This is a genomic window from Streptomyces sp. NPDC058864 (assembly GCF_042742985.1).
In the GTDB taxonomy this organism is placed as follows: Bacteria; Actinomycetota; Actinomycetes; order Streptomycetales; family Streptomycetaceae; genus Actinacidiphila.
Map to the genome: position 1 here is coordinate 114762 of NZ_JBHYMQ010000010.1, position 57671 is coordinate 172432.

The 57671-nt window shown below is 72.2% G+C and carries 44 protein-coding genes (1 of these 44 only partly in view); 36 read left to right on the plus strand and 8 right to left on the minus strand.

The features are described from left to right. Positions 1-267 precede the first annotated feature (267 nt). Positions 268-1779 (minus strand): DUF885 family protein, encoded by a 1512-nt coding sequence (locus ACFW3D_RS10935; RefSeq protein ID WP_500503690.1) that lies wholly within the window; start codon positions 1777-1779, stop codon positions 268-270. Between the two features lie 323 nt (positions 1780-2102). On the opposite strand from ACFW3D_RS10935, the gene ACFW3D_RS10940 reads away from it, so the two are divergent. The 21 genes from ACFW3D_RS10940 (at position 2103) to ACFW3D_RS11040 (ending at position 29110) form a co-directional block, all read left to right on the plus strand. Next, entirely contained in the window at positions 2103-3095 is a 993-nt protein-coding gene (locus ACFW3D_RS10940; protein WP_499514131.1) for an ABC transporter permease, read from the plus strand. Positions 3096-3199: 104 nt separating this feature from the next. Further along, positions 3200-4975 (plus strand): ABC transporter substrate-binding protein, encoded by a 1776-nt coding sequence (locus ACFW3D_RS10945; protein ID WP_500503693.1) that lies wholly within the window; start codon positions 3200-3202, stop codon positions 4973-4975. 105 nt (positions 4976-5080) lie between these two features. Next, positions 5081-6079: an ABC transporter permease gene (locus ACFW3D_RS10950; protein ID WP_500503694.1), complete on the plus strand. Its 999-nt coding sequence runs from the start codon at positions 5081-5083 to the stop codon at positions 6077-6079. Beyond that, positions 6076-7188 carry an ABC transporter ATP-binding protein gene (locus tag ACFW3D_RS10955; protein WP_500503696.1) on the plus strand — a complete coding sequence of 371 codons (1113 nt, stop codon included), beginning with the start codon at positions 6076-6078 and terminating at the stop codon, positions 7186-7188. The genes ACFW3D_RS10950 and ACFW3D_RS10955 overlap by 4 nt, the downstream gene beginning before the upstream one ends. A gap of 11 nt (positions 7189-7199) precedes the next feature. Next, the gene (locus tag ACFW3D_RS10960; protein ID WP_500503699.1) at positions 7200-8261 is read left to right on the plus strand and encodes an ABC transporter ATP-binding protein; all 1062 of its coding nucleotides are present in this window, start codon (positions 7200-7202) and stop codon (positions 8259-8261) included. Positions 8262-8288: 27 nt separating this feature from the next. Beyond that, positions 8289-8954, plus strand: coding sequence for a trimeric intracellular cation channel family protein (locus tag ACFW3D_RS10965; protein ID WP_500503701.1), 666 nt, complete (start codon positions 8289-8291; stop codon positions 8952-8954). 70 nt (positions 8955-9024) lie between these two features. Then, positions 9025-10194: a cysteine desulfurase family protein gene (locus ACFW3D_RS10970; protein ID WP_500503703.1), complete on the plus strand. Its 1170-nt coding sequence runs from the start codon at positions 9025-9027 to the stop codon at positions 10192-10194. Between the two features lie 437 nt (positions 10195-10631). After that, positions 10632-11801: a tRNA 2-thiouridine(34) synthase MnmA gene (mnmA, locus tag ACFW3D_RS10975; RefSeq protein ID WP_500503705.1), complete on the plus strand. Its 1170-nt coding sequence runs from the start codon at positions 10632-10634 to the stop codon at positions 11799-11801. A 76-nt stretch (positions 11802-11877) separates the two neighbouring features. Then, positions 11878-12417, plus strand: a complete 540-nt coding sequence (locus ACFW3D_RS10980; protein ID WP_500503707.1) for an LOG family protein — start codon at positions 11878-11880, stop codon at positions 12415-12417. A 27-nt stretch (positions 12418-12444) separates the two neighbouring features. After that, positions 12445-13134, plus strand: coding sequence for an SDR family oxidoreductase (locus tag ACFW3D_RS10985; protein WP_500503709.1), 690 nt, complete (start codon positions 12445-12447; stop codon positions 13132-13134). Between the two features lie 26 nt (positions 13135-13160). Further along, positions 13161-14183 carry a methionine synthase gene (locus tag ACFW3D_RS10990; protein WP_500503711.1) on the plus strand — a complete coding sequence of 341 codons (1023 nt, stop codon included), beginning with the start codon at positions 13161-13163 and terminating at the stop codon, positions 14181-14183. An 8-nt stretch (positions 14184-14191) separates the two neighbouring features. Further along, a complete protein-coding gene (ligA, locus tag ACFW3D_RS10995) occupies positions 14192-16420 on the plus strand; it encodes an NAD-dependent DNA ligase LigA (protein ID WP_500503713.1) in 2229 nt (742 codons plus the stop codon). Positions 16421-16635: 215 nt separating this feature from the next. Then, entirely contained in the window at positions 16636-18744 is a 2109-nt protein-coding gene (locus tag ACFW3D_RS11000; protein ID WP_500503714.1) for a putative bifunctional diguanylate cyclase/phosphodiesterase, read from the plus strand. 211 nt (positions 18745-18955) lie between these two features. Beyond that, positions 18956-19252 (plus strand): Asp-tRNA(Asn)/Glu-tRNA(Gln) amidotransferase subunit GatC, encoded by a 297-nt coding sequence (gene gatC, locus ACFW3D_RS11005; protein WP_500358990.1) that lies wholly within the window; start codon positions 18956-18958, stop codon positions 19250-19252. Between the two features lie 5 nt (positions 19253-19257). Then, positions 19258-20751 carry an Asp-tRNA(Asn)/Glu-tRNA(Gln) amidotransferase subunit GatA gene (gatA, locus tag ACFW3D_RS11010; protein ID WP_500503716.1) on the plus strand — a complete coding sequence of 498 codons (1494 nt, stop codon included), beginning with the start codon at positions 19258-19260 and terminating at the stop codon, positions 20749-20751. Then, positions 20748-20987 (plus strand): hypothetical protein, encoded by a 240-nt coding sequence (locus tag ACFW3D_RS11015; RefSeq protein ID WP_500366114.1) that lies wholly within the window; start codon positions 20748-20750, stop codon positions 20985-20987. Before gatA ends, ACFW3D_RS11015 begins: the two co-directional genes overlap by 4 nt. 24 nt (positions 20988-21011) lie before the next feature. Then, on the plus strand, positions 21012-22520 hold the full coding sequence (gene gatB, locus ACFW3D_RS11020) for an Asp-tRNA(Asn)/Glu-tRNA(Gln) amidotransferase subunit GatB (protein ID WP_500503718.1): 1509 nt from the start codon (positions 21012-21014) through the stop codon (positions 22518-22520). 245 nt (positions 22521-22765) lie between these two features. Beyond that, the gene (locus ACFW3D_RS11025) at positions 22766-24964 is read left to right on the plus strand and encodes an MMPL family transporter (protein ID WP_500503720.1); all 2199 of its coding nucleotides are present in this window, start codon (positions 22766-22768) and stop codon (positions 24962-24964) included. A gap of 17 nt (positions 24965-24981) precedes the next feature. Next, entirely contained in the window at positions 24982-25608 is a 627-nt protein-coding gene (locus ACFW3D_RS11030) for a hypothetical protein (protein WP_500503721.1), read from the plus strand. A gap of 182 nt (positions 25609-25790) precedes the next feature. Next, the gene (locus tag ACFW3D_RS11035) at positions 25791-26012 is read left to right on the plus strand and encodes a hypothetical protein (protein ID WP_500503723.1); all 222 of its coding nucleotides are present in this window, start codon (positions 25791-25793) and stop codon (positions 26010-26012) included. Between the two features lie 50 nt (positions 26013-26062). Then, the gene (locus tag ACFW3D_RS11040) at positions 26063-29110 is read left to right on the plus strand and encodes a helix-turn-helix transcriptional regulator (RefSeq protein WP_500503764.1); all 3048 of its coding nucleotides are present in this window, start codon (positions 26063-26065) and stop codon (positions 29108-29110) included. A gap of 37 nt (positions 29111-29147) precedes the next feature. Here the strand turns inward: ACFW3D_RS11040 and ACFW3D_RS11045 are convergent, their stop codons facing one another. From ACFW3D_RS11045 to ACFW3D_RS11055, 3 genes are all read right to left on the minus strand, one after another. Beyond that, on the minus strand, positions 29148-29318 hold the full coding sequence (locus ACFW3D_RS11045; protein ID WP_500503725.1) for a DUF6191 domain-containing protein: 171 nt from the start codon (positions 29316-29318) through the stop codon (positions 29148-29150). A 21-nt stretch (positions 29319-29339) separates the two neighbouring features. Then, on the minus strand, positions 29340-30545 hold the full coding sequence (locus ACFW3D_RS11050) for a PQQ-dependent sugar dehydrogenase (protein WP_500503726.1): 1206 nt from the start codon (positions 30543-30545) through the stop codon (positions 29340-29342). Positions 30546-30668: 123 nt separating this feature from the next. Continuing rightward, entirely contained in the window at positions 30669-31661 is a 993-nt protein-coding gene (locus ACFW3D_RS11055; protein WP_500503727.1) for an aldo/keto reductase, read from the minus strand. Positions 31662-31717: 56 nt separating this feature from the next. Here ACFW3D_RS11055 and ACFW3D_RS11060 point away from each other — a divergent pair, with 56 nt between their 5' ends. From ACFW3D_RS11060 to serA, 6 genes are all read left to right on the plus strand, one after another. After that, on the plus strand, positions 31718-32671 hold the full coding sequence (locus ACFW3D_RS11060; RefSeq protein WP_500503728.1) for a 2-hydroxyacid dehydrogenase: 954 nt from the start codon (positions 31718-31720) through the stop codon (positions 32669-32671). 297 nt (positions 32672-32968) lie between these two features. Further along, a complete protein-coding gene (locus tag ACFW3D_RS11065) occupies positions 32969-35818 on the plus strand; it encodes a putative bifunctional diguanylate cyclase/phosphodiesterase (RefSeq protein ID WP_500503729.1) in 2850 nt (949 codons plus the stop codon). A gap of 212 nt (positions 35819-36030) precedes the next feature. Further along, complete coding sequence (locus ACFW3D_RS11070) at positions 36031-37908, plus strand: acetolactate synthase large subunit (protein WP_500503731.1); 1878 nt, start codon at positions 36031-36033, stop codon at positions 37906-37908. A 32-nt stretch (positions 37909-37940) separates the two neighbouring features. Next, entirely contained in the window at positions 37941-38468 is a 528-nt protein-coding gene (ilvN, locus tag ACFW3D_RS11075) for an acetolactate synthase small subunit (RefSeq protein WP_018563397.1), read from the plus strand. A 77-nt stretch (positions 38469-38545) separates the two neighbouring features. Continuing rightward, positions 38546-39544, plus strand: coding sequence for a ketol-acid reductoisomerase (ilvC, locus tag ACFW3D_RS11080; protein ID WP_500503732.1), 999 nt, complete (start codon positions 38546-38548; stop codon positions 39542-39544). Between the two features lie 253 nt (positions 39545-39797). Further along, positions 39798-41387, plus strand: a complete 1590-nt coding sequence (gene serA, locus ACFW3D_RS11085; protein ID WP_500503733.1) for a phosphoglycerate dehydrogenase — start codon at positions 39798-39800, stop codon at positions 41385-41387. Here serA and ACFW3D_RS11090 read toward each other — a convergent pair. Beyond that, positions 41371-42678, minus strand: coding sequence for a glycosyltransferase 87 family protein (locus ACFW3D_RS11090; RefSeq protein ID WP_500503734.1), 1308 nt, complete (start codon positions 42676-42678; stop codon positions 41371-41373). The genes serA and ACFW3D_RS11090 overlap by 17 nt on opposite strands. Before the next feature lie 139 nt (positions 42679-42817). Beyond that, the gene (locus tag ACFW3D_RS11095; RefSeq protein WP_500503735.1) at positions 42818-44005 is read right to left on the minus strand and encodes a PucR family transcriptional regulator; all 1188 of its coding nucleotides are present in this window, start codon (positions 44003-44005) and stop codon (positions 42818-42820) included. Between the two features lie 142 nt (positions 44006-44147). Here ACFW3D_RS11095 and ACFW3D_RS11100 point away from each other — a divergent pair, with 142 nt between their 5' ends. After that, a complete protein-coding gene (locus ACFW3D_RS11100; RefSeq protein WP_500503736.1) occupies positions 44148-45077 on the plus strand; it encodes a proline dehydrogenase family protein in 930 nt (309 codons plus the stop codon). A gap of 37 nt (positions 45078-45114) precedes the next feature. Beyond that, the gene (gene pruA / locus ACFW3D_RS11105) at positions 45115-46755 is read left to right on the plus strand and encodes an L-glutamate gamma-semialdehyde dehydrogenase (RefSeq protein ID WP_500503737.1); all 1641 of its coding nucleotides are present in this window, start codon (positions 45115-45117) and stop codon (positions 46753-46755) included. 421 nt (positions 46756-47176) lie between these two features. Here pruA and ACFW3D_RS11110 read toward each other — a convergent pair whose 3' ends face one another. Then, positions 47177-48784, minus strand: coding sequence for a purple acid phosphatase family protein (locus tag ACFW3D_RS11110; protein WP_500503738.1), 1608 nt, complete (start codon positions 48782-48784; stop codon positions 47177-47179). Positions 48785-48914: 130 nt separating this feature from the next. Here ACFW3D_RS11110 and ACFW3D_RS11115 point away from each other — a divergent pair, with 130 nt between their 5' ends. After that, positions 48915-49952 (plus strand): 3-isopropylmalate dehydrogenase, encoded by a 1038-nt coding sequence (locus ACFW3D_RS11115; RefSeq protein ID WP_500503739.1) that lies wholly within the window; start codon positions 48915-48917, stop codon positions 49950-49952. A 207-nt stretch (positions 49953-50159) separates the two neighbouring features. Next, on the plus strand, positions 50160-51248 hold the full coding sequence (locus ACFW3D_RS11120) for a branched-chain amino acid aminotransferase (RefSeq protein WP_500503740.1): 1089 nt from the start codon (positions 50160-50162) through the stop codon (positions 51246-51248). 114 nt (positions 51249-51362) lie between these two features. Here ACFW3D_RS11120 and ACFW3D_RS11125 read toward each other — a convergent pair whose 3' ends face one another. Then, complete coding sequence (locus ACFW3D_RS11125; RefSeq protein WP_500503741.1) at positions 51363-52790, minus strand: cytosine permease; 1428 nt, start codon at positions 52788-52790, stop codon at positions 51363-51365. A 156-nt stretch (positions 52791-52946) separates the two neighbouring features. On the opposite strand from ACFW3D_RS11125, the gene ureA reads away from it, so the two are divergent. From ureA to cimA, 5 genes are all read left to right on the plus strand, one after another. Beyond that, positions 52947-53630: an urease subunit gamma gene (gene ureA / locus ACFW3D_RS11130; RefSeq protein WP_500503743.1), complete on the plus strand. Its 684-nt coding sequence runs from the start codon at positions 52947-52949 to the stop codon at positions 53628-53630. Continuing rightward, positions 53627-55315, plus strand: a complete 1689-nt coding sequence (locus ACFW3D_RS11135; RefSeq protein WP_500503744.1) for an urease subunit alpha — start codon at positions 53627-53629, stop codon at positions 55313-55315. Before ureA ends, ACFW3D_RS11135 begins: the two co-directional genes overlap by 4 nt. Positions 55316-55329: 14 nt before the next feature. Next, positions 55330-56373, plus strand: coding sequence for an agmatine deiminase family protein (locus tag ACFW3D_RS11140; protein WP_500503745.1), 1044 nt, complete (start codon positions 55330-55332; stop codon positions 56371-56373). Positions 56374-56398: 25 nt separating this feature from the next. Then, the gene (locus ACFW3D_RS11145; RefSeq protein WP_500503746.1) at positions 56399-57013 is read left to right on the plus strand and encodes a TetR/AcrR family transcriptional regulator; all 615 of its coding nucleotides are present in this window, start codon (positions 56399-56401) and stop codon (positions 57011-57013) included. Between the two features lie 353 nt (positions 57014-57366). Then, positions 57367-57671, plus strand: the beginning of a protein-coding gene (gene cimA / locus ACFW3D_RS11150) for a citramalate synthase (RefSeq protein ID WP_500503747.1). It continues 1300 nt past the right edge of the window; the window shows 305 of its 1605 coding nt (coding positions 1-305); its start codon is at positions 57367-57369; its stop codon lies off the right edge, out of view.

The window sequence follows — 57671 nt, forward strand, 5'->3', positions numbered from 1 at the left end:
CGGCGGTTCGCCGCGGTCACGTGCCTGCGTTGTGGGCGGCGTGCGCGCCGTTGCGCCTGCGGCGGGCCTTTCCCGCCCGCCCACCCGTGCGGCATCGCGGGCGTGTCCGGGTGGCCCTTGTCGGCGGTGCCGGCGCGTCGGCGGCGTACCGTCCCATCGCAGGCGGTCACGGGCGGGTGGGCGGGAGACGGCCCGCCGCAGGCGCAACGGACCCGCACCCGCCGACGTACCCGCACCCCCGCCAGGGGCCCCGCAGGGGGCCGCCCGTCAGAGGACCGCGTTGATGAGCCCCAGCGGCGGGCTCCCCAACTCCAGCAGCGCGCCGTGGAACCGCTGCAGCGAGAACTCCGGCCCCCAGGCGCGCCGGGCGCGCTCCCGCAGCCGCATGATCTCCAACTTGCCCCAGGTGTACCGCCCGTAGGCCGCGTCGAAGGTGCCGCGCCGCGCTTCGGAAGCCGCGCCGGCCCGCGCGAGGTGGGCGTCCCGCATGAACCGCTGGGTGGCCTCCTCCAGCGTCATCGCCCCCGTGTGCAGCCCGATCGCGCACGCGAGCCGGGTGACGCGTACGAGCGCCTCCAGGGCCACGCCGATCGCGAAGCGGGGGTCGCGGGCGCGGAAGCCCTCCTCGAGGCAGACCTCCTCGACGTAGTGCGCCCAGCCCTCGCAGAAGGACAGCGAGTGCAGGACACGCCGCACCTGCGTGGGTGCGTGCCGCAATGCCCGTCCGTGGGCGAAATGACCCGGCGCCACCTCGTGGACGGTGATCGCCGGCAGGCTCGTGCGGCTGAAGACCGAGAGCCACTCCTCGCGTTCCTCCTCCGGCCAGTCCGGCTCCGGCGGGGTGACGTGGTACCAGGAGGCGGAGTCGGCCTCCTCCGGCGCGGCCCAGGTCATCATGGCCATGGACCAGCGGCGCGACGGCGGCGCCGGCCCGACGAGGCAGTCGCCGTCGAGCCAGGGCACCAGCCCCCGCTGCCGGGTGAAGTCGATGACCTCGTCGGTGAGCCTGGCGGCCTCGGGGATCACCCCGTCCGCGTCCGGGTGGTCGGCCAGCAGTCGCGGGATGAGTTCGTCCACGCCGGCCTTCGGGTCCAGCCGTCCGCAGGACTCCGTGAGGAGCTCGGTGAGCCGGTCCCGTTCGCGCTCGGCCTCGTCGGCGAGGGCCGCGAGGTCGACGCGCAAACCTTCCTGACTGCCCATCAGCAATGTGAGCGCCTCCCCGCCGAGCCGAGGGTCGGGGTCACCGGTCTCGGCGGCGCGGGCGATGTGGTCGACCAGCCGGGAGTGCGCGGCGAGCGCCGGACCCGCCTCCGGCTCGGCGTCCGGGTCGAGGTCGGCGGCGAGGCCGCGGACCGCCCCGAGGAGTGCCCCGGCGACCGGCGCGCTCACCCGGTCGAGCGACGCGATGGCCGCGTCGACGGCGTCCGGCCACTGCTGGAGATGGCGTCTGCGGGCCTCGGCCAGCTCCTCGCGGGGTGCGTACTCGCGGTCGTAGGCGGTGAGTTCGAGGTTGGACAAATGCGGATAAGGGTCGCGACGGTGCAGTTCCAGCTCGCCGTACTGGACCTTGAGGGTGTCCTCGAAGACCGACAGGTGCCGCTCGTCGTGGGGGTCGGCGAGGGCGGGCTCGCGCAACCGGGCGTGGGCGAGGGAGGACAGTCCGCGGCGGACGCCGTCGGGCGACAGATCCTGCACCTGGCCGTCGTACTCGTGGAGTCCCGCCATCTCCCTGACCACGGGGACCATCAGGTCGCACACCGAGCGAAGCCGATCATTCATGGCATCGACGGTAGCGACTCCCGTTGCATCGCGGCGATCTGTCAACGCGCGTAACACTGCGGTAATAACGGACGAAGGCTCACCACATCACGGTTGCGCATCGCTTCCCTGCGGGGTCTGGCGCGTGATCCACGCCCCATGAAGACTCGCGCTCCAAGACGCCTCATGCGTCGCCTTAACGATTCATCACAAGCCAAACACACAGCCCAGCGCCACCGCACCACCATCAAGAGCTGCGCCCGACATGGTCGGTCCGCTCCGTCGACCCGGGCGGACGGCCAGGCGAAGCCGGCCACCGCCGGCAGGGGGATGCACGAGGAGACATGACAGCACCGCTGCACGACACCGCCGAGACGGCCGTCGCCGACGTCGCCGCCGACATACCCGCGAAGGCGATCGAGGGGCGTTCGCCCGGGCGCATCGCATGGATGCGCCTCAAGCGCGACAAGGTGGCGCTGGCAGGCGGCGTGATCGTCGTCTTCCTCATCCTGGTCGCCATCTTCGCCCCCCTCATCGTCAGCGCCCTCGGTCACCCGCCGAACGACTTCCACGAGAACAAGATCGACCCGCTCTTCGGCACCCCCACCGGCAAGTGGGGCGGCATCAGCGGCGATTACCTCTTCGGCGTGGAACCGGTCAACGGCCGCGACGTCTTCAGCCGCATCGTCTACGGCACGCGGATCTCCCTGCTGGTGGCCTTCCTGTCGGCGGTCGTCGCCGTGGTCCTCGGCACCTTCTTCGGCATCATGGCCGGCTACTTCGGCGGCTGGGTCGACGCCGCCATCGGCCGCGTGATGGACGTCCTCCTGGCCTTCCCCCAGCTGCTCTTCATCATGTCCCTGGTCTCGGTCATGCCGAACTCGCTGCTGGGCTTCAGCGGCACCGGCGTGCGCATGGGCGTCCTGGTGGTCGTGATCGGGTTCTTCGGCTGGCCTTACGTCGGGCGCATCGTGCGCGGCCAGACCCTGAGCCTGAGGGAGCGCGAGTACGTCGACGCGGCCCGCAGTCTCGGTGCCGGCCGCGGTTACATCCTCTTCCGGGAACTGCTGCCCAACCTCGTCGCCCCGATCACCGTCTACGCGACGCTGATGATCCCGACGAACATCCTCACCGAGGCCGCCCTGAGCTTCCTCGGGGTCGGCGTGAAGCCGCCCACCTCGTCGTGGGGACAGATGCTCTTCAAGGCGCTGTCCTTCTACGAGACGGACCCGATCTTCATGCTGATCCCGGGCCTGGCGATCTTCATCACCGTGCTTGCCTTCAACCTCTTCGGTGACGGCGTACGGGATGCGCTGGACCCGAAGGGCTCCCGCTAGCCCTCGCACACCGCCCCTGCCATTCCCGTCAGGTGGCTTCTCACCGAGAAGGACCGCAGGTCCGCGGAAAGTCGCGGACCGCGAATCACGGAGGTTACGAAAAAGTGACATCCCCACGCTCATCGAGGCGCAGGCTGGCCGCAGGGACGGTCGTCGTGGTCGCCGCGCTGCTGTCCACCGCCGCTTGCGGCGGAGGCGGCGGTGGCGGCAAGTCCGACGGCAACGCCAAGGCCCCCGGATTCAACGCCGCCGTCAACAAGGTGGCGAACGCGTCCGACAAGAAGGGCGGCACGCTCAAGTTCATCGGCACGCAGGACGCCGACTCCTGGGACCCGCAGCGTGGCTACTACGGCTTCATGTGGGACTTCGCCCGGTACTACACCCGTCAGCTGGTCTCCTTCACCCCGGAGCCGGGTCTGGCCAGCACCACGCTGAAGCCGGACCTCGCCACCGGTCTGGCGAAGGTCAGCGACGGCGGCAAGACCTACACGTACACCCTGAAGGACGGTCTGAAGTGGGAGGACGGCTCCCCGCTGACCTCCAAGGACATCAAGTACGGCATCGAGCGCATCTGGGCGCAGGACGTCATCTCCGGCGGCCCGATCTACCTGCAGCAGGTGCTCGACCCCAAGGGTGAGTACAAGGGCCCGTACAAGGACACCTCGCCCGACAAGCTCGGCCTGAAGGCCGTCGAGACGCCGGACGACAAGACCATCACCTTCCACCTGGCGACGCCGAACAGCGACTTCGAGCAGATGCTCGCGATGCCGTCCGGCTCCCCGGTCCCCGCGGCGAAGGACACCGGCGCCAAGTACGGCCTCAAGCCGTTCTCCAGCGGCCCGTACAAGTTCCAGTCGTACACGCCGAACAAGTCGATGGTGCTGGTCCGCAACACCAACTGGAGCGCGTCCACCGACGACCTCCGCAAGGCGCTGCCGGACAAGATCACGGTCACCCTGACCACCAACGCCGACGACATGGACAAGCGTCTGATCAACGGCGACTACGACCTGGACCTCAACGCCACCGGCGTCGGCCAGGCCGCGCGCGCCGAGGTGCTCGGCAAGAACAAGGGCAACGCCGACAACCCGGACACCGGCTTCATCCGCTACGCGGTCTTCCCGACCACGGTCAAGCCGATGGACAACATCCACTGCCGCAAGGCGGTCATCCTCGCCGCCGACCACAAGTCGCTGCAGACCGCCCGCGGCGGCCCGCAGGCCGGTGGCGCCATCGCCCCGAACATGCTCCCGCTGGGCATCAAGGGCGCCGACGGCGCCTACGACCCGTACAACGTCCTGAAGGACACCACGGGCAACGTCGCCGAGGCCAAGAAGGAGCTCGCGGCCTGCGGCCAGCCCAACGGCTTCAAGACCACGATCGCGGTCCGCAACAACAAGCCGATCGAGATCGCCACGGCCGAGTCGCTGCAGGAGTCGCTGAAGAAGGTCGGCATCACCACCGAGCTCGACGAGTTCGACGGTGCGCAGACCTCCGGCATCATCGGTGCCCCGAAGACGGTCAAGTCCAAGGGCTACGGCATCATCATCATGGGCTGGGGCGCCGACTTCCCGTCGGGCCAGGGCTTCCTCCAGCCGCTGGTCGACAGCCGGTTCATCCTCGAGAGCGGCAACAACAACTTCGCCGAGATCAAGGACAAGACGATCGACGGCCTGTTCGACCAGGCGCTGACGCAGACCGACCCGAACGCGGCGGCCGAGGTGTACAAGCAGATCAACCAGAAGGTCTCCGAGGGCGCGTACTACCTGCCCTTCACCTTCGAGAAGAACATCATCTGGCGCAGCTCGCGCCTGACCAACGTCTACACGGCCGACGCGTACAACGGCCGCTACGACTACGCCTCGCTGGGCGTGCAGTAACAACCCTCGAATCGATCGAGTGCCACACCCGCTAGGCACGAAGGGCAGGTGATGGCCGCGTGCGGCGGCCCGGGGAACCCCCGGGCCGCCGCCGGGCCGAGCACAGTGCTTGCATACATCATCCGGCGACTGTTCGCTGTCGTCGTCATGCTGCTGGTCATCACATTGGTGACCTTCGGGATCTTCTTCCTGATCCCCAAATGGGTCGGTGTCGACCCCGCCACCTACTTCATCGGGAAGCAGGCGGACCCGGCCTCCCTTGAGGGCATTCGGAAGAAGATGGGGCTCGACGACCCCGTCCTCGTGCAGTTCGGCAAGTTCCTGTGGGGGCTGTTCGCCGGGCGTGACTACGCCAACGGCGCGGACGTCACCCATTGCCCCGCCCCCTGCTTCGGCTACTCCTTCCGCAACGAGCAGGCGATCTGGCCGGTCCTGACCGACCGTCTGCCGGTGACCCTGCAGCTGGCCGCCGGCGCCTGCGTCATCTGGGTCATCGTCGGTGTCGGCACCGGTGTCGTCTCCGCCCTCAAGCGCGGCTCCGCGCTCGACCGCTCCCTGATGACGGTCGCGCTCGCCGGCGTCTCGCTCCCCATCTACTTCACCGGCATGATCGCCCTCGCGGTGGTCGTCTACGGGCTCGGATGGATCGACGGCCAATACGTACCGTTCGGTGATTCGCCCTCGGGCTGGTTCGGCGGCATGCTGCTGCCCTGGGTGACCCTCGCCTTCCTCTACGCGGCCATGTACGCCCGGATGACCCGGGCCACCATGCTCGAGATCATGGGCGAGGACTACATCCGCACCGCGCGCGCCAAGGGCCTGCGCGAGCCGGTCGTCATCGGCAAGCACGCCATGCGCTCGACCATGACCCCGGTGCTGACGATCCTCGGCATGGACCTCGGCGCCCTCGTCGGCGGCGCGATCCTCACCGAGACGACGTTCAGCCTGCCGGGCATCGGCCAGGCGGCGGTGAAGGCGATCTCGGACAAGGACTTCCCCCTGATCCTCGGCGTCACGCTGATCGCGGCCGTCGCCGTGGTGGTGGCGAACCTCCTCGTAGACCTGCTGTACGCCGTCGTCGACCCGCGCGTGAGGCTGTCATGACCGACCTCCCCATCCAGAAGTCCGGTACCGGGGCGGATTCCGCCCCGAACGAGCCGGTGGCCGGGAAGGCGCAGCCCACGTCGTTCCTCGAGGTCCGTGACCTCAAGGTGCACTTCCCGACCGACGACGGCCTGGTGAAGTCGGTCGACGGCCTCTCCTTCCAGCTGGAGAAGGGCAAGACCCTCGGCATCGTCGGCGAGTCCGGCTCCGGCAAGTCCGTCACCTCGCTGGCCATCATGGGTCTGCACCGGGCCGGCCAGTACGGCCGCAGCAAGGCCCGGATGTCCGGCGAGATCTGGCTCGACGGCAAGGAGCTGATCGCAGCCGACCCGGACGAGGTCCGGCGGCTGCGCGGCAAGGACGTCGCGATGATCTTCCAGGACCCGCTGTCGGCGATGCACCCCTACTTCACCGTCGGCGCGCAGATCGTCGAGGCGTACCGGGTGCACCACGACGTGTCCAAGGCGGTGGCCCGCAAGCGCGCGATCGAGATGCTCGACCGCGTCGGCATCCCGCAGCCCGACAAGCGCGTCGACGACTACCCGCACCAGTTCTCCGGCGGCATGCGGCAGCGCGCGATGATCGCCATGGCGCTGTCCAACAACCCCGACCTGCTCATCGCGGACGAGCCGACCACCGCGCTCGACGTGACCGTGCAGGCGCAGATCCTGGACCTGATCCGGGACCTGCAGAAGGAGTTCGGCTCCGCGGTCATCATCATCACCCACGACCTCGGCGTGGTCGCCGAGCTCGCGGACGACATCCTGGTGATGTACGGCGGACGCTGCGTGGAGCGCGGACCGGCCGAGAAGGTCTTCTACGAGCCGCAGCACCCCTACACCTGGGGCCTGCTGGGCTCGATGCCCCGCCTGGACCGCGAGCGCACCGAGCGGCTCAACCCGGTCAAGGGCTCGCCGCCGAGCCTGATCAACGTGCCGTCCGGCTGCGCCTTCCACCCGCGCTGCCCGTACGCGGAGCTCACCGGCGGCGCCAGCACCACCGTCGTTCCGGAACTGCGCGAGGTCGGCAGCCGGCACCACGCCGCCTGCCACCTGAGCGTGGCGGACCGGGAGCGCATCTGGACCGAAGAGATTGCGCCGAAGCTGTGAAAGGCCAGGAGATGACGATCCCCCAGCAGTCGACCGCCGACGGGTCGGATGCGCTGCTCAAGGTGAGCGGCCTGGTCAAGCACTTCCCGATCACCAAGGGCCTGCTGCGCCGCCAGGTCGGCGCGGTCAAGGCCGTCGACGGCATCGACTTCCACGTCAACCCCGGGGAGACCCTCGGTGTGGTCGGCGAGTCCGGGTGCGGCAAGTCCACCATGGGCCGGCTGATCACCCGGCTGCTCGAACCGACCGGCGGGAAGATCGAGTTCGAGGGCCGCGACATCACGCACCTGGGCACCGCGGGCATGCGCCCGCTCCGCCGCGACGTGCAGATGATCTTCCAGGACCCGTACTCCTCCCTCAACCCGCGGCACACCGTCGGCACCATCGTCGGCGCGCCGTTCCGGCTGCAGAAGGTGCAGACGGAGAACGGGGTGAAGAAGGAGGTCCAGAACCTCCTGGAGCTGGTCGGCCTCAACCCCGAGCACTACAACCGCTACCCGCACGAGTTCTCCGGCGGCCAGCGGCAGCGCATCGGCATCGCCCGCGCGCTGGCGCTCAAGCCCAAGCTCGTGGTCGCGGACGAGCCCGTGTCGGCGCTCGACGTCTCCATCCAGGCCCAGGTGGTCAACCTCCTGGACGACCTGCAGAGCGAGCTCGGCCTGACCTACGTGATCATCGCGCACGACCTGTCGGTCATCCGGCACGTGTCGGACCGCATCGCGGTCATGTACCTCGGCAAGATCGTCGAGGTCGCCGACCGCGAGGACCTGTACACCAAGCCGATGCACCCGTACACCAACGCGCTGCTCTCCGCGGTGCCGGTGCCGGACCCCAAGCGGCGCGCCAAGCGCGAGCGGATCCTGCTGACCGGCGACGTCCCGTCGCCGATCTCCCCGCCGTCCGGCTGCCGCTTCCACACCCGCTGCTGGAAGGCGACCGAGGTCTGCAAGACCACGGAGCCCCCGCTGGTCACCCTGGCCACCGGGCACGAGGTCGCCTGCCACCACCCGGAGAACACCGGTGACTCCGGCTCCGCCGGCGGTGCGGCCGGGAAGACCGAAGAAAAGGCGTAACCCCGGCCCCCCGGCACAATGGGACCGGTGCAAACCGAACTGTTCAGCCACTCCGTCCAGCACGTGCTCGACCTCGTCGGGATCTTCGTCTTCGCGATCTCCGGCGCGCTGCTCGCCGTACGCAAGAACTACGACGTCTTCGGCATGGCGGTGCTCGCCGAGGTCACCGCGCTGGGCGGAGGGCTGATCAGGGACCTGATCATCGGAGCGGTGCCGCCGGCCGCCTTCACCGACCTCGGGTACTTCCTCACCCCGCTGATCGCCACCACGGTGGTGTTCTTCCTGCACCCCCAGGTCGAGCGGATCAACACCACGATCAGCGTCTTCGACGCCGCCGGCCTCGGCCTCTTCTGCGTCGCCGGCACCACCAAGGCCTACGACTACGGCCTCAACCTCACCGCCTCGGCCACCCTCGGCCTCGCCACCGCCGTCGGCGGGGGCGTGCTGCGCGACCTGCTCGGCAACGAGGTCCCCTCCCTGCTGCGCTGGGACCGCGACCTGTACGCCGTGCCGGCCATCGTGGGAGCCACCGTCGTGGTGGTGCTCATCAAGTTCGAGGCCCTGACCCCGGCCACCGGGGTCCTCGCCGTCGTCAGCGCCTTCGCCCTCAGGCTGCTGGCCATGCGCTACCACTGGCGCGCGCCCCGCGCGTGGCACCGCCGCACCACCGCCGCGGAGGAACTCCACCTGTAGCGGGGCACCCCCCGGGAGGGTGGCCCTCGGTCCGGGAAGGCGCCGTGGCCGCCGTAGAATCACGCTCATCATGGCCTACCTCGACCACGCCGCCACGACCCCGATGCTGCCGGAGGCGGTCGAGGCGATGACCGCGCACCTCGCCGTCACGGGCAACGCCTCCTCCCTGCACGCGGCCGGCCGCCGGGCCAGGCGCACGGTGGAGGAGTCCCGCGAGTCCCTGGCCGCCGCGCTCGGCGCCCGCCCCAGCGAGATCGTCTTCACCGCGGGCGGCACCGAGGCCGACAACCTCGCGGTCAAGGGGCTGTACTGGGCCCGCCACGACGCCGACCCCCGGCGCACCCGGGTCCTCGCCAGCCCCGTCGAGCACCACGCCGTCCTCGACGCCGTCGACTGGCTCGCCACGCACGAGGGCGCCCGGGTCGAATGGCTCCCGGTCGACGCCTACGGGCGCGTCCACCCCGAGGCCCTGCGCGAGGCCATCGCCCGCGACCCGGGCGATGTGGCGCTCGCCACGGTGATGTGGGCCAACAACGAGGTCGGCACGGTCTTCCCGGTCGCGGAACTGAGCGCCGTGGCCCGGGAGTTCGAGGTGCCGCTGCACTCCGACGCCGTGCAGGCCCTCGGCCAGGTCGAGGTCGACTTCGCGGCGTCCGGGCTCGACGCGATGACCGTCACCGGGCACAAGGTCGGCGGCCCGTACGGCGTCGGCGCGCTGGTGCTCCGGCGCGAGATCGGCCCAGTCCCCATCCTCCATGGCGGCGGCCAGGAGCGCGGCGTACGCTCCGGCACGCTCGACGTCCCCGCGGTCGCCGCATTCGCCGTCGCCGGAACACTGGCCGCGCGGCGGCACGAGGACTTCGCGCGGGAGATCGGCGCCCTGCGTGACGACCTGGTCGCCCGGGTCCGCGAGGCCGTCCCCGAGGCCATCCTCAACGGCGACCCCGCCCCCGGGGGCCGTCTTCCCGCCAGCGCCCACTTCTCCTTCCCCGGGTGCGAGGGGGACTCCCTGCTGATGCTGCTCGACGCCCAGGGCATCGAGTGCTCCACCGGGTCCGCGTGCACCGCCGGCGTCCCCCAGCCCAGCCACGTCCTCCTCGCCATGGGCGCCGACCCCGACCTCGCCCGGGGCTCCCTGCGGTTCTCCCTCGGGCACACGTCGACGGCGGAGGACATCGCGGTCCTCGGCGAGGCGATCGGCCCGGCGGTGGCCCGCGCGCGCAGCGCGGGCCTGATGTAGCCCCCGCGCGCCGCCGCGGCGGCGCGCGCCGGGCTTTTCCCGCCCGCCCACCCGTGCGGCATCGTCGGCGGGTGCGGGTGGCCCCCGTGGGTGGTGCCGGCGCGTCGGCGGCTCGCGGCGGTGTGCCGCCCCTCCGTTCACACAGCGCAGGCGGCAACGGGTGGGCGGGAGACAGCCCGCCGCACCCGCCCACGCGCTTGCACCCGTCCGCACGCGCGCGCCCGCGTTCACGCAGCGCAGGCGGTAACGGGTGGGCGGGTGGGAGACGGCCCGCCGCAGGCGCAACGGACCTGCACTCGCCCACGCACCCGCCCACGCCCACGCACCTGCACCCGTCCGCACGCGCGCGCACCCCGCCAGGGCCCGCACCCCGCCAGGGGCCCGCACCCGCACCGCCCGGCGAAGCGTCGCCGGGGCGCCGTACCCTAGGAGGCGCTATGACTGACTTCCCCGGTGCACCCACAGGCCCTGGCGACGGCCGTCGCCTCCGCGTGCTCGCCGCGATGAGCGGTGGCGTCGACTCGGCCGTGGCGGCCGCCCGCGCCGCCGAAGCGGGGCACGACGTGACGGGCGTGCACCTCGCCCTCTCCGCGAACCCGCAGTCCTTCCGCACCGGAGCCCGCGGCTGCTGCACGGTCGAGGACAGCCACGACGCCCGCCGCGCCGCCGACGTGATCGGCATCCCCTTCTACATCTGGGACCTCGCCGACCGCTTCCGCGCCGACGTCGTCGACGACTTCGTCGCCGAGTACGCCGCGGGCCGCACGCCCAACCCCTGTCTGCGCTGCAACGAGAAGATCAAGTTCGCCGCGCTGCTCGACAAGGCGATCGCCCTCGGCTTCGACGCGGTGTGCACCGGTCACTACGCCACCGTCGTGGTCAACCCCGACGGCTCCCGCGAGCTGCACCGCGCCTCCGACGCGGCCAAGGACCAGTCGTACGTGCTCGGCGTCCTCGACGAGCGGCAGCTGGCGCACGCCATGTTCCCGCTCGGCGACACCCTCACCACCAAGGACGAGATCCGCGCGGAGGCGGCCCGGCGCGGCCTGTCCGTCGCCAAGAAGCCGGACAGCCACGACATCTGCTTCATCGCGGACGGCGACACCCAGGGCTTTCTCGCGCGGCGCCTCGGCACCGCAGAGGGCGACATCCTCGACGAGGACGGCCGGCGCCTGGGCACCCACTCCGGCGCCTACGGCTACACCGTGGGCCAGCGCAAGGGGCTGCGCCTGGGCGTGCCCGCCGCCGACGGCAAGCCGCGCTACGTGCTCGACATCTCGCCGGTGAACAACACGGTGACCGTCGGCCCGGCCGAGGCGCTGGACGTCACGGCCCTGACCGCGATCCGCCCGCGCTGGTGCGGCACCGCGCCCGACGGCGCCGGGCCGCGTACGTACACCGCCCAGCTGCGCGCCCACGGCGACGACGTGCCCGTCACCGCCGAGCTGGCCGACGGCGAACTGCGCGTCCGCTTCACCGGCGGAGCCGTCCGCGGCGTCGCGCCGGGCCAGGCGGTCGTGCTCTACGACGGCACCCGTGTCGTCGGCTCGGCGACGATCGCCACGACGGAGCGCAGCCGGCGCGCCGCCGCCGCGGCCGGCGCCTGACCGTGTCACGCGGGTCACGGAACGGGCCGGGCGCCCCCCTGCCCGGCTCCCGGTGGAATGCGCGAGACTGGCCCGCATGAACATCTGCGTCTTCCTCTCCGCCGCCGACCTCGAGCCCCGGTACACCGAACCCGCCCGCGAGTTCGCCGAGTTGATTGGCAAGGGTGGCCACACCCTGGTGTGGGGCGGCTCGGACGTCGGCCTGATGAAGGTGATGGCGGACGGGGTGCAGGAACACGGCGGGCGCCTGGTCGGGGTCTCGGTGGAGTTCCTGGCGGCCAAGGCCCGCAGGGGCGCCGACGAGATGGTGATCGCGGCCGACCTCGCCGAGCGCAAGGCGGAGCTGCTGGCCCGCGCGGACGCCGTGGTGGTCATGGTGGGCGGCACCGGAACGCTGGACGAGGCGACCGAGATCCTGGAGCTGAAGAAGCACGGGCTGCACACCAAGCCGGTCGTCCTGCTGAACACGGCGGGCTTCTACGACGGGCTCAAGGAGCAGTTCCAGCGCATGGACGAGGAGGGCTTCCTGCCGCTGCCCCTCACCGACCTGGTGTTCTTCGCCGAGGACGGCGTCTCGGCGCTCGCCTACCTGGAGGAGAACGCCGGCATCGTGTGAGCCGGCGGGGATGACAGCATGGGGCCCATGTCGATTCACCTGATCACCGGCGCGGGCTCCGGCATCGGCGCCGTCGTGGCGCAGCGTCTCCTCGACCGCGGCGACGAACTGTGGCTGCTGGCCCGCGACGCCGGACGCGCCAAGGAGCTGGCCGGACGCTTCCCCGGCGCGCACACCCTCGTCGGTGACCTCGCGGAGCCGGAGCGGCTGTCCTGGGCGCTGGGCCACCAGTCGCCGCCGGACCGGCTGGACTCCCTGCTGCACATCGCGGGCGTCGTGGACCTGGGGCAGGTGGGCGAGCTCACCCCGAAGACCTGGAACCGGACGCTCGCCGCCAACCTCGTCGCCCCCGCCGAGCTGACCCGCCTCGTCCTGCCCCAACTGCGGCTCTCCCGCGGCCACGTGCTCTTCGTCAACTCCGGCGCCGGGCTCAACGCGCACGCCGAGTGGGGCGCCTACGCGGCCAGCAAGCACGGCCTGAAGGCGCTCGCGGACTCCCTGCGCGAGGAGGAGCACGCGAACGGGGTGCGGGTCACCTCCGTCTACCCGGGCCGCACCGCCACGCCGATGCAGGCCAAGGTGCACCAGCAGGAGGGCAAGGCGTACGACCCCTCGCGCTGGATCGCCCCCGAGTCGGTCGCGACGGCGATCCTGACGGCGCTGGACCTGCCGCGGGACGCCGAGATCAACGACCTGACGATCCGGCCGGGAGCCTGACCGTCCCGTCGTCGTAGGCTGCACCGGTGAGCACGGAAGGTACCGAAGCGAAGTTCCGGCTGCCCGCAGGGGCGGCCACCGGTGTGGGCTCGATGCCGGGAGGTGACGCGCGCGAGGCGGCACGGACGGCGACCGGGGCGCTGGAGGCGCTGCCGTTCCTGCCGGAGCTGCCCGCGCGCGGCCCGGGCGCCGACATGATCGGCCGCACGCTCGGGATGCTGGTCGAGCTGTACGCGCGCGTGGAGCCCAGCGGATGGCGGTTCGGCGACCGCCCGGGACGGGACACCCGCCGGGCCAGGGCGTGGCTGGGGGAGGACCTGGACGCCCTGGAGGAGTTCACCCAGGGCCACCAGGGGCCCCTCAAGCTCCAGGCGGTCGGGCCGTGGACGCTCGCGGCCTCCGTCGAGCTGAAGAACGGCGAGGCGGCGCTCTCCGACCCCGGCGCCTGCCGTGACCTGGCGGCCTCGCTCGGCGAGGGACTGCGACTGCACCTGGAGGAGGTGCGCCGGCGCGTGCCCGGCGCGCAGCCCGTGCTGCAGCTGGACGAGCCGTCGCTCACCGCCGTGCTCCAGGGCCGGGTCAGGACGGCCAGCGGCTACCGCACGCACCGCGCGGCGGACCGGGGCGTCGTCGAGGGCGCGCTGCGGGACGTCATGGCGGCGGTCGGTGACGTACCGGTGATCGCGCACTCCTGCGCGCCGGAGGTGCCCTTCGCGCTGCTGCGCAGGGCCGGGGTGGCAGGGGTGTCGTTCGATTTCTCGCTGCTCACGGAGGGTGACTGGGACGCCTTCGGTGAGGCGGCCGAGGCGGGAACCGCGCTCCTGACCGGTGTCGTCCCGGGGACCGACGCCCGATTGTCGGACGCTGCGGGTAGCGTCAGTGGTGTCCGGGCGCTGTGGCGCAGGCTGGGGCTGTCCCCGGGGGATCTGGGCACCTCCGTGGCGGTGACCCCGTCCTGCGGTCTGGCGGGGGCCTCGCCGGCCTATGCCCGTGCCGCACTCGTGCACTGCGCGAAGGCGGCACGCTCGCTCGTCGACAACCCTGAGTGAGGAACGGGATGAGGAAGGACGTGGACGTGGAGGACTCCGTGATCCCCGAGGGCGCCAGGAACGAGGCCGTGCCGGCCGAAGCGCGCGAGTTGCACGCCTCCCTGGCCGAGCAGGTCGAGGAGCACCGCTTCCGCTACTACGTCAAGGACCAGCCGGTCGTCAGCGACGCCGACTTCGACAAGCTGCTGCGGCGGCTGGAGGCGCTGGAGGACGAGCACCCCTCGCTGCGCACGCCGGACTCACCGACCCAGAAGGTCTCCGGCGCGTACGCCACGGAGTTCACCTCGGTCGAGCACCGCGAGCGCATGCTCTCCCTCGACAACGCCTTCACCGAGGAGGAGCTGAACGCCTGGGCCGACCGCCTCGCCGCGGAACTGGGCCCGCCGGCGGGCGAGGGCGGCACCTACCACTTCCTGTGCGAGCTGAAGGTCGACGGCCTCGCCGTCAACCTCACGTACGAGAACGGCCGCCTGGTGCGCGGCGCCACCCGCGGCGACGGCCGCACCGGTGAGGACATCACGCCCAACGTCCGCACGATCGCCGAGATCCCGGACCGGCTGGCGGGGGAGCGCGTCCCAGCTCTGGTCGAGATCCGCGGCGAGGTCTTCTTCCCCATGGAGAAGTTCGAGGAGCTCAACGCCCGCCTGGTCGAGGCCGGCGACAAGCCCTTCGCCAACCCGCGCAACGCCGCCGCCGGTTCCCTGCGGCAGAAGGACCCGCGGGTCACCGCGAGCCGCCCGCTGCACATGGTGGTGCACGGCATCGGCGCCCGCGAGGGCTTCGCCATCGACTGCCAGTCCCACGCCTACGAGTTGCTCCACGAGTGGGGCCTGCCCACCACCAGGTACGCCCGTGTGGTCGGCACGCTCGCCGAGGTCAAGGAGGCCATCGCCTACTACGGCGAGCACCGCCACGACGTCGAGCACGAGATCGACGGGATCGTCGTCAAGGTGGACGAGATCCCGCTGCAGGGCCGGCTCGGCTCCACCGCCCGTGCGCCGCGCTGGGCCATCGCGTGGAAGTACGCGCCGGAGGAGGTCAACACCAAGCTGGTCGACATCCGGGTCGGCGTGGGCCGCACGGGCCGCGTGACGCCGTACGCGGTGGTCGAGCCGGTCACGGTGGCCGGCTCGGAGGTCGAGTTCGCCACCCTGCACAACCAGGACGTGGTCAAGGCCAAGGGCGTGCTCATCGGCGACACCGTCGTGCTGCGCAAGGCCGGTGACGTCATCCCGGAGATCCTCGGCCCGGTCGTCGACCTGCGGGACGGCAACGAGCGCGAGTTCGTGATGCCCGCGCAGTGCCCCGAGTGCGGCACCCCGCTGCGCCCCATGAAGGAGGGCGACATCGACCTGCGCTGCCCCAACGCGCAGGGCTGCCCGGCGCAGATCCGGGAACGGCTGTTCTACCTGGCGGGCCGCAAGTGCCTGGACATCGAGAACTTCGGCTACGTCGCCGCGGCCGCGCTCACCCGGCCCCTGGAGCCCGCCGACCCGCCGCTGCGCGACGAGGGCGACCTGTTCGACCTCACCGCCGAGGACCTGCTGCCCATCCGCGCCCACGTCCTCGACCAGAACAGCGGCCTGCCCAAGCGCGACCCGGAGACCGGCCAGGAGAAGGTCGTCTCGGTCTTCGCCAACCAGCAGGGCGAGCTGAAGAAGAACGCGGTGTCCATGCTGGAGAACATCCAGCAGGCCAAGGAGCGGCCGCTGGCCCGGATCATCGCGGGCCTGTCGATCCGTCACGTCGGACCGGTCGCCGCCGAGGCCCTGGCCCGCGAGTTCCGCGACCTGGACGCGGTCTTCGCGGCCGACGAGGAGCGCCTGGCGGGAGTCGACGGCGTCGGCGGGATCATCGCCGCCTCCCTCAAGCAGTGGTACGAGGAGGAGTGGCACCGCGAGATCCTGCGCAAGTGGAAGGCGGCCGGGGTCCGCTTCACCGAGGAGGGCTCCGACGAGGGGCCGCGCCCGCTGGAGGGCCTCACCGTCGTCGTCACCGGCACCCTCGCCACCCACACCCGGGACGGCGCCAAGGAGGCGCTTGTCAGTCGCGGGGCGAAGGTCACCGGATCGGTCTCCAAGAAGACCGACTTCGTGGTCGTCGGCGACAGCCCGGGCTCCAAGTACGACAAGGCCGTGCTGCTGAAGGTGCCGATCCTGGACGAGGACGGCTTCGCCGTGCTGCTCGGACAGGGTGCCGACGCGGCCCGCGAGGCCGCCGTGAACCCGGAGGGCTGACACCCCATCATCACCCTTTCGGCCCATAGTGGAACGATCCGGGAGAGTGGGATCCATTCGGGCAACAGCAGCCGATCGGTGCCCGTGACAGCCTTTATCGCCCTACTGTTGAGAGGCGCGCCCTCCGGGCTTGGGCCCTCCAGCAGCCCGGCGGTCAATGCCGCGGGCGAGGGCGTGTGGTGGAACGGCGCACGCGGCTGCGAGAGGGTACGGGCATGGAACCGACGGACAGCGCCGGACCGGCGCAGCGGCTGCTCGGGCCGGCCGCGCCGGTGCTGCCCGCGGCGGCACTCAGGTACTCGGTCGTGGGCGCTGCCGCGGCGGCCCTGATCGTGGGCGTCGTCCGGATACTCGTGGACGGCAACGCCTTCTTCCCCGGCGGCGACGTCGGCTGGGCGTTCGCCGTGCTCACCGGCATCATCGTCGGCCACCTCGTCGCCATGGGCCGGGACCGCTGGTGGGGCGGCACCGGCTCCGGCGCCGCCCTGACCCTCGCCATGCTGCTGCTCTACGGCTGGGTGCCCGCGGTGCTGGTCAGCCTGGCCGTCGTCGTCCTGGTCGGTGCGGCCCGCCGGCACCGCTGGCGGGAGGCGCTGCTGCACGGCGCCGTGGACATCCTGGGCATCGGCGCCGCCTCGCTCGCGCTGTCCGCCTTCGGCACCCACCCGTCCGTCGAACAACCCTGGCAACCCGCCACTTGGGGGATGGCCGCCGTCCCCGCGGTGCTCGCCGCCGCGCTCGGCTACCTCGCTGCGACCCGTACGCTCCTGTGGTACGCGATCGTGCCGCGCGCCGGGGCGCTGCCCACCGTGGCCCGCACGGCACTGATACGCCAGGGCTTCGTCGGCGTCGCACTGCTCGGCATCTCCCCGCTGATCATCATCGTCGCGGCCGATCTGCCGCTGCTGCTGCCGCTGTTCGCCGTGCCCCTGATCGCGCTCGACTCCACGCTCTGGATCGCCCACGCGCGCGCCGAGGAGCAACTGCGCGACCCCCTCACGGGACTGCCCAACCGTCAGTGGCTGCTGGAGCGCACCTGGACCGCGCTCGACGACGCCGCCCGCAGCGGCGAGCGCGTCGCCCTGGTCCTGATCGACCTCGACAAGTTCCGCTCCGTCAACGACACCCTCGGTCACATGGCCGGTGACCGGCTGCTGCTGCAGATCGCCGACCGCCTGCGGCTCGCCCTGCCGCGCGGCGCCGAGGTCGCCCGGCTCGGTGGCGACGAGTTCGCCGTCCTGCTCCCCACCTGCGACGCGCCGACCCGCGCCCAGCGCATCGCCAGGGCCCTGGTCGCCGCGCTCGGTTCACCGTTGAGTCTCGACGGCCTGACCCTGGTCCTCGAGGCCAGCGCCGGGGTCGCCGTCTACCCCGATCACGCCGGTGACGCCGAGGGCCTGCTGCGCCGCGCCGACGTCGCGATGTACCAGGCGAAACGTGACCGCAGCGGCGTCGAGGTCTACGAGTCCTCCCGCGACGGCAACACTCCCGACCGCCTGGGCCTGCTCGGCGACCTGCGCCGGGCGCTGGACCGCGGCGAGGTCGAGCTGCACTACCAGCCGAAGGTCCGCTTCGACGGGCAGGTCGCCGGGCTGGAGGCGCTGGTCCGCTGGGTGCACCCCGAGCGCGGCCGGGTCAGCCCCGAGGAGTTCATCGCGATCGCCGAGACCTCCGGGCTCATGCCGCAGCTCACCGAGTACGTCCTGGAGACCGCCCTCGGGCAGGTCGCCCGGTGGCGGGCGATGGGTCTCGACGTCCCCGTCGCCGTCAACGTCTCGCCGCGGGACGTCCACTCGCCCGGCTTCGCCGGGGCCGTCGCCGCACGCCTGGCCCGGCACGGGGTCCCGCCGGGGGCGCTCCAGCTGGAGATCACCGAGCACGTGCTGCTGGAGGACCCGCAGCGCGCCGCCGACACCATGGCCGGGCTGACCGGGCACGGGGTGAAGATGTCGCTGGACGACTTCGGCACCGGGTACTCCTCGCTGGTGCACCTGCGGCGGCTGCCCGTGAGCGAGCTGAAGATCGACCGCTCGTTCGTCGCCCGGCTGTCCGTCGACGCCGAGGACGCGGAGATCGTGCGCTGCACGGTCGACCTCGCCCACTCCCTCGGCCTCCTCGTCGTGGCGGAGGGCGTCGAGGACGACGAGACGTGGGAGCGCCTGCGGGACCTGGGCTGCGACGCGATCCAGGGCTGGCTCGTCGCCGCCGCGATGCCCCCGGAGGAGACCACGGCCTGGCTGCGGCTGCGCGGCCAGGCCGGATGGCGCCGCCCGGCGGAGCTGGAGGCCGCGAAGGAGCGGGCCGCCGTTCCCGACGCGCAGTGACGTTTGCGGGCCCCCGACCTGCGGGCCCGCACCCGCCGCGGGGCGCTGCGGGCGCCCGCGGACCCCACCCGCCCCAGCGGCATCGCGAGTCCGGGCCGGTGCGCCCCGGCCCGCCCCGGCGGGGCGAAGCGCTAACCGTTTCGCCCCCGGGGCACCCGCGCCCATAGGATTGGGCGCGAAAAGACCAAACTCACCCCCAGAGGATCGCTGCATGCCAGGCATCACGCGCGAGGAGGTCGCCCACCTCGGCCGGCTGTCGCGTCTGGAGCTGAAGGACGAAGAGCTCGACCACTTCGCCGGACAGCTCGACGCCATCATCGGCGCGGTCGCCCGCGTCTCCGAGGTGGCCGGCGAGGACGTACCGCCGACCTCCCATCCGCTGCCGCTGACGAACGTCATGCGCCCTGACGAGGTCCGGCCCAGCCTGACCCCGGCCGAGGCGCTGTCCGGCGCGCCCGCCGAGGAGCAGCAGCGCTTCAAGGTGCCGCAGATCCTGGGGGAGGACTGATCACGATGACCGATCTGACCAGGCTCACCGCCGCACAGACCGCCGCCGCCGTTGCCTCCGGCGAGACCTCCGCCGTCGAGGTGGCCCAGGCCCACCTGGACCGCATCGCCGCCGTCGACGAGAAGGTCCACGCCTTCCTGCACGTCGACACCGAGGGCGCCCTGAAGGCGGCCAGGGCCGTCGACGACAAGCGTGCCGCCGGCGAGAAGCTCGGCCCGCTCGCGGGCGTCCCGCTGGCGCTGAAGGACATCTTCACCACCAAGGGCATCCCGACGACCGTCGGCTCCAAGATCCTCGAAGGCTGGATCCCGCCGTACGACGCGACGCTGACCGCCCGCCTCAAGCAGGCCGGCATCGTCATCCTCGGCAAGACCAACATGGACGAGTTCGCCATGGGGTCCTCCACCGAGAACAGCGCCTACGGCCCGACCGGCAACCCGTGGGACCTCACCCGCATCCCCGGCGGCTCCGGCGGCGGTTCCTCCGCCGCCCTGGCCTCCTTCCAGGCCCCGCTGGCCATCGGCACCGACACCGGCGGCTCCATCCGCCAGCCGGCCGCCGTGACCGGCACGGTCGGCGTCAAGCCCACCTACGGCGGGGTCTCCCGCTACGGCATGGTCGCCTTCAGCTCCTCCCTGGACCAGGGCGGCCCCTGCGCCCGCACCGTGCTGGACGCGGCGCTGCTGCACGAGGTCATCGCGGGCTACGACCCGATGGACTCCACCTCCATCGACGCCCCCGTCCCGCCGGTCGTCGAGGCCGCGCGCAACGGCGACGTCAAGGGCCTGCGGGTCGGCGTCATCAAGGAGTTCGCGGGCGAGGGCTACCAGCCCGGCGTCATGGAGCGGTTCAACGAGTCCGTCGAGCTGCTGCGCGAACTCGGCGCCGAGGTCGTCGAACTGTCCTGCCCGTCCTTCGAGTACGCGCTCGCCGCGTACTACCTGATCGCCCCCTCCGAGTGCTCGTCCAACCTGGCCCGGTTCGACGGCCTGCGCTACGGCCTGCGGGTCGGCGACGACGGCACCCGCAGCGCGGAGGACGTCACCGCCCTCACCCGCGAGGCCGGCTTCGGCCCCGAGGTCAAGCGCCGCATTATGCTCGGCACGTACGCGCTCAGCTCCGGCTACTACGACGCGTACTACGGCAGCGCCCAGAAGGTCCGCACCCTGATCTCGCGGGACTTCGAGCGCTCCTTCCAGCAGGTCGACGTGGTGATCTCGCCGACCACCCCCACCACCGCGTTCCCGATCGGCGAGCGCGTGGACGACCCGATGGCGATGTACCTCGCCGACCTGTGCACCATCCCGGCCAACCTGGCGGGCAACGCCGCCATGTCCGTGCCCTGCGGCCTCGCTTCCGAGGACGGGCTCCCGGTCGGTCTGCAGATCATCGCCCCGGCCATGGCCGACGACCGCCTCTACCGTGTCGGTGCGGCCGTCGAGGCGGCGTTCACCGCACGCTGGGGCCACCCGCTGCTGGAGGAGGCACCGATCCTGTGAGCAAGCTCGAGAAGGCCAAAGGCTTCAAGAAGAGCAAGTCCGGCACGTACCTGTCGATCGGCACGACGCTCTTCGGCGCGGTCGGTGTGGCACGGCAGATGAAGCGGGGCCGCGCGGACAGCGACACGCTGCTGCTGATCGACGCGGTGGTCAGCGCCGCGGCGATCGCCACCGGCGTCGCCCTGCTGCTCCGCCAGCTGCGCCGGCTCGGCGACGACGACGTGCTGTCATCCTGACGGGGAACTGAGAGGTATCGAACTGTGACCGTCACGGACCTGGTGTCGTACGAGGACGCGCTCGCGTCCTATGACCCGGTGATGGGCCTCGAGGTCCACGTCGAGCTCGGCACCAAGACGAAGATGTTCTGCGGCTGTTCGACGGCGCTGGGCGCCGAGCCGAACAGCCAGGTGTGCCCGGTGTGCCTGGGCCTGCCCGGCGCTCTGCCGGCCGTCAACGCGACCGGCGTCGAGTCCGCCATCAAGATCGGCCTCGCGCTCAACTGCGAGATCGCCGAGTGGTGCCGCTTCGCCCGGAAGAACTACTTCTACCCGGACATGCCGAAGAACTTCCAGACCTCCCAGTACGACGAGCCGATCGCCTTCAACGGCTACCTCGACGTGCAGCTGGAGGACGGCGAGGTCTTCCGCGTGGAGATCGAGCGCGCCCACATGGAGGAGGACACCGGCAAGTCCACGCACGTGGGCGGTGCCACCGGCCGCATCCACGGCGCCTCGCACTCGCTGCTGGACTACAACCGGGCCGGCATCCCGCTGATCGAGATCGTCACCAAGCCGATCGAGGGCGCCGGCGAGCGCGCGCCCGAGGTCGCCAAGGCGTACGTCACCGAACTGCGCGAGCTGATCAAGGCGCTCGGCGTCTCCGAGGCCCGCATGGAGATGGGCCAGATGCGCTGCGACGTCAACCTGTCGCTGCGCCCCATCGGCCGGGAGAAGTTCGGCACCCGCAGCGAGACCAAGAACGTGAACTCGCTGCGCAGCGTCGAGCGGGCCGTCCGCTTCGAGATCCAGCGGCACGCGGCCGTGCTCTCCTCCGGCGGCACGATCGTCCAGGAGACCCGGCACTTCCACGAGGACACCGGCTCCACCACCTCCGGCCGCATCAAGGAGGAGGCGGAGGACTACCGGTACTTCCCGGAGCCCGACCTCGTCCCCGTCGCCCCGGCCCGTGAGTGGGTCGAGGAGCTGCGGGCCGGCCTGCCGGAGCTCCCGCGGGTGCGCCGTGGGCGTCTGCAGGAGCAGTGGGGCATCTCCGACCATGAGATGCAGTCGGTGCTCAACGCCGGTGCGATCGACCCGATCGTCGCCACCATGGAGGCGGGCGCCGACGCGGCCGCCGCACGCAAGTGGTGGATGGGCGAGCTGGCCCGCCGCTCCAACGAGGACGGCGTGGAACTGACCGCCCTGCCCATCACCCCGGCCCAGGTGGCCCGGGTTGCGGCACTGGTGGCCGAGGGCTCGCTCAACGACAAGCTGGCCCGCCAGGTCATCGAGGGCGTGCTGGCCGGCGAGGGCGAGCCGGACGAGGTCGTCGAGAAGCGCGGGCTGAAGGTCGTCTCGGACGAGGGCGCGCTGGGCGCGGCCGTCGACGAGGCCATCGCGGCCAACGCGGCCGTCGCGGACAAGATCCGCGGTGGCAACCTCGCCGCGGCGGGCGCGCTCATCGGCGCCGTCATGAAGATCACCCGCGGTCAGGCCGACGCCAAGCGCGTGCGCGAGCTCGTGCTGGAGAAGCTGGGCGTCCAGGGCTGATCCGGCACGGCCGTCACGGCCGGTAGGCACTCAAGGGGCGGGCTCCCGGTCAGGGAGCCCGCCCCTTGCGCGTCGTCGCAGGTCCGCCGCTTGTAAGGGCGAGATAAATTCCCCTCACGGGGTGTGATTAAGCGCACGAATGCGGCCAACGATCTTTTCTTCCTGGTTCAGTCGAGGACGTACGTGTTGTGTTCTTTGCGGGCTCTTCCCCGGCCTGAAAGATCCGCGCAACCCCAGGGAGAGCAATGGCTGCACTCGCCCGCTGGTGCCTCGACCGCCGTCTGGCCGTCGTCCTGCTGTGGCTCGTCGCCCTCCTCGGCCTGTCCACGGCCGCCCTGGTCGCCGGGTCCGCCTACTCCAACGACTACGACATCAAGGGCACCGACTCCAGCAAGGCCACCGCCCTGCTGAAGGAGGCCTTCCCGGGCTCGGCGGGCGACAGCGACACGATCGTCTGGCACACCGACAAGGGAACCGTCGGCGTCGCCTCCGTCAGGGAGCGGCTGACCGGCGCGCTGGACGAGGTGGCCGGACTCCCCGGGGTCGCCTCGGTGACCAGTCCCTACAGCACCGAGGGCGCCGCGCAGATCAGCCAGGACGGGCACACCGCCTACGCGACCGTGATGTTCGACAGGCCCTCGGACGACCTGCACGCCGACCAGGTGCAGAAGGTCGTCGACACCGCACGGGCCGCCGCCGACGGCAACACCCAGGTCGCCCTGGGCGGCGGCGCCATCGCGCTCACCGAGGGCGGCGGCGGGCACATGAGCGAGGTCGTGGGCGTCGCCGTCGCGGCCGTGGTGCTGCTGGTGGCCTTCGGCTCGCTCTTCGCGATGTTCATGCCGATCATCACCGCGCTGGTCAGCGTCGGCACCGCGTACATGGCGATCGAACTGCTCGGCCACCTGATCAGGGTCGCCGACTTCGCGCCGATGCTCGGACTGCTCATCGGCCTGGGCGTCGGCATCGACTACGCCCTGTTCATCGTCACCCGCCACCGCAGAGGCCTGAAACAGGGCCTGCCGGTGCGGGAGGCCGCCGAGAAGGCGGTCGCCACGACCGGCAGGGCGGTGGTCTTCGCCGGCGGCACGGTCTGCGTGGCCCTGCTGGGCATGCTGATCCTGCGGCTGTCCTTCCTCAACGGCGTCGCGATCGCCGCGTCCCTCACCGTGATCCTCACCGTCGCCGCCTCGGTGACGCTGCTGCCCGCGCTGCTGGGCACCATCGGCATGAAGGCGCTCAGCCGCCGGGAGCGGCGCCGGCTCGTCGAGCACGGGCCGTCGCCCGAACTGCCGACCGGGTTCGCGGCCCGCTGGTCCGCCTTTGTCGAACGGCACCCCAAGATCCTGGGCGCGATCGCCGCCGTCGTCATGCTCGTGCTGGCCGTGCCGACGACCTCCCTCCACCTGGGCGCCTCCGACCAGGGCAACAGCGCCGCGGGCACCACCACCCGCCAGGCGTACGACATGCTCTCCGAGGGCTTCGGGCCGGGCTTCAACGGCCCGCTGCAACTGGTCGCCAAGTCCGGCGACGCCGCCGACCGTGCGGCCCTGGAGCAGCTCACCGTCGTCCTCGGCCGCACCGAGGGCGTCGCCGCGGTGCACATGGAGCAGGCACAGCACGGCAGCGGGCTGGACGTCATCGACGTCGTCCCCACCACCTCCCCGCAGGACCAGGCCACCGACCGGCTCGTCACCCACCTGCGTGAGGACGTCATCCCCGAGGCCACCGAGGGCACCTCCCTGGAGGTGTACGTCGGCGGCGTCACCGCGGGCTACGCGGACTTCGCCTCGGTGATCGTCGGCAAGCTGCCGCTCTTCGTGGGCTCCGTCATCGGTCTGGGCTGCGTGCTCCTGCTGCTGGCCTTCCGCAGCTTCGGCATCCCGCTCAAGGCCGCGGTCATGAACGTCGCCGCCGTCGCCTCGTCCTTCGGCATCGTGGTAGCGATCTTCCAATGGGGCTGGGGGAGCGAGCTGCTGGGGCTGGGGGCGGCCGGCCCGATCGAGCCCTTCCTGCCCGTGATCATGGTCTCGGTGCTCTTCGGGCTCTCCATGGACTACCAGGTCTTCCTCGTCAGCCGCATGTACGAGGAGTGGCGCGAGACCGGTGACAACCGCCGCGCGGTCCGGGTCGGCCTCGCCGAGACCAGCCGCGTGATCAACTCCGCCGCGGTCATCATGGTCTCCGTCTTCCTGGCCTTCGTGCTCAGCGGCGACCGCGTGATCGCGATGTTCGGCATCGGCCTGGCGGCCGCCGTCGCGCTCGACGCCTTCGTCCTGCGGACGCTGCTCGTACCGGCGCTGATGCACATGATGGGCGACTGGAACTGGTGGCTGCCCCGGTGGCTGGAGCGCCGGCTGCCGAGGATCTGCATCGAGGGACCGGCGGAGCCCCCGGCTGTCGCCGCGGAGGAGCCCGGCTCTCAGAAGGCTCTCAGAATCTGACCGTACGGTTGCCGCCCATGGAGACCACCAAGACCCACGGAGCGGCGGACACCGGACCCGCCGCGGACACCGCACCCGCCGCGGACGCCGAGCCCGACCGGACCGGGGACGGCGGCGCGACGGACGCGACCACGCCCGGCACCGCGCCCGCCGCGGCCGGTGAAGAGCCGCTCGACCTCAACGAGTCCGACGAGTCCGATGACCCGGACGAGCCGGAGCCCGTCGAGGCGCCCCACGCCGCCACCCCCGCCGGGGTCGTTCCGGGTGCCGCGGCCGTCGTCGGCGCCGCCCTCGGCCTCGCGTCCCTCACCGGCACCTGGCTCGGCACCGTACTGGCCGAACGGCGGCAGCTGACCGGGCAGATCAACACCTCCTCCGGCACCGCCGCCCAGCAGATAGAGCAGATATACGGCGCTCCCTGGCACACCACGGCGGCCGTCAACGGCATCTGCGCGCTGACCGCCCTCGTGGTCCTCGCCGCGGTACTCCTCGCCGGACGGAACGCCGCACCCTGGGTGCGTGCCGTCGCCTGGGGCGGTCTCGCCCTCGGCGCGCTCGGGCTGTTCGTCGCGGCCGGTACGTGGTTCGACCTCTTCGGCGGTCTGCCGAGCGTGGCCGAGGCCCCGGTCTCGTCCGGCGGCTGAGGCCTTCGAGGAGGGGGCCGCGCGGTTCCCCGAGGATCTGAGCGGTCCGCCGCGCGGCCTAAGGCATCCGCACCCCCGAAGCCTGGGCGGTTGCCCGATGTGGCCCACCCCCCTTGGGGACGAGGCTGATGGCACGGAGCAGACGACTCCGGACCATCGGTCCCGAACCCGAGGAGCAACAGATGTACACGCACGAACTGCTGGGCCGCGAACGGACGGAGCAACTGCTGCGCGAGGCCGCCGAGTACCGCCTGGCCCACCAGGCCCGGCAGGCCCGCAAGGCAGCCCGCCAGGCCGCCCGCACCGCCGGCGACCGCCGTGTGACCGCCGCCGACCAGGACGAGGGAAGGCGGCACGGAAGGAACGCCGGCCGGCTCACCCGGCGGCTGAGGGCCACCGGATGAGCACCGTGGTGCCGGTGGAAACCGGTACCGCGCCGTCAGGGCCCCGTGCGATGCTCGGGAACGTGCAGAACCAGTCGGTCAGCCCGGTGTTCGTCGGACGCAGCCGCGAACTGACCCGCCTCACCTCCGCGCTCGCCCGCGCCCACGCGGGCGAGCCGCAGGCGCTGGTGATCGGCGGCGAGGCCGGCGTCGGGAAGACCCGGCTCGTCGAGGAGTTCCTCGCCGCGGCCCAGGACGGACCGCCGACCGTGACCGCCGTCGGCGCCTGCGTGGAGATCGGCGCCGACGGACTGCCGTTCGCCCCCGTCGCGACGATCCTGCGCGCCCTGCACCGCCGGTTCGGCGACGAACTGGTCGCCGCGGCCGCCGGCAGCGAGGCCGAACTCGCCCGCCTGCTGCCCGGACTGGGCGGGACGGACGGCCCCGACCCCCTCGCCGACCAGCGCGACGAGCACGGCCGCGCACGGCTCTTCGAGCTCACCTCGCGGCTGCTGGAACGGCTCTCGGAGGAGCGCACGCTCGTCGTCGCCCTGGAGGACCTGCACTGGGCCGACCGCTCGACCCGTGAACTCCTCGGCTACCTGCTGCGCTCGCTCTCCCGCGGCCGGCTCGTCGTCCTGGCCACCTACCGCTCCGACGACATCCACCGCCGCCATCCGCTGCGGCCCTTCCTCGCCGAGCTCGACCGGATGCGCTCCGTCGCGCGCCTGGAACTGTCCCGCTTCAACCGCGCCGAGGTCCGCGCCCAGGTCGCCGGCATCCTCGACGCCGAGCCCTCCCCGAGCCTCGTCGACCGGGTCTTCGGCCGCTCCGACGGCAACCCCTTCTTCGTCGAGGAACTCGCCTGCAGCATCACCCAGGGCTGCCGCACCGGACTCAGTGACAGCCTGCGCGACCTGCTGCTGGTCCGTGTCGAGACACTGCCCGAGACCGCGCAGCGCGTCGCCCGCGTCGTCGCCGAGGGCGGCTCCGCCGTCGAGTACCGGCTGCTGGAGGCCGTCGCCGGGCTCGGCGAGGACGAGCTCATCGAGGCACTGCGCTCTTCCGTGGGCGCCAAGATCCTGCTGCCCACCGACGACGGCGACGGCTACCGCTTCCGGCACTCGCTGGTCCGCGAGGCCGTCGGCGACGACCTGCTGCCCGGCGAGCGCAGCCGCATCAACCGCCGCTACGCGCGGGCCCTGGAGGCCGACCCCGGTCTGGTGCCGGCCGACGAACTCCCGGCCCGGCTCGCCAGTTACTGGTACCACGCCCACGAGCCCGCCAAGGCGCTGCCCGCCGTGCTGGGCGCCTCCGTCGAGGCGCGGCGCCGGCACGCCTACGCCGAACAGCACCGGCTCCTCGAACGCGCCCTGGAGTTGTGGGACGACACCCCCGCGGACGTGCGCGAGGAACTGCGGCCGGTCGACTACGTCGAGGTGTTCCCCCCTTGCGGCTGCGACCCGGGCAGCAAGCCCCTGCAGTACATGGACCTGCTCGCCGAGACGACGGTGGCCGCGCGTCTCAGCGCCGACCGCGAGGGCGCCTACGAGGTCACCAAGCGGGCGCTGCGCCTGCTGGAGCGCTCCGGCGACCCGCTGCGCGCCGCCTGGTTCTGGATCCAGCGCTCCCGGCTGATGGTCGCCATGGGCCGGGGCGACGGCTGGGCGGAGATCGCCGAGGCCCAGGAACTCGTCCGCGGCCTGCCGCCGTCACCGGTCCACGCCGAGGTGCTGGAGAGCGCGGCCGGCTGGGACATGATGCACGACCCGGGGCCGGACAGCATCGCCACGGCGGAACGCGCCATCGAACTGGCCCGGCTGGTCGGCGCCGAGGAGACCGAGCTCCACGCCCGGGTGACCCTCGGCATCCTGCTCGCCGACGCCGGTGACGCCGACGCCGGCATCGCCGAACTGGAGGCCGCCCGCGAACGGGCCGCCGCCGCCCGGTACGGCAACCTCACCGTGAACACCGACGCCAACCTGGCCGCCCTGCTGGAGGCCGTGGGCCGCTCGGAGGAGGCGATCGCGGTGGCCCGCAGGGGAGTGGAGAGCGCCACCCGCCACGGGCTGCGCGACGGCGCCACCTTCGCCTCCGCCAACCAGGCCGAGTCGCTGCTCGCCCTCGGCCGCTGGGACGAGGCCGCCGAGGTCGCCGTGCGCGGCCGGGAGAACACCAACCACGCCCTGTACCTCGGCTGGGCGGCGACGCTGCTGGCCCATCTCGCCGTGCTGCGCGGAAAGTACGACCGCGCCGAGGCCGAGGTCGCCGCGGCCCGGGACCATCTGGGCCCCCGGGACCACCAGCCGCAGAACACCCTGCCGCTGCGCCATCTGACCATCGCCGTCGCCGCCGGACGCGGACGCTTCCTGGAGGCCCGGGCCGCGGTACGGGTCGCCCTCGAAGCCGGTTTCCCGCCCGCGTTCCACCGCTACGTCTGGCCCATGCTGCACACCGCGGCGGCCCTGGAGGCGGACGCCCTGGGGCTGCCCGGAGCGGAGACCGGACGACCCGAGATGCTCGCCCTCATCCGCAAGGCGGCGGGCCGGCTGCCCCGGCTGTCCCCGGTGTGGGCCGCCCACGCCCTGCTGGTCGAGGCCGAACTGCTGCGCGCCGACGGGAGCACGGACCCCGGGCCCTGGGCCGCCGCAGAGGAGGCCTACGCCGCCCTCGACCGCCCGTACCCGCTCGCCCTGGTACGGCTCCGGCACGCCGAGGCCCTGCTCGCCCTGCACGAACCCGGCGCCCGCGACCGCGCGGCCGGCCTGCTGCGCCAGGCGTGCGAGGTCGCCGACTCCCTCGGCGCCGTCCCGCTGCGCGACGCCGTCCGGCTGCTCGCCCGGCGGGGCCGGCTTCCGCTGGAGGAGCCGGCGGCGGCCGCCGCTCCCGAAGCGGCCGCAGAGCCCGAGCCCTTCGGCCTGACCGCGCGCGAGCGCGAGGTGCTGCGCCGGGTCGCCGCCGGTTACACCAACCGCCGTATCGCGGAGGAGCTGTTCATCTCGCCGAAGACCGCCAGCGTGCACGTCTCCAACATCCTCGCCAAGCTCGGCGTCTCGGGCCGCGGCGAGGCGGCCGCCCTCGCCCACCGGCTGCGCCTGTTCTCCGGGCAGCCGGGCTGAACCCCGCCCGCCGCGACCGGCGGGCGGACGACACGACCTAGCCGTCTGCCCGGGGCGGGCGTATCAGGACGGTGCCGGAGTCCAGGTCGACCGGGCCCCGGCCGGGATCCGCGTCGCCCTCCTCGTCCCGCACCAGCTCCAGGCGGTTGCGTTCGTCCTCGGCGTGCCTGCGGCCCGGAGCGAACAGCTCGTCCAGCGCGTTGAACATCGCACCCCCGTTTGTCGTCGGTCAGCTCACCCGCAGCCGCAGGATCCGGTCGTCGCCCTTGCGGGGCTCGCCGCGGCCGTCGGTGTTACTGGTGGTCAGCAGCAGTCCGCCGTCCGGATCGGCGACGACGGTGCGGAGCCGGCCGTACTCGCCGACGAGGAACGCCTGCGGGTCGGCCGCGGCCTTGGTACCGGCCAGCGGGATCCGCCACAGGCGGGCGCCGCGCAGCGAGGCCATCCAGATCGAGCCGTCCGCGTAGGCGATGCCGCTGGGCGAGGCGTCGTCGGTGCGCCACTGCGCGACCGGGTCCGCGTAGCCGTCGCGGTGGGCGAGGCCCTCCACGACCGGCCAGCCGTAGTTCTTCCCCGGCTCGATCAGATTGAGCTCGTCCCAGGTGTCCTGCCCGAACTCCGCGGCCCACAGCCTCCCCCGGCTGTCCCAGGTCAGTCCCTGCACATTGCGGTGCCCGTAGGAGTAGACGACGGAGTCCGCCTCGGGATTGCCGTGCACGGGCTCGCCGTCGGGCGTCATCCGCAGGATCTTGCCGCCCAGGGACTTCTTGTCCTGCGCCAGGCCCCGTTCGCCGCTCTCGCCCGTGCCGGCGTAGAGCATGCCGTCGGGGCCGAAGGCGATCCGCCCGCCGTTGTGGATGGCGCCGTGCGGGATGCCGCGCAGGATCGTGTCCGGCGCGCCCAGCTGCTCCCCGGCGGGCTTGGCCGGCTCGTAGAGCATGCGCGCGATGCGGTTGTCGGAGTCGGTGGTGAAGTAGGCGTACACCAGGTGGTCGGTGGCGAAGTCCCGCGAGACGGCGAGTCCCAGCAGGCCGCCCTCGCCGCCCGAGGAGACCCCGGGCACCGTGCCGACGCGCGTCGTGCGGCCGCTGCCCGCGGCCACCCGGACGATCCCTCCGGTGTCCCGCGAGGCCACCAGCAGATCGCCTTCGGCCAGTAGGGCCACACCCCACGGGGTGGTGAGCCCGGTCGCGACCGTGCCGGTCACCTCCGCGGTGCCCTTCGCCGGGGCCGGGGGCTCGTCACCGCCGCCGGAGGCCGGCGCCGACGTGGCGGCGGAGGAGGCGGCGGAGGCCGGGGGAGCCGGGGCGGAACCGCCGTCCGGGGAACAGCCGGTGGCGAGCAGCGCGGCACCGGCCAGCGCGGCGGTCACGACGGCGGCACGGCGTCCCACGCTTGCCTCCCGGGGGTTCTCCGGCTCGGACTCCAAGAACATCACATTCATCACTACACCGCCCGGCCGTTCGAAGTTCCCGCCGCGCACCGGGGATTTCGCGCAGCCGCGCCGGTCCCCCGGCTCCCCCGGATCCCAGCGGCCGCACCCCTCCCGCCGGTGTCCTCAGTCCCAGGAGCCCCGTGCCGGCGGCAGCCCCGCTATCTCCGCGAAGTCCTCGTCGGTCAACCGCAGTTCCGCGGCCCCGGCGTTCTCCACCGTCCACCGCTGCCGCTTCGCCCCGGGGATCGGCACGACCTGCGGCCCCTGGGCCAGCACCCACGCCAGCGCGACCTGCGCGGGCGTCGCCCCGTGCACCTCGGCGACCCGGCGCAGCCCCGCGACGATGGGCTGGTTGGCGGCCATCATCTCGGCCGTGAACCGGGGATGGCGGGCCCGTACGTCGTCCGGCTCGAAGCCCTGGCCCGGGGTGAGCGTGCCCGTCAGGAAGCCGTTGCCGAGCGGCATCGCGGCCATGAAACCGATCCCTCGCTGCGTGCACCAGGGCAGCAGCTCGGCCAGCGCCTCGGGCGACCACACCGACAGCTCGGCCTGCACGCAGCTCACCGGGAAGACCTGCTGGGCGCGGCGCAACTGCCGCAGCGTCTCGTCGTACATCCCCGCGCCCGCGCGCCGTGCCGCCCGGGCGCCCACCGCGCACCACCCCAGCGCGCGCACCTTGCCGGCAGCGACCAGTTCCGCCATCGCGCCCCACGTCTCCTCGACCGGGACCTCGGGGTCGGCGCGGTGCAGCTGGTAGAGGTCGATCACATCGGTCTGCAGCCGCCGCAGCGACGCGTCGCAGGCCCGCCTCACGTACGAGGGGCGGCCGTTGGCCACCAGGTGCTGCTCACCGACGAGCAGCCCGCACTTGGTGGAGACGAGGACCTCCCGCCGACGCTCCCTCAGCACCCGCCCCAGCAGCAGCTCGTTGGTGAACGGCCCGTACATGTCGGCGGTGTCCAGCAGCGTCGTGCCGTGGTCGACCGCCGCGTGCACGGCCCGCAGTGACGATTCGCCGTCCTGCCGGGACGCCGTGTAGGCCCAGCTCATCGGCATGCATCCCAGACCGACGGCGCCCACCTCCAGAGCCGCCGATCCGACCGTCCTGCGCTCCACCTGGCTGACCTCCGCTGACCTCTCGCGCCGCCCCACTGTGCCATAGCCTCCTGACCATGGCTGACATCACCCGGAACCACCGCCCCACGGTCTGGCTCCCGATCCCCGCGGAGGACGTCGAAGGGCTCCCCGCCGAACTCGACTACCTCTTCTGGGACGGCGACGAGGAGTTTCCGGCCGACCCCGCCGACGCCGCGTTCTACGTGGTGCCCTACATGAAGGGTCCGGAGGTCGCCGGCCGTCCGCTGCCCCGCATGTCCGGGGTCGGGGTCGTGCAGACCCTCAGCGCCGGCGTCGACCACGTCACGCCGTACCTGGGGCAGCTCCCTCCAGGGGTGCGGCTGTGCAACGCCCGCGGGGTGCACGAGGCCAGCACCGCCGAACTGGCCGTCGCCCTCACCCTGGCGGCCCTGCGCGGCATCCCCCGCTTCGTACGCGGCCAGGACGCCGAGGAATGGCATGCCGGTTTCTACCCGGCCCTCGCCGACAAGCAGGTGCTCATCGTCGGCTACGGATCGATCGGCGCCGCGATCGAGGACCGGCTCACCCCCTTCGAGTGCCACGTCACACGGGTCGCGCGGCTGGCCCGGCGCTCCCCGCACGGCCCGGTGCACGCGCTGGGGGACCTGCCCCGGCTGCTGCCGCAGCCGGACGTCGTCGTCCTGTCGACCCCGCTCACCCCGGACACCCGCCATCTGGCCGACGCCCGGTTCCTGGCCGGGATGAAGGACGGGGCCCTGCTGGTGAACGTGGCCCGCGGCCCCGTGGCGGACACCAAGGCCCTCCTCGCGGAGCTCGAGGCCGGCCGCCTCCAGGCGGCACTCGATGTCACCGATCCGGAGCCACTGCCTCCGGGGCACCCTCTGTGGCATGCGCCGGGCGTCCTGATCAGCCCGCACGTCGGCGGCAGCACCTCCGCCTTCCTGCCCAGGGCCAAGCGGCTGCTCCGAGAGCAACTGCGCCGCTTCGCGGCCGGCCAGGAACTCGCGAACGTCGTCCTGACCACCTGACCACCTGACCACCCAGCCGCCTGAACCGTGCCCTGGCACCGGGTGTCCCACGCGTGGGGCAGGACGCTACGCGTGGTCACGCTGTGTAGAGGAACTATGTCCCTGAGTGACTGAACTGGTGTATCGTCCCGCACTGGGGGAACACGACCGGCGTGGCTCGGCGAGCCGCGAACGGGCGTGGGACGACTCAGGACTTGATGGGGGGCGACGGGCGATGTACGGCCAATGGAGAAAGCATCCGACGCTGGACCACGGCACACCGTGCCGGGGACGCTCACGGTTCCACGGGACGACACCGTGAGCGCGCCCGGTGCGGTCCTCTCGCAGGCCTCCGCGCCGGGCAGCCGGACGGGCCTGCTGCCCCAGATGCTGCTGGCCGTGCTCTGCGGCGGCTACGCCGTCGGGGCGGCCTTCGGCTGGGGCTCCACCGGGCTGGCCCTGGTCATGGGCGACTTCGGGCTCTCCGCGGCCGCGCTGGCCGCGTCCGTCTCCTGCCTGGTCTACGTCCGCAGGGCCGCCACCGACCGCTACCGCCCCGCGTGGGCGCTGTTCGCGGTCTCCTCCGCCATGGTGGCGCTCGGCAACGGCATCTGGGGCTGGTACGAGGTCGTGCTCCGCGGCCAGGTGCCGCGTACCTCGGTCGCCGACTTCTGCTTCCTGCTCTTCGCCCCTCCCGCGATCATCGGGCTGCTGGTGCTCGCCAAACGGCCGGTCACCCGGGCCGGCTGGGTCTGCCTCGGACTGGACGCCTGGCTCATCGGCGGCTCCCTGCTGACCCTCTCCTGGACCCTGGCCCTGGCCCAGACAGCCCTGTGGGAGGGCCGCAGCACCGCGCGGATCGCCCTGTCCCTGGCGTACCCGCTGCTGGACATCATGCTGGTGAGCATGGTGCTGGCGCTGCACTTCCGGCGATCCTCGGCCAACCGGGCGGCGGTGAACACCGCCATCGCCTCGCTCGCCCTCACCGTGCTGTGCGACGCGCTGTTCACCTCGCCCCTGCTCCGCGAGCACTACAGCTCCGGCCAGATCCTGGACGCCGGATGGTTCGCCGGCAGCATGCTGCTCGCCTACGCACCCTGGGTCGGTGAGCGCGACACCGCCGAGCGGGTCACGGCCGAGCGGGGGACCGCCGAGCGGCAGCAGGAGCAGGGCCGCCGGGTGAGCGGCTCGCTGGCGGCACTGACCCCGTACCTGGCCGCCGCGGTCTGCGTGCTCGGCATCCTCTACAACGTCATCGACGGCCGCAAGAGCGACCGGGTGGTGCTGCTGACCGGCTGCACCGTCGTGCTCGCCCTGGTCGTGCGGCAGGGCATCATGCTGCTGGACAACATGGCCCTCACCCAGGAGCTGGCCCAGAAGGAGAACCACTTCCGGTCGCTCGTGCAGGGCTCCAGCGACGTCATCATGATCGCCTCGCCGACCGGCGTGTTGCGCTACGTCAGCCCCGCCGCCAAGGGCGTGTACGGCTGCGACCCGGAGGAGTGGGTCGGCACCGAGTTCGCCACCCACATCCACCCCGAGGACCTCGGCCGGGTGGTGCACGAGGTACGCCGCTTCCTGGCCGCCCACGCGGCCGAGGAACCCGCCACCCGCATCGAGTGCCGCATACGGCACGGGGACGGCAGCTGGCTCAACGTCGAGTCGAGCGTCAACCGTCACCAGGGCGGCCTGATCTTCAACAGCCGCGACGTCACCGAGCGGGTCCGGCTCCAGGCCCAGCTGCAGCACAACGCCGATCACGACCCCCTCACCGACCTGCCCAACCGGGCCCTGTTCACCGAACGGATCCGCCAGGCCATCGGCGGCCGCCGGGCCGGCGACGGGGACACCGGCACCACGGCCGTGCTCTTCATCGACCTGGACGGCTTCAAGGCGGTCAACGACACGGTCGGCCACCAGGCCGGCGACGAGCTCCTCGTCCAGGCGGCGCGGCGCCTGCAGGAATCGGTGCGCGCCGGCGACACCGCCGCGCGCCTGGGCGGTGACGAGTTCGCCGCCCTCATCTGCGGCACCAGCGCCGACCGTCATCTGCGCGAGTACCAGGTCCACGAGGTCGCCGACCGGCTCCGCGCCGCCCTCTCCGAGCCCTACCGGGTGGACGGCACCGAGGTGCGGGTGGCCGCCAGCATCGGCGTGGCCTTCGCCGACCCCGGGGTCAGCGCCGGCGAGCTGCTGCGCAACGCCGACCTGGCGATGTACCGGGCCAAGCAGGCCGGCAAGGGCCGGGTCGAGATGTACGCGCCCGCCATGCAGGCCGAGGTGGTGCGCCGCGCCGAGCTCGCGGGACGGCTGCGCACGGCCCTGCGGGACGGCGAGTTCGCCCTGCTCCACCAGCCCGTGGTCGACCTCGGCACCGGCGAGGTGACGGCGGTCGAGGCGCAGGCCCGCTGGCGCTCCGCCCAGGGCATCCTCTTCACCCCCGCCGAGTTCCTTCGCGTCGCCGAGGACACCGACCGCACCGCGCAGCTGGCCCGCTGGCTGCTGGAGGAGGCGGTCGGCCAGGCCGCGCTGCGGCGGGCCGCGGGCTGCCCGGTGCCCGTCGCCGTACGGCTGTCCACCCGGCGCCTGATGCACCGCGAGCTGCCCACCAAGGACGTCGAGGCGCTGCTCGAACGGCACGGGCTGCCGCCGGACTCCCTCGTCCTGCAGATCGCCGACCAGGACCCGCGGATCTCCCTGGACGAGCTGGAGCGGCGGCTGACGGCGCTGAGCCGGCTCGGGGTGCACATCGCCCTGGAGGGCTTCGGCAGCGGCTACGCGCCCATGGACGCCTTGCGGCGGCTCCCGGTCGACGTGCTCAAGCTGGACCGGGGGCTCACCGAGGGTGTCGTGGAGTCCACGCGGCTGCGGAAGATCACCGCGGGGCTGCTGCGCATCGCCGAGGACCTCGGGATCCGCTCGGTGGCCGAGGGCGTGGACCGCCCGGAGCAGGTGCTGGCCCTGCGCGAGATGAACTGCACCCACGGTCAGGGCATGGCGTTCTCGGGACCGCTGGACGAGCGGCGGCTGCGCACCTCGCTGACCCGCGGGAGCTACCCCGTGCCCGGCGGGCCGAGGCCGCTGAACGGCAGGGGGCTCTCCGCGCGCGGCACGCGGAAGGCGGACGAGCTACGCTCAAATAATGAGACGCCCGTCCCACCCGCTTGACACTCCCCGCTCGCGAGGAGGAAGGTCAGTCCCATGCGCACCCGAATTCTCGTACTTGGAAAGCGCGTCGGCTGACCCGGGGCCCCTGACCGCCTCGTGGAACGCACCGACGCGCTCCCCTCGCTTGCCTCCCGGCACGAGGGGTTTTTTGTTGCCTGGGATCCAGACATACCGCCCTCTCCACCCTCAAACTCCTGAGAGATGAGAACCAGATGACCGAGCAGGCCACCGGGGCCCACCACCCGCAGCCGCGGGCCCGCGGCGCCGCGCCGCAGCCCACTCCCGCCGAGCGCGTCACGGGCGCCCAGTCCCTCATCCGCTCTCTCGAGGCGGTCGGCGCCGACACCGTGTTCGGCATCCCGGGTGGTGCGATCCTCCCCGCGTACGACCCGCTCATGGACTCCTCGAAGGTGCGCCACGTCCTCGTCCGGCACGAGCAGGGAGCCGGCCACGCCGCCACCGGCTACGCGCAGGCCACCGGCAAGGTCGGCGTCTGCATGGCGACCTCCGGCCCGGGCGCCACCAACCTGGTCACGCCGATCGCCGACGCCCACATGGACTCGGTCCCCATCGTGGCGATCACCGGCCAGGTGGCCTCCAAGGCGATCGGCACCGACGCCTTCCAGGAGGCGGACATCTGCGGCATCACGATGCCGATCACCAAGCACAACTTCCTCGTCACCGACGCGGACGAGATCCCGCGCACCATCGCCGAGGCCTTCCACATCGCGTCCACCGGCCGCCCCGGCCCGGTCCTGGTCGACATCGCCAAGGACGCCCTCCAGTCGCAGACCACGTTCTCCTGGCCGCCCACCACCGACCTGCCCGGCTACCGCCCGGTCACCAAGCCGCACGCCAAGCAGATCCGCGAGGCCGCCCGGCTGATCAACGAGGCCAAGCGCCCCGTCCTGTACGTCGGCGGCGGCGTCCTCAAGGCCCGCGCCACCGGCGAGCTGCGCATCCTGGCCGAGCTGACCGGCGCCCCGGTCACCACCACCCTGATGGCGCTGGGCGCGTTCCCCGACAGCCACCCCCAGCATGTCGGCATGCCCGGCATGCACGGCTCGGTCTCCGCCGTGGCGTCCCTGCAGAAGGCCGACCTGATCGTGGCCCTCGGCGCCCGCTTCGACGACCGCGTCACCGGCAAGCTCGACTCCTTCGCCCCGTACGCCAAGATCGTGCACGCCGACATCGACCCGGCCGAGATCTCCAAGAACCGCGTCGCCGACGTCCCGATCGTCGGTGACGCCCGCGAGGTCATCGCCGACCTGATCGTCGCCGTCCAGGCCGATCACGACGCGGGCCGCCGCGGCGACTACGCCGACTGGTGGAAGCTGCTGGGCGGGCTGCGCGACACCTACCCGCTCGGCTACGACCTGCCCGCCGACGGCAGCCTGTCCCCGCAGCAGGTCATCCAGCGGATCGGCGAGCTGGCCCCCGAGGGCACCCTCTTCGCGGCCGGCGTCGGCCAGCACCAGATGTGGGCCTCGCAGTTCATCTCCTTCGAGCGGCCCAACACCTGGTTCAACTCCGGCGGCGCCGGGACGATGGGCTACGCCGTCCCCGCCGCCATGGGCGCCAAGGCCGGCCGCCCCGGCGCGACGGTGTGGGCGGTCGACGGCGACGGCTGCTTCCAGATGACCAACCAGGAGCTGGTCACCTGCGCGCTGAACAACATCCCGATCAAGGTCGCCATCATCAACAACGGCGCCCTGGGCATGGTCCGGCAGTGGCAGTCGCTCTTCTACAACGAGCGCTACTCCAACACCGTCCTGCACGCCGGTGAGACCAACGCGGGCCGCGGCTCCCACCAGGGCGTCAGCGAGACCCCGCCGGCCGGCACCCGCGTCCCGGACTTCGTCAAGCTGTCGGAGGCCATGGGCTGCGTCGGCCTGCGCTGCGAGTCCCCGGACGAGCTGGACGAGGTCATCGAGAAGGCCAACGCCATCAACGACCGCCCGGTCGTCGTGGACTTCATCGTCCACGAGGACGCCATGGTGTGGCCGATGGTCGCCGCCGGCACCTCCAACGACGAGATCATGGCCGCCCGCGACGTCCGCCCCGACTTCGGCGACGCCGCGGACGACTGAGGACCGAGAGAGAAGCAGAGGAACGACACGACATGTCCAAGCACACGCTCTCCGTCCTGGTGGAGAACAAGCCCGGTGTCCTGGCCAGGATCACCGCCCTGTTCTCCCGCCGTGGCTTCAACATCGACTCCCTCGCCGTGGGCACCACCGAGCACGCCGACATCTCCCGCATCACCATCGTGGTGAACGTGATCGAGGACCTCCCGCTGGAGCAGGTGACCAAGCAGCTGAACAAGCTGGTCAACGTCCTGAAGATCGTGGAGCTGGAGCCGTCCGCCGCCGTCCAGCGCGAGCTGGTCCTGGTGAAGGTGCGCGCCGACAACGAGTCCCGCTCCCAGATCGTGGAGATCGTCCAGCTGTTCCGCGCCAAGACCGTGGACGTCTCGCCCGAGGCGGTCACCATCGAGGCCACCGGCGGCGCGGACAAGCTCGAGGCCATGCTGAAGATGCTGGAGCCCTTCGGCATCAAGGAGCTCGTCCAGTCCGGCACGATCGCGATCGGCCGGGGTGCACGCTCGATCACCGACCGCTCTCTGCGCGCCCTCGACCGGACCGCATAGCGAGACCCCCAGACTTGATCCCGGCCCGCGGACGTAGTGTGTGGGCAACCCCCCAGATCCCCAAGGAGAGACCCGAAGTGGCCGAGCTGTTCTACGACGACGATGCCGACCTGTCCATCATCCAGGGCCGCAAGGTCGCGGTCATCGGCTACGGGAGCCAGGGCCACGCGCACGCGCTGTCGCTGCGCGACTCCGGGGTCGATGTGCGCGTCGGCCTGCACGAGGGCTCCAAGTCCAAGGCGAAGGCCGAGGAGCAGGGCCTGCGCGTGGTGACCCCCGCCGAGGCCGCCGCCGAGGCCGACGTCATCATGATCCTGGTCCCGGACCCGATCCAGGCGCGGGTCTACGAGGAGTCCGTGAAGGACAACCTGAAGGACGGCGACGCGCTGTTCTTCGGACACGGCCTGAACATCCGCTACGGCTTCATCAAGCCCCCGGCCGGCGTCGACGTGTGCATGGTCGCCCCCAAGGGCCCGGGCCACCTGGTGCGCCGTCAGTACGAGGAGGGCCGTGGCGTCCCGTGCATCGCGGCCGTCGAGCAGGACGCGACCGGGAACGGCTTCGCGCTCGCGCTGTCCTACGCCAAGGCCATCGGCGGCACCCGTGCGGGCGTCATCAAGACGACCTTCACCGAGGAGACCGAGACCGACCTGTTCGGTGAGCAGGCGGTGCTGTGCGGTGGCACGGCGGCGCTGGTCAAGGCCGGTTTCGAGACCCTGACCGAGGCCGGCTACCAGCCGGAGATCGCGTACTTCGAGTGCCTGCACGAGCTGAAGCTCATCGTGGACCTGATGTACGAGGGCGGCCTGGAGAAGATGCGCTGGTCGATCTCCGAGACCGCCGAGTGGGGCGACTACGTCACCGGTCCCCGCATCATCACCGACGCCACCAAGGCGGAGATGAAGAAGGTCCTCGCGGAGATCCAGGACGGCTCCTTCGCCAACAACTGGATCGCCGAGTACAACGCCGGCCTGCCCCGGTACAACGAGTACAAGAAGGCCGACGAGAACCACCTGCTGGAGACCACCGGCAAGAAGCTCCGCAAGCTCATGAGCTGGGTGGACGAGGAGGCGTAAGTCCTCCCCACCGCGGTCGACACGGTCCCGGGGGCGCCGCGCCTCCGGGACCGGCCGCTTTGGCCACCCCGTACACCCTCGTGCGGGTGATCCTTCCACGTTGGCGCAGGATGCCGGGCCCGCCGCCGATACACTCCATTAACAAGCGCGTCAGGCTCACAGCGTCGTGCGTCTTCCACGCGGCATGCCATCCCTCTCCACCGCCTTCGGCCGTCGGGACGCGGCCGTAGACCAGGGACTAGTGAGGACTCACGTGAGCAACCCCGTCGTACTCATCGCTGAAGAGCTCTCGCCCGCCACCGTCGAGGCCCTCGGTCCGGACTTCGAGATCCGGCACTGCAACGGTGCCGACCGGGCCGAACTCCTGAGCGCGATCACCGACGTCGATGCCATTCTCATCCGCAGCGCCACCAAGGTGGACGCCGAGGCCGTTGCCGCCGCCCCCAAACTGAAGGTCGTGGCCCGCGCGGGCGTCGGCCTGGACAACGTCGACGTCTCCGCCGCCACCAAGGCCGGCGTGATGGTCGTCAACGCCCCGACCTCCAACATCGTCACCGCCGCGGAGCTCGCCTGCGGCCTGCTGATCTCCGTCGCCCGCAACATCGCACCCGCGAACGCGGCCCTGAAGCAGGGCGAGTGGAAGCGCAACAAGTACACCGGTGTCGAGCTCGCCGAGAAGACCCTCGGCGTGGTCGGCCTCGGCCGCATCGGCGCCCTGGTGGCCCAGCGCATGTCCGCCTTCGGGATGAAGATCGTCGCGTACGACCCCTACATCCAGCCCGCGCGCGCCGCCCAGATGGGTGTGAAGATCCTCAGCCTCGACGAGCTGCTGCAGGTCTCGGACTTCATCACGGTGCACCTGCCGAAGACCCCGGAGACGGTCGGCCTCATCGGCGACGAGGCGCTGCGCAAGGTCAAGCCGCACGTCCGCATCGTCAACGCCGCCCGCGGCGGGATCGTGGACGAGGAGGCGCTGTTCGCGGCCCTCAAGGAGGGCCGGGTCGGCGGCGCCGGCCTGGACGTGTACGCCAAGGAGCCGTGCACGGACTCCCCGCTCTTCCAGTTCGACAACGTCGTGGCCACCCCGCACCTGGGCGCCTCCACCGACGAGGCCCAGGAGAAGGCCGGCATCGCGGTCGCCCGCTCGGTGCGCCTCGCGCTCGCCGGTGAGCTGGTGCCGGACGCGGTCAACGTCCAGGGCGGGGTCATCGCCGAGGACGTCCGCCCGGGCCTGCCGCTCGCCGAGAAGCTCGGCCGTATCTTCACCGCCCTCGCGGGCGAGGTCGCGGTCCGCCTCGACGTCGAGGTGCGCGGCGAGATCACCCAGCACGACGTGAAGGTGCTGGAGCTCTCCGCGCTCAAGGGCGTCTTCGAGGACGTCGTCGACGAGACCGTCAGCTACGTCAACGCCCCGCTCTTCGCGCAGGAACGCGGAGTCGAGGTCCGCCTCACCACCAGCAGCGAGTCGCCCGACCACCGCAACCTGGTCACCGTGCGGGGCACCCTCTCGGACGGCACCGAGGTGTCCGTCTCCGGCACCCTGGCGGGTCCCAAGCACATCCAGAAGATCGTCGCCGTCGGCGACGACGACGTGGACCTGGTCTTCGCCGACCACATGGGCTTCCTGCGCTACACCGACCGCCCCGGCGTCGTCGGCACCATCGGCCGCATCCTGGGCGAAGCCGGCGTCAACATCGCGGGCATGCAGGTCGCCCGCGACCAGGCCGGCGGCGAGGCGCTGGTCGCCCTGACCGTCGACACCGCCATCCCGGCGCCGGTGCTGGCCGAGATCGCCGAGGAGATCGGCGCGACCTCGGCCCGCGCGGTCAATCTCGAGGGCTGACCGCCGGTTCGCTCCGCTGGGGGCGGCCGACCCGGGCGATCCGGGCCGGCCGCCCCTTCGCCGTCAGCGCCGCGACCGTGGGGGAGCCGGGCCGGAAGCGCAGCGCCACAGCCGCCAGGAAGACCAGGCCCAGCACGGGGTAGGGGGAGGCGAGGGGCTGCAGCCACCACGCCAGGTGCAGATCGAGGTCCCCGGCCTTCGGCACGATCCACAGCGTGCGCGCCAGGAAGACCACCGCGGTCACCCGCAGCGCCCAGCGCGGCGCCTCGGCGGCGAGCAGGATCAGCATCGGCACGCACCACACCCAGTGGTGGGACCAGCTGATCGGCGTGATGAGCAGGGCCGTCACCGCGCAGCAGACCACGCCCCAGGCCTCCCGGCCCAGCCGGCCCATCCGCACCGAGACCGCGAGCCCCCCGCAGGCCACGAGCAGCGCGGCGACCGCCCACACCGCACCGGGGTGAGCGGTGTGCAGCACCCGGGCGACGAAGCCCTGCAGCGACTGGTTGTCGACGATCCAGACCTTGCCGATGCGGCTGGTGTCGAACACGCAGCGGGTCCAGTAGTCGACCGTGGCGCCCGGCAGCGCGAGCGCGCCCAGCAGTGTGGTGCCGGCGAAGCCCGCGGCGGCGACCGCGGCTTCCTTGCGGCGGCCGGTCAGCAGCAGGTAGACGGCGAAGATCGCGGGGGTGAGCTTGATACCGGCCGCCACCCCGATCGCGATGCCCTTGCCGCGTGCGCCGTCCGGCCTGCTCAGGTCCCACAGCACCAGCACGGCGAGCAGCAGGTTGATCTGGCCGTAGAGCATCGTCTGGAACACCGGCTCCAGCCACAGCCCGAGCGCCATGGCCAGGAGCACCACCACCCAGCGCGAGCCGCGGGCTCGCGGCCAGCCCGTCGCCCGGCAGGACAGGTGCGCGAGCAGCCCGAGCAGCAGCAGGTTGCCGCCCATGAAGGCCAGCTTCAGCAGCGGCACCGGCAGCCAGGTCGTGGGCACGAACAGCATCGCGGCGAAGGGCGGGTAGGTCGCCGGGAGCTTCCACTCGGTGACGGTGAAGCCGTACAGGTCGGTGCCGTCGACGACGGCCGCGCCCTCGGCGCGGTAGACCTGCATGTCGGCCATGGGCACGGCCATCGACAGGCACAGCGCGGTGAAGGCGGCCAGCGACACGACCAGCAGCAGTCCGGCGAGGAGCAGTCTGCGGTCGGTGCGGGGTCTGCCGGGGACGGCCGGCGGTGTCCTCCACAGCGTTGGGCGTTCGCGTCCGTGGGCGTCCGTGGAATGAGTCACCGGTTCCCGATCCCCTTGTTTCGCCATCCGCGGTGTCCGCGCCGGACGCGCGGTTCGTCCGCGTCCCACGCGTGTCGATCAAGCCCCCCAAGGCCTCGCGCCACGTTACTTGTGCCCCCTCGGGTCGGCAACAGTCCCTTCAGTCCCCGAGCCCGGCCGTCTTGAGGGCCATGTGGAGCAGCAGCCGGTCCTCCCCGTCGTCCAGGTCGAGGCCGGTCAGCCGCTCGACGCGGGACAGCCGGTAGTAGAGGGTCTGCCGATGTATCCGGAGCTCCGCGGCGGCGCGCCCGGCCTGCCCCGCACGGTCGAGGTACACCTCGGCGGTACGTGCGAGGTCGGCGTGCGAGGGCTCGAGCAGCGGGCGCACCGCCGGGTCCACCCCGCCGGCGGGCAGTGCGGCCAGCATCCGGTAGGGGCCGATGGCGTCCCACTCCGCCGTGCGCCCGAGCCTCGGCTGGGCGCGGGCGGCGCGGGCGGCGGAGACGGCCTCGTGCCATGCCTCGGGCAGTTCGGCGAGCCCCTGGCGCGGGGTGCTGATCCCGGCCCGTGCGCCCGGCTCCGCCGCCTTGCCGTTGCCCTCCATCAGCCGTGCGGCGGCGGTGAGCGCGGGCCCCGACATCGTCGCCGAGCGCAGCCGGACCAGGGCGGCGAGCGCCGCGACCGGGGGCTCCCGGTGCGTCTCGCCGGTGCTCTCCTGCGGCGGTACCAGGCACAGCGCGGCGGCGCCCGGCACGCCGCGCGGTCCCGGGGCCTCGCCGTCCTCGCCGCCCGGCCAGGGCAGGACGCACACCACCGCGTGGGCCTCGTCCGCGTCCGGGCCGAGCGCGGCCCGCAGTGCCTCCCGGGCGGCCGTGCGGCCGGGCCCGGGCACGGAGCCGAGCAGGTCGCCCAGGGCCCGGCCGGCGTCGGCGCCCGCACGGGACTCCGCGGCCAGCAGCGCGCCGATGCGGGCCGCGACCGCCATGGCGGCGGTCAGCTGGGCGTCGGTGTGCCCGCTGGTGTCCAGCAGCCAGACGTAACCGTGGACGACGCCCCCGTGCCGCACCGGCAGGCACAGCCGGGGCCGGAAGACCCCGGCGTCGGGGGCGGCGGGGATGCGGACCGGGGCCGTGGCGCGGGCGATGCCGAAGCGCTCGAACCACGAGCGGACCTCGGCGGTGGAGCGGCGGGTGAGGATCGACCGGGTGCGCACCGGGTCCATGGCGCTGTCGTCGTCGCTGTCGTGCGCGCCGAAGGCGATCAGCCGGAAGTCGCGGTCCTCCAGGGTCGCCGGGGCGCCGAGCAGCGCCGAGACCTCGTCGACCAGCTCCTGGTAGTCACCGCGCACGCCGCCATTCTCCCTCATACATCTGTATGAGGGATGCCGATCGGATGCGTGACAGCTGTCGATGGCGGGCGGGGTAGGTGAATCCTAGATTTCACGGCGACGCTGCCTGTCCCCTGGGCAGCCCTTCATCCAGGAGGAGACCGTGCTCGGTCCCGTGCTGCTCGCCGCCTCGCGCAGCGACCGTATGCGCCGCGTCGTCGCGGGCGCACCGATCACCCGCCCCGTGGTGAACCGCTTCATCGCGGGTGACGAACTCGCGCCCGCCATGGACACCGTGCGGTCGCTGACCGCCTCCGGCCTGGAGGTCACGCTCGACCATCTGGGTGAGGACGTCACGGACAAGGCGACCGCGCTCGCGACCCGCGACGCCTACCTGCGGCTGCTGGAGGCCCTGAAGGCCGAGGGCCTGGGCACCCGCGCCGAGGTCTCCGTCAAGCTGTCGGCCTTCGGGCAGGCGCTGCCGGCCGGCGGCCACGACATCGCGCTGGAGAACGTCCGGCCCGTCGCCGACCTGGCGAGCGAGATCGGCACCACCGTCACGCTCGACATGGAGGACCACACCACGGTCGACTCCACCCTCGCGATCCTCGCCGACCTGCGCCTGCGCCACCCCGGCACCGGTGCCGTCCTGCAGTCGTACCTCTTCCGCACCGAGGAGGACGCCCGCAACCTCGCCGTCGCCGGCTCCCGCGTGCGCCTGGTCAAGGGCGCCTACAAGGAGCCCGCCACCGTGGCCCACCAGGACAAGGCCGAGGTCGACCGCGCCTACGTGCGCTGCCTGAAGATCCTGATGGCGGGCGAGGGCTACCCGATGATCGGCTCCCACGACCCGCGGCTGATCTCCATCGCCCAGGAGCTCGCCCACCGCCACGGCCGCAAGCAGGGCTCGTACGAGTTCCAGATGCTGTACGGCATCCGCACCGCGGAGCAGCGGCGCCTGGCCGACGAGGGCGAGCGCATGCGCATCTACGTCCCGTACGGCGCAGACTGGTACGGGTACTTCATGCGGCGTCTCGCGGAGCGGCCGGCGAACCTGGCCTTCTTCCTGCGGTCCTTCCTCCCCACCCGCTGAGCCCACGACCCCACAAGGACACAAGGAGATGTCTTCCATGGACGCTGTGACCCAGGTCCCCGCCCCGGTGAACGAGCCGGTGCACTCCTACGCCCCGGGGAGCCCGGAGCGGGCCCGGCTGGAGGCGAAGCTGAAGGAGCTGGCCGGGAACCCGGTCGAGCTGCCGATGACCATCGGCGGCGTGCGGCGGATGGGCGGCGGCGAGCGCTTCGACGTCGTGCAGCCGCACAACCACGGCGCCCGCCTGGGCACCTACGCCAACGCCACGCAGGACGACGCCCGCGACGCCATCGAGGCCGCGCTGGCCGCCGCCCCGGCCTGGCGCGCCATGTCCTTCGACGACCGCGCCGCCATCATCCTGCGCGCCGCCGACCTGCTGGCCGGCCCCTGGCGCGAGACGATCGCCGCCTCGACGATGCTCGGCCAGTCCAAGACCGCGCAGCAGGCCGAGATCGACAGCCCCTGCGAGCTGGTCGACTTCTGGCGCTTCAACGTGCACTTCGCCCGCCAGATCCTGGCCGAGCAGCCGATCGCCAACTCCCCGGGCGTCTGGAACCGCCTGGACCACCGCCCGCTCGAGGGCTTCGTCTACGCGATCACGCCCTTCAACTTCACCGCGATCGCCGGCAACCTGCCGACCGCCCCGGCCCTGATGGGCAACGTCGTGGTGTGGAAGCCGTCCCCGACCCAGACGCACGCCGCCGTGCTGCTGATGGAGCTGCTGGAGGAGGCCGGGCTGCCCAAGGGCGTCATCAACCTGGTCACCGGCGACGGCATCGCCGTCTCCGAGGTCGCCCTGGAGCACCCGGACCTGGCCGGCATCCACTTCACCGGCTCCACCCGGACCTTCCAGCACCTGTGGAAGACGGTCGGCAACAACATCGACAAGTACCGCTCCTACCCGCGGATCGTCGGCGAGACCGGCGGCAAGGACTTCGTCGTCGCCCACCCGTCGGCCGACCCGGCGGTGCTGAAGACCGCGCTGACCCGCGGCGCCTTCGAGTACCAGGGCCAGAAGTGCTCCGCGACCTCCCGCGCCTACATCCCGCGCTCCCTGTGGGAGAACGGCTTCAAGGAGGAGTTCGCGGCCGAGGTCGACGGCCTCACCATGGGTGACGTCACCGACCTGTCGAACTTCATCGGCGCCGTGATCGACGAGCGCGCCTTCGCCAAGAACAAGGCCGCCATCGACCGCGCCAAGTCCGACCCGACCGTCGAGGTCGTCGCCGGCGGCACCTACGACGACAGCGTCGGCTACTTCGTCCGGCCGACCGTGCTGGTCTCCTCCGACCCGGAGAACGAGATCTTCCGCGAGGAGTACTTCGGCCCGGTCCTCGGCGTCCACGTCTACGACGACGCCGACGAGGGCGCCTTCGAGGCGATGCTCGCCCAGATGGAATCGGTCGCCGCGTACGCGCTGACCGGCTCGGTGGTCTCCCGTGACCGCGCCGCCGTCGCCCACGTCATGGAGAAGCTGCGCTTCGCCGCGGGCAACTTCTACATCAACGACAAGTCCACCGGCGCCGTGGTCGGCCAGCAGCCCTTCGGCGGCGGCCGCGCCTCCGGCACCAACGACAAGGCGGGTGCCGCGCAGAACCTCATGCGCTGGACGTCGACCCGGTCGATCAAGGAGGCCCTGGTGCCCCCGACCGACTACCGCTACCCGCACATGGGCTGATCTCCGCGTCACCCGGACGAGCCCGCAAGGGGCAGGGCCCGGTACCCCCGATTCCGTGGGGTGCCGGGCCTTCGCCGTCTCAGATAGTAGGAAGTCCGAGTAATTGTGGAGACAGATCGGCGGAGCTGTCCTAGCTTTGTAGGAGCCGAACGTCTCGCTCCACCAGCGACCGGCGGACGTGAGCCGCGCACCTCTGGCAGGTCACCCCCTGCAGCGCCGCTTCCCCGCCCCGTTCTATGGCGACACAACCCTCCTCTTCATCTCCGGGAGCTGTTCACCATGGACGAGACCGCCCGCAAGAACGCCGCCGAAGCCCTCCAGCGCGCCCTGGACCGCCGTGACAACGGCGGCTCGACGGGCCACGAGCCGCGATGAGCGGCCCCCTCGCGCCCCGCCGGATCAGCCGTCTGCGGCGCCTGGCCTACCTGGCCGTGCGCGCGATGGTGAAGTGATCGATCCGACTGCCGTTCTCGGCGAGCGCCGAGACGACGAGCCGCGCCGTCCCGCCGGACGGCGCGGGCTGCGACTGCACGGCCAGGAACGAGTGGCCCGTGTAGCGGACGCGTGACCATTCCACGGTCTCCGTGGCCTTGTGGGCACCCTTCACCCACCGGTAGGTGTCCACGCTGTCCAGGTCCTTGACGTGCCCTTCGTGACTGTCCGGCACGGGGAAGGCGTACAGGTCCTTCCCCGCGCCGCCCGCCGTGACGTAGACGACGCCGTCCCGCTCGGGGTACGTGGTCGCCCCGACGGGGACGGCCCTGCCGACGGCGTCGCGGCGCACCGCGTCGGTGCGCTCGTAGACGTGGTTGTGCCCGTTCACCACCAGGTCGACCCGGTGCTTCTCGAAGAGCGGTACCCACGCCTCGCGCACCCCGCCCTCGGAGGCGTGCGCGCTGGTGGTCGAGTAGGCGCAGTGGTGGAAGAAGACGACCACGAAGTCGACGCCGCGCCGCTCCCGCAGCTCGCCCAGGCGCCGGTCCAGCCAGGCGGTCTGCCGGCCGCCGCTGATCCCGCGGTTGGCCGGGATCTCGTACGACACGTCGTTGGCGTCCAGCGCCACGACGGCCACGTTGCCGTAGGCGAAGGAGTAGGCGCCGGGAATGCGTGCCGGGTCGGGGCCGTTGCCCGGCAGCGCCCAGCGGGCCTCCTGGCCGCCGTAGCCGTTGGGGGAGTACCAGGCCTCCATGTCGTGGTTGCCGAACGCGACCATCCACGGGACGCGTGAGGCGACGCTCTCGGTCTGGGCGAGGAACTGGTCCCACACACGTGCGTCGTAGGTGTCGCCCTCCTTGCCGTGGCCCGTGTCGTCCGCGTAGCAGATGTCGCCCGCGTGCAGGTGGAACGCGGGGTCCTGAGCCAGGATCAGACTGTCGTTGGCCAGGGCGTGGTAGCCGACGCCCTGGTCGCCGAAGGCCGTGAAGACGAACGGCCGGCGCTGTGCGGGGTCCGGGGCGGTGGTGAAGGAGCCGACCGTGGCGTAGGCGGGCGGCGAGGCGGGGTCGAAGCCCCGGTGTCCCACGCCGTAGTAGTACGTGGTGCCGGGGCGCAGCCCGTCGAGCGCCGCGTGCAGGTAGTACTGCTCCACCGCGGGCAGTTCCTCGCCGAGTGCGACCGTGTGCAGCGGCCGCACCTCGGCCTCGATCCGCTGCCCGAGGTCCCAGGGCCGCAGCCCCAGGCGCACGAACGGCTCCCGTACCGGCAGCGGCACCTGCCAGGAGACGCGCATCTGCGTCCCGGGGTCGGCGCCGAAGGCCAGGTGCCGGCCGAACGGGGCCACCAGCGCACCGTCCACATGGGCGGCGGCCGGCGGGGCGAGCACCACGGGGAAGCGCACCGGCGCGGGGGCCGCCCCGCCGGCGTACGCGGACGCGCCCAGCAGGCCGGCTCCGGCGAGCGTCCCCGCGGCCGCGACGCCGCCCCGGATCACCCGTCTGCGGGAGTGCCGCTCCCGGAGCCAGGCGTGCTGCTCCGCCATGCTCAGACGGCCGGCGAGGTGCTCGTCGATGCCCATCCGTGGAGTGTCCATGGACAGGGAATTCCCATCCGCCGCCAACTCAGCACGGTCAGAAGGGTGAACAGCACCCGGCGGACACGCGCCGCGTCCGCCATGCGGACATCAAGTGTCATTCCATGGACTGCGGAGTAGGGTTCTCGCCATGTCTCGCAGCATCAGTCTCGCAGTGATCCCCGGTGACGGAATCGGCCAGGAAGTGGTGGCCGAGGGCCTGAAGGTCCTGTCCGCCGTCCTTCCGCAGGACGTGAAGCTGGAGACCAAGGAGTACAGCCTCGGCGCCAAGCGCTGGCACGAGACCGGCGAGACCCTGCCGGACGCGGAGCTGGAGCAGCTCAAGGCGCACGACGCGATCCTGCTGGGCGCGGTCGGCGACCCGTCGGTGCCCTCCGGCGTCCTGGAGCGCGGGCTGCTGCTGAAGCTCCGCTTCGCCTTCGACCACCACGTCAACCTGCGGCCCTCCCGGCTCTTCCCGGGTGTGAAGGGTCCGCTGGCGGGCGAGCCGAGCATCGACTTCGTCGTCGTCCGCGAGGGCACCGAGGGCCCGTACGTCGGCAACGGCGGTTCCCTGCGCACCGGTACGCCGCAGGAGGTGGCCACCGAGGTCAGCCTCAATACGGCGTTCGGCATCGAGCGTGTGGTGCGCGACGCCTACGCCCGTGCCCAGGCACGACCGCGCAAGAAGCTGACGCTCGTCCACAAGAACAACGTCCTCGTGCACGCCGGCCACCTGTGGAAGAACATCTTCGACCGGGTCGGCGAGGAGTACCCCGAGGTCGCCACCGACTACCTGCACGTGGACGCGGCGACGATCTTCTTCGTCACCCAGCCCGAGCGCTTCGACGTGATCGTCACCGACAACCTCTTCGGTGACATCCTCACCGACCTGGCCGCCGCCGTGACCGGTGGTATCGGCCTCGCCGCCAGCGGCAACATCAACCCGGGCGGCGAGTTCCCGTCGATGTTCGAGCCGGTGCACGGCTCCGCCCCGGACATCGCCGGCCAGGGCAAGGCCGACCCGACCGCCACCGTGCTCTCGGTCGGCATGCTGCTGCAGCACCTCGGCTACACCGCCGAGGCCGAGCGGATCGAGGCCGCCGTCGCCGCGGACCTCGCCGAGCGTTCCGGGACGCGCAGCACCTCCGCGATCGGCGACGCGCTCGCCGCGCGAGTAGCCGGCTGACCGCCGGGTTGGCTCCGCCAGTCGGCCCGGCCGGTCAGCGACCGCACCACGACTGCACTTGACCTCTCGGGCCGCGCATGTATGTCCACGGCTCCGCCGCTGCGATAATCGGCGGTGGGGCCGCTGTGCGAGGGGAAACTCGGACGTCCTAGCACCTGGGGACGGCGGGTGCGGTCCGCCCTGACCCTGACGCGAAGGACACCACACATGACGACGCCCACGATCGAGCTCAAGCCGTCCTCGCATCCGCTGCCCGACGCGCAGCGCGAGGCGATCCTCGCCAGCCCCGGCTTCGGCCGCCACTTCACCGACCACATGGTGACGATCCGGTGGACCGAGGGCCGCGGCTGGCACGACGCGGAGCTCGTGCCGTACGCGCCGCTCTCCATCGACCCCGCGAACATGACGCTGCACTACGCGCAGACGATCTTCGAGGGGCTGAAGGCCTACCGTCAGCCCGACGGGTCCGTCGCCACCTTCCGTCCCGTGGCGAACGCCGAGCGCTTCCAGGCCTCCGCCCGCCGCCTGGCCATGCCCGAGCTGCCCGTCGAGACCTTCATCGCGGCCGTCGACGCGCTCGTCAGCCAGGACAAGGAGTGGGTGCCCAGCCAGGGCGAGCAGTCCCTCTACCTGCGTCCGTTCATGTTCGCCACCGAGGTCGGCCTCGGCGTCAAGCCGGCCAACGAGTACCTGTTCATGGTCATCGCCTCCCCGGCCGGCGCCTACTTCCCCGGTGGCGTCAAGCCGGTCTCCGTGTGGCTCTCCGAGGAGTACGTCCGTGCCGCGCCCGGTGGCACCGGCGCCGCGAAGGCCGGCGGCAACTACGCCGCGTCCCTGGTCGCGCAGGCCCAGGCCATCGAGCACGGCTGCGACCAGGTCGTGTGGCTCGACGCGATCGAGCGCCGCTGGATCGAGGAGATGGGGGGCATGAACCTGTACTTCGTGTACGGGGACAAGATCGTCACTCCCGAGCTCACCGGCTCCCTCCTCCCGGGCATCACCCGTGCCTCGCTGCTGCGCATCGCCGCCGACCTCGGCTACGAGGTCGGCGAGGGCCGCATCTCCGTGGACGACTGGAAGAACGGCAACGCGGACGGGTCCCTGACCGAGGTCTTCGCCTGCGGCACCGCGGCGGTCATCACCCCGGTCGGTTCCGTGAAGTCCACCCGCGCGGACTGGACCGTCGGTGACGGCCGGCCGGGGGAGGTCACCATGAAGCTGCGCAAGGCGCTGCTCGACATCCAGACCGGCCAGTCCCCCGACACCCACGGCTGGATGCACCCCCTGGGCGGCTGACCGACCGCCGAATCCTTGCGGCGCCGTGCGGGGCAGGGCCCGTGCGGCGCCGCACCCCTGTCCATCCGGGGCCGGGCGGGGCGAGGGTGTGGCCGGGCGGGGGTGGGGCCCGCCTCACACGGTGACCGCGACCCGTTCCGGGGCCCGCGCCGGCGGCACGGGGTGCGGCCGGCCCGCGTTGAGCACGAGGTACACCGCGGCCGTGACGGCCCCCGACATCAGGAAGCTGAGGTCGATCCCGCCGGTCATGGGCAGCAGGGGCCCGCTGTACGCCGGGGTGTCGACGGCCAGCAGCCCGATGCCGGACCCGGCCGCCCAGGCGACCGCCGCCCGCACGTTCCAGCCGCCGCGGTACCAGTACAGACCGCCGCGGCTGCGCCGGTTGTAGACCTGGAGGGCGTCCGCGTCGTAGCGTCCCCGGCTCCGGGCGAACCCGATGAGGGTGACGACCGCCCACGGGGTGCCCACCGCGGTGAGCAGCAGGACGAACGAGGTCATCGCGTCCTGGGCGGCCCAGGCGAAGTGCCCGAGGTAGACCAGCAGCGTGGAGACCGCCGCGACCACGTAGGTCGCCTGCGTGCGCGTCGCACGCGGCAGGATCGCGTCCAGGTCCAGCCCCATGCTGTAGAGCATCAGGCCCGCGTTGCCCACCGAGCCCGCCGAGGCGTTGACCAGCAGCAGCACCAGGTACCAGGCGGGAGTCGCCGCGACGAGGGGCCCCGCGTAGTCCTCGCCGGCCCCGACCGCGAGCGCGGTGAAGGTGCCGAAGAGCTGCGGGACCAGCAGGCCGGCGACGAGCCCGACGCAGGTGGCACCGAAGACCCGCGGCTGGGAGAAGCGGCGCGGCGATATGTAGCGCGTGTAGTCGCCCAGCAGCGTGATGAACGCGATCGGCCCGCTCAGGCCCGCCGAGACCGTGGCGAGCAGCCAGGTCGGCCAGAAGCCGCCGAGCAGGTACTCCGTCCCCGCCGGCGGGGCCGTGGTGAAGTCCGCCGCGTACGCGACGACCCCGATGACCAGCAGGACCGTCAGCCCCACGGACAGGGCGCGGCTGAGCCGCAGCAGCATCCGGTAGCCGAAGACCGCGGACGTGGCGGTGCAGGCCGCGAGCAGGGCGTAGACGACGGCGTAGCTCCAGCCGCCGGCCGGGAGCCCGACGAGCCGGTCGAGGCAGCCGACGACGGCGTCGCCGCCGACCCACAGGGTCAGCGCGGTGTAGCCCAGCGACAGCAGCAGCCCGATGACCGAGCCGAGCAGCCTGCCGCGCACCCCGAAGTGGGCCCCGCTGCTCGTCGACAGGTTGGTGGCGGTGCGCAGCGAGACCAGCGCGAGCGGGGCGACCAGCACGGTGCCGACCACGGTGCCCACGAGCAGCGAGGTGAAGGAGGCCCACCAGCCGAGCCCGAAGGAGACGGGCAGCCAGCCGAAGACGATCACGCCCAGCGCGAGGTTGGAGCCCAGCAGGATGCTGACCAGATCGCGGGGACGACTGGTCCGTTCCTCGTCCGGGACCGTGTCCACTCCGCGTTGTTCGATCTGCATGGCGGGCTCCCTTGCCGTGCCGGGAAAGTTTGAACGCCACTCAATTTCCTCTGAGCCATGCCCCGCAGTCAATACTTCCCACAGGTGTCTTTCGGGTTTAGAGTGGTGCTCTAATCGGTGATCGATGTGGGAGGTCGATGTGGGAGGTGCGGAGGCGTGAGGCTCACCCCGACCGAGCGCGACCGGCTGCTGCTGTTCGGTGCCGCGGAGCTGGCCCGGGCCCGCCGGGCGCGTGGCCTCAGGCTCAACGTGCCCGAGGCCACCGCCCTGATCGCCGACGCGGTCTGCGAGGCCGCGCGGGACGGCGCGCGCCTCGCGGAGGCCGTGGAGGCGGGCCGGGCCGTGCTCGGTCCCGATGACGTGCTGCCCGGCGTGGCGGACGTCGTCACCGAGGTACACGTGGAGGCCGTCTTCGACGACGGCTCGCGGCTGGCCGTGGTCCCCGACCCGATCGGCGGGGGCTCGCTGGGCGCGGAGGCGCCCGGCGCCGTGCTGCCCGGCCCGGCCCACCCCGAGCGGTACCCGGACGTGGTGGTGGCCGTGCGCAACACCGCCTCCGTACCGGTCAGCGTGACCTCGCACTTCCACTTCTTCGAGGCCAACCCCCGGCTGGACTTCGACCGTTCGGCGGCCTACGGCATGCGGCTGAACGTGCCCGCCGGCTCCTCCGTCCGGTTCGGGCCGGGGGAGGAGCGGGAGGTCGGGCTGGTCCCGATCGGCGGCGACCGCGTGGCGATCGGCTTCGCCGGGCTGGTCGACGGTCCGCTCGACGCGCCGGGCGCGAAGGCGGAGGCACTGCGGCGGGCCGCCGCCTGCGGATACCTGGGAGCGCAGCGATGAGCATCGACCCGTACGAGTACGCCGCTGTGCACGGACCGCGTGCCGGGGACCGGGTCCGGCTGGGCGACTCGGGCCTGGTGGTCCGCGTCGAGTCGGACTCCCAGCGGCCCGGGGACGAGTTCCTCGCCGGGTTCGGCAAGACCGCCCGCGACGGGCTGGCGCTCAAGGCCGCCGCCGTCCGCGAGACCTGCGACGTGGTGATCAGCAACGTAGTGGTCATCGACGCGGCCGTCGGCATCCGCAAGGTGTCCATCGGCATCCGCGAGGGCCGCATCCACGCCATCGGCCGGGCCGGCAACCCGGACACCCTCGACGGGGTCGACGTCGTGGTCGGCACGGGCACCTCCATCGTCTCCGGCGAGGGCCTGATCGCCACCGCCGGAGCCGTGGACACCCATGTCCACCTGCTGTCGCCGCGCATCATGGAGGCCTCGCTCGCCTCCGGAGTGACCACGATCATCGGCCAGGAGTTCGGGCCCGTCTGGGGCGTCGGCGTCAACTCGCCCTGGGCGCTGCGGCACGCGTTCAACTCCTTCGACGCATGGCCCGTCAACATCGGCTTCCTCGGCCGCGGTTCGTCCTCCGACCCGGCGCCGCTGGTCGAGGCGCTCGCCGAGGGCGGGGCGTCCGGCTTCAAGGTCCACGAGGACATGGGCGCCCACACCCGCGCCCTGGACACCGCGCTGCGGGTCGCCGAGGAGTACGACGTCCAGGTCGCCCTGCACAGCGACGGACTGAACGAATGCCTGTCGGTGGAGGACACCCTGCGCGTGCTGGAGGGCCGGACGATCCACGCCTTCCACATCGAGGGCTGCGGCGGCGGGCACGTCCCCAATGTCCTGAAGATGGCGGGCGTGCCCAACGTCATCGGCTCCTCCACCAACCCCACCCTGCCCTTCGGCCGGGACGCGGTGGGCGAGCACTACGGCATGATCGTCTCCGTCCACGACCTCAAGCCCGACCTGCCGGGCGACGCCGCCATGGCCCGCGACCGCATCCGCGCCGGCACGATGGGCGCCGAGGACGTGCTGCACGACCTGGGCGCGATCGGCATCACCTCCTCCGACGCCCAGGGCATGGGCCGCGCCGGCGAGACCGTGCGCCGCACCTTCGCCATGGCGGGAAAGATGAAGGCCGAGCGCGGCCCTCTTCAGGGGGACGGCCCGGACGACGACAACGCCCGCGTGCTGCGCTACGTCGCCAAGCTCACCATCAACCCCGCGATCGCCCACGGCCTCGCCCACGAGATCGGTTCGATCGAGGTCGGCAAGCTCGCCGACATCGTGCTGTGGCGGCCGCAGTACTTCGGTGCCAAGCCGCAGATGGTGCTCAAGTCCGGCTTCCCCGCGTACGGGGTCACCGGCGACCCCAACGCCGCCACCGACACCTGCGAACCGCTCGTCCTCGGCCCGCTGTTCGGGGCCCACGGCGCCACCGCGGCCGACCTGTCCGTGGCGTTCGTGGCCCGGCCCGCCCTGGAGCTGGAGCACGACCGGATGCCCACCCGGCGCCGTCGCGTCGCCGTGCGCGGCACCCGCGGCATCGGGCCGGCCGACCTCGTCCTCAACTCCCGCACCGGGCAGGTGGACGTGGAGGGCACGACGGGCCTGGTGACCCTCGACGGCGACCCGCTGCGCTCCGAGCCCGCGGAGCAGGTGTCGCTCAGCCGCCTCTACTTCTTGTGACAAGGACCAGCGCCATGCCCACCACCCCCGCCGCCGACGGCTACACGATGCCGCCCGAGTGGGCCCCGCACACCCGTACCTGGATGGCGTGGCCGTCGCCCAGCGTCACCTTCGACGGCGCGGAGGACCTCGCCGAGTCCCGCGCCGCCTGGGCCGCGGTGGCCCGGGCGGTCGCCCGCTTCGAGCCGGTGACCGTCGTGGCCCGGCCCGAGGACGCGGCGGGCGCCCGGGAACTGCTCGGCCCGGGTGGCGCGGACGTCACGGTCGCCGAGGCGCCGCTGGACGACGCCTGGATGCGCGACATGGGCCCCACCTTCCTGACCGGCGCCGGACGCCTCGCCGCCGCCGACTGGACGTTCAACGGCTGGGGCGCCCAGGAGTGGGCGGCCTGGGGGCGCGACGCCGAGATCGGCGCCTTCGTCGCCGGGCAGGCGGGCGCCGCCCGCTACTTCACGTCCTTCGTGAACGAGGGCGGCGGCATCCACGTCGACGGCGAGGGCACCGTGCTGCTCACCGAGACCGTGCAGCTCGACCCGGGCCGCAACCCGGGCTGGACGAGGGAGCGGGCGGAGGCCGAGGTCCACGCCTTCCTCGGCACCCGCAAGGCGATCTGGCTGCCCCGCGGCCTCACCGCCGACTACGGCCGCTTCGGCACCCGCGGTCACGTCGACATCGTCGCGGCCTTCGTCCGTCCCGGTGTGGTCGTCGTCCACAGCCAGCATGACCCGGCCCACCCCGACCACGCCGTCTCCCGGGAGGTCGCGTCCCTGCTGCGCGCGGCCACCGACGCCCGGGGACGGCCGCTGGAGGTCGTGGAGCTGCCCGCGCCGCAGGTGCAGGAGGCGGACGGCGAGCCGGTCGACTACTCGTACGTCAACCACTACCTGTGCAACGGCGCCGTGATCCTGTGCGCCTTCGACGACCCCTCCGACGAGGTCAACAAGGCGGTCTTCGAGCGCCTCTTCCCGGACCGGGAGGTCGTGCCGGTGGACGCTCGTACGATCTTCGCCCACGGTGGTGGTATTCATTGCATCACCCAGCAGCAGCCCCAGGTGTGACCGCCCCACCGCCCCCGGAGGAACAGTGACCGGACCCGCCCGCCCCCGGCGGCGGCTCAAGCAGCCCCGCGAGGACGTGATGGCCGCCGCCATGGCGACCATCGCCGAGCGCGGGCTGGCCGAGCTGACCATCGCGGGGCTCGGCCGGCAGGTCGGCATGAGCAGCGGCCACATCCTCTACTACTTCGGCAGCAAGGACGAGCTGCTGCTGCAGACCCTCGAATGGAGCGAGGAGCAGCTCGCCGCCGAGCGCCGGCGGGTGCTGGGCGGGCCCTCCGCGCCCCGGGAACGGCTCGACGCCGTCATCGACCTCTACCTCCCCGACGGGCGGCGCGACCCGCGCTGGACGCTCTGGTCCGAGATCTGGAACAGGACGACCGCCGCCGAGGACGTGCTGCGCCGCCAGCTCGACCTCGAACTGGTCTGGCACCGCGATCTGGTGGCCCTGCTCGCCGAGGGCATCTCGCGCGGCGACTTCCGGCCGCTGGACCCCGAGCGCTTCACCGTGCGGCTGCGGGCACTGCTGGACGGCTTCGGGGTGCCCCTGGTCATCGGGCTGCCGGGGATGGACCGCGGGCAGGCCCTCGAGCACGTCAAGGAGTTCCTGGACGACGCCCTCACCCCCGCCCCCGCGGGCTGACGGCCGCCCGCGGGACGAGCCGTTCCGGCAGGTCCGCCGGCAGGTCGCGGACCCGATGCCCGCATCCTGAGACCGTGTCCCACGTCCGCGGGTCCTGTGGCAGACTGCCGATGTGTCCTCGTTCGCCATGATTATCGGCAGCAGGCGCGCCGGTCCTCAGTGATCGCCGAACCGCAGACCATCGCGGAAGCGACCACCGTGTCCCAGACCCGCGCGCAGACCTCTCGCACCCGCGAGAGGTTTTTTCGTTTCCCGGCCCACCCGCGCCGGAGGCGGCGCAGCGCGAGGGATGATGGGGGCAAGTGGAGCCCGGTCTTCCGGAACCACTCACCCGACAGGAGTTGGAACGAACCATGACGGCCGTACTGGACGACAGCTTCCACGTCTTCGACACCACGCTGCGCGACGGCGCGCAGCGCGAGGGCATCAACCTCACCGTCGCCGACAAGCTGACGATCGCCCGGCACCTGGACGACTTCGGGGTGGGCTTCATCGAGGGCGGCTGGCCCGGCGCCAACCCGCGTGACACCGAGTTCTTCGCCCGTGCCGCCGCCGAGCTGGACCTGCGGCACGCCCAGCTGGTGGCCTTCGGCGCCACACGCCGGGCCGGCGGCAGTGCGGCCGAGGACCCGCAGGTCAGGGCGCTGCTGGAGTCCGG

Excerpts from the sequence above, each read along its gene's own strand:
- ACFW3D_RS10960 (WP_500503699.1), top strand. The coding sequence starts at position 7,200 with ATGACGATCCCCCAGCAGTCGACCGCCGACGGGTCGGATGCGCTGCTC.
- ilvN (WP_018563397.1), top strand. The coding sequence starts at position 37,941 with ATGTCCAAGCACACGCTCTCCGTCCTGGTGGAGAACAAGCCCGGTGTC.
- ACFW3D_RS11115 (WP_500503739.1), top strand. The coding sequence starts at position 48,915 with ATGTCTCGCAGCATCAGTCTCGCAGTGATCCCCGGTGACGGAATCGGC.
- ACFW3D_RS10970 (WP_500503703.1), top strand. The coding sequence starts at position 9,025 with ATGGCCTACCTCGACCACGCCGCCACGACCCCGATGCTGCCGGAGGCG.
- ACFW3D_RS10980 (WP_500503707.1), top strand. The coding sequence starts at position 11,878 with ATGAACATCTGCGTCTTCCTCTCCGCCGCCGACCTCGAGCCCCGGTAC.
- ACFW3D_RS11030 (WP_500503721.1), top strand. The coding sequence starts at position 24,982 with ATGGAGACCACCAAGACCCACGGAGCGGCGGACACCGGACCCGCCGCG.
- ACFW3D_RS11110 (WP_500503738.1), bottom strand. The coding sequence starts at position 48,784 with ATGGACACTCCACGGATGGGCATCGACGAGCACCTCGCCGGCCGTCTG.
- mnmA (WP_500503705.1), top strand. The coding sequence starts at position 10,632 with ATGACTGACTTCCCCGGTGCACCCACAGGCCCTGGCGACGGCCGTCGC.
- ACFW3D_RS11000 (WP_500503714.1), top strand. The coding sequence starts at position 16,636 with ATGGAACCGACGGACAGCGCCGGACCGGCGCAGCGGCTGCTCGGGCCG.
- ACFW3D_RS11140 (WP_500503745.1), top strand. The coding sequence starts at position 55,330 with ATGCCCACCACCCCCGCCGCCGACGGCTACACGATGCCGCCCGAGTGG.
- ACFW3D_RS10935 (WP_500503690.1), bottom strand. The coding sequence starts at position 1,779 with ATGAATGATCGGCTTCGCTCGGTGTGCGACCTGATGGTCCCCGTGGTC.
- ligA (WP_500503713.1), top strand. The coding sequence starts at position 14,192 with ATGAGGAAGGACGTGGACGTGGAGGACTCCGTGATCCCCGAGGGCGCC.
- gatC (WP_500358990.1), top strand. The coding sequence starts at position 18,956 with ATGCCAGGCATCACGCGCGAGGAGGTCGCCCACCTCGGCCGGCTGTCG.
- ACFW3D_RS11060 (WP_500503728.1), top strand. The coding sequence starts at position 31,718 with ATGGCTGACATCACCCGGAACCACCGCCCCACGGTCTGGCTCCCGATC.
- ACFW3D_RS11120 (WP_500503740.1), top strand. The coding sequence starts at position 50,160 with ATGACGACGCCCACGATCGAGCTCAAGCCGTCCTCGCATCCGCTGCCC.
- ACFW3D_RS10985 (WP_500503709.1), top strand. The coding sequence starts at position 12,445 with ATGTCGATTCACCTGATCACCGGCGCGGGCTCCGGCATCGGCGCCGTC.
- ACFW3D_RS11040 (WP_500503764.1), top strand. The coding sequence starts at position 26,063 with ATGCTCGGGAACGTGCAGAACCAGTCGGTCAGCCCGGTGTTCGTCGGA.
- ACFW3D_RS11070 (WP_500503731.1), top strand. The coding sequence starts at position 36,031 with ATGACCGAGCAGGCCACCGGGGCCCACCACCCGCAGCCGCGGGCCCGC.
- ACFW3D_RS10955 (WP_500503696.1), top strand. The coding sequence starts at position 6,076 with ATGACCGACCTCCCCATCCAGAAGTCCGGTACCGGGGCGGATTCCGCC.
- ACFW3D_RS11050 (WP_500503726.1), bottom strand. The coding sequence starts at position 30,545 with ATGTTCTTGGAGTCCGAGCCGGAGAACCCCCGGGAGGCAAGCGTGGGA.
- ACFW3D_RS11135 (WP_500503744.1), top strand. The coding sequence starts at position 53,627 with ATGAGCATCGACCCGTACGAGTACGCCGCTGTGCACGGACCGCGTGCC.
- ACFW3D_RS10940 (WP_499514131.1), top strand. The coding sequence starts at position 2,103 with ATGACAGCACCGCTGCACGACACCGCCGAGACGGCCGTCGCCGACGTC.
- ACFW3D_RS11125 (WP_500503741.1), bottom strand. The coding sequence starts at position 52,790 with ATGCAGATCGAACAACGCGGAGTGGACACGGTCCCGGACGAGGAACGG.
- ACFW3D_RS11035 (WP_500503723.1), top strand. The coding sequence starts at position 25,791 with ATGTACACGCACGAACTGCTGGGCCGCGAACGGACGGAGCAACTGCTG.
- ACFW3D_RS11025 (WP_500503720.1), top strand. The coding sequence starts at position 22,766 with ATGGCTGCACTCGCCCGCTGGTGCCTCGACCGCCGTCTGGCCGTCGTC.
- pruA (WP_500503737.1), top strand. The coding sequence starts at position 45,115 with ATGGACGCTGTGACCCAGGTCCCCGCCCCGGTGAACGAGCCGGTGCAC.
- gatA (WP_500503716.1), top strand. The coding sequence starts at position 19,258 with ATGACCGATCTGACCAGGCTCACCGCCGCACAGACCGCCGCCGCCGTT.
- ACFW3D_RS11045 (WP_500503725.1), bottom strand. The coding sequence starts at position 29,318 with ATGTTCAACGCGCTGGACGAGCTGTTCGCTCCGGGCCGCAGGCACGCC.